Annotated in this window: 40 protein-coding genes, 2 pseudogenes and 1 riboswitch; of the genes and pseudogenes, 19 read left to right on the forward strand and 23 right to left on the reverse strand. The window is 66.4% G+C overall.

Features of this window, described 5'->3' with window-relative positions; translation table 11 throughout:
• Positions 1–370 (forward strand): annotated as a pseudogene (locus tag IEW22_RS14835) (hypothetical protein); the annotation flags it as partial.
• A 26-nt stretch (positions 371–396) separates the two neighbouring features.
• On the opposite strand, the gene IEW22_RS14840 reads toward IEW22_RS14835, so the two are convergent.
• The 3 genes from IEW22_RS14840 to IEW22_RS14850 are packed head-to-tail and all read right to left on the reverse strand — an operon-like array spanning position 397 to position 4,664.
• Entirely contained in the window at positions 397–1,767 is a 1,371-nt protein-coding gene (locus IEW22_RS14840; RefSeq protein WP_229742737.1) for a hypothetical protein, read from the reverse strand.
• A complete protein-coding gene (locus IEW22_RS14845; RefSeq protein ID WP_188587402.1) occupies positions 1,768–3,198 on the reverse strand; it encodes a condensation domain-containing protein in 1,431 nt (476 codons plus the stop codon). It lies immediately after the preceding gene.
• Positions 3,195–4,664 (reverse strand): condensation domain-containing protein, encoded by a 1,470-nt coding sequence (locus IEW22_RS14850; protein WP_188587403.1) that lies wholly within the window; start codon positions 4,662–4,664, stop codon positions 3,195–3,197. The genes IEW22_RS14845 and IEW22_RS14850 overlap by 4 nt, the downstream gene beginning before the upstream one ends.
• Positions 4,665–5,566: 902 nt before the next feature.
• Here IEW22_RS14850 and IEW22_RS14855 point away from each other — a divergent pair.
• The 3 genes from IEW22_RS14855 to IEW22_RS14865 are packed head-to-tail and all read left to right on the forward strand — an operon-like array spanning position 5,567 to position 9,258.
• On the forward strand, positions 5,567–6,457 hold the full coding sequence (locus IEW22_RS14855) for a glycosyltransferase family 2 protein (protein WP_188587436.1): 891 nt from the start codon (positions 5,567–5,569) through the stop codon (positions 6,455–6,457).
• Positions 6,458–6,469: 12 nt separating this feature from the next.
• Positions 6,470–7,900, forward strand: coding sequence for a hypothetical protein (locus IEW22_RS14860; RefSeq protein ID WP_188587404.1), 1,431 nt, complete (start codon positions 6,470–6,472; stop codon positions 7,898–7,900).
• Positions 7,897–9,258, forward strand: a complete 1,362-nt coding sequence (locus IEW22_RS14865; RefSeq protein ID WP_229742738.1) for a glycosyltransferase — start codon at positions 7,897–7,899, stop codon at positions 9,256–9,258. The genes IEW22_RS14860 and IEW22_RS14865 overlap by 4 nt, the downstream gene beginning before the upstream one ends.
• Positions 9,259–9,287: 29 nt before the next feature.
• Here IEW22_RS14865 and IEW22_RS14870 read toward each other — a convergent pair whose 3' ends face one another.
• From IEW22_RS14870 to IEW22_RS14900, 7 genes are all read right to left on the reverse strand, one after another.
• Positions 9,288–10,118 (reverse strand): ABC transporter permease, encoded by an 831-nt coding sequence (locus IEW22_RS14870; protein WP_188587406.1) that lies wholly within the window; start codon positions 10,116–10,118, stop codon positions 9,288–9,290.
• Positions 10,115–11,155, reverse strand: a complete 1,041-nt coding sequence (locus IEW22_RS14875; RefSeq protein ID WP_188587407.1) for an ATP-binding cassette domain-containing protein — start codon at positions 11,153–11,155, stop codon at positions 10,115–10,117. Before IEW22_RS14875 ends, IEW22_RS14870 begins: the two co-directional genes overlap by 4 nt.
• Before the next feature lie 71 nt (positions 11,156–11,226).
• On the reverse strand, positions 11,227–14,304 hold the full coding sequence (locus IEW22_RS14880) for an AfsR/SARP family transcriptional regulator (RefSeq protein WP_188587408.1): 3,078 nt from the start codon (positions 14,302–14,304) through the stop codon (positions 11,227–11,229).
• A 48-nt stretch (positions 14,305–14,352) separates the two neighbouring features.
• On the reverse strand, positions 14,353–14,667 hold the full coding sequence (locus IEW22_RS14885) for a Rieske (2Fe-2S) protein (RefSeq protein WP_188587409.1): 315 nt from the start codon (positions 14,665–14,667) through the stop codon (positions 14,353–14,355).
• On the reverse strand, positions 14,664–17,165 hold the full coding sequence (gene nirB / locus IEW22_RS14890; protein ID WP_188587410.1) for a nitrite reductase large subunit NirB: 2,502 nt from the start codon (positions 17,163–17,165) through the stop codon (positions 14,664–14,666). Before nirB (IEW22_RS14890) ends, IEW22_RS14885 begins: the two co-directional genes overlap by 4 nt.
• Positions 17,165–17,518 carry a molybdopterin oxidoreductase gene (locus IEW22_RS14895; RefSeq protein WP_188587411.1) on the reverse strand — a complete coding sequence of 118 codons (354 nt, stop codon included), beginning with the start codon at positions 17,516–17,518 and terminating at the stop codon, positions 17,165–17,167. Before IEW22_RS14895 ends, nirB (IEW22_RS14890) begins: the two co-directional genes overlap by 1 nt.
• Before the next feature lie 101 nt (positions 17,519–17,619).
• Positions 17,620–21,852, reverse strand: coding sequence for a bifunctional nitrate reductase/sulfite reductase flavoprotein subunit alpha (locus tag IEW22_RS14900; protein WP_188587412.1), 4,233 nt, complete (start codon positions 21,850–21,852; stop codon positions 17,620–17,622).
• 285 nt (positions 21,853–22,137) lie between these two features.
• Between IEW22_RS14900 and fdhA the strand changes: the two are divergent.
• Positions 22,138–23,363, forward strand: a pseudogene (gene fdhA, locus IEW22_RS20595) (formaldehyde dehydrogenase, glutathione-independent).
• Positions 23,364–23,405: 42 nt separating this feature from the next.
• Here the strand turns inward: fdhA and IEW22_RS14910 are convergent.
• From IEW22_RS14910 to IEW22_RS14935, 6 genes are all read right to left on the reverse strand, one after another.
• The gene (locus IEW22_RS14910; protein ID WP_188587437.1) at positions 23,406–24,161 is read right to left on the reverse strand and encodes a sirohydrochlorin chelatase; all 756 of its coding nucleotides are present in this window, start codon (positions 24,159–24,161) and stop codon (positions 23,406–23,408) included.
• Positions 24,162–24,249: 88 nt separating this feature from the next.
• On the reverse strand, positions 24,250–25,428 hold the full coding sequence (locus IEW22_RS14915; protein ID WP_188587413.1) for a uroporphyrinogen-III synthase: 1,179 nt from the start codon (positions 25,426–25,428) through the stop codon (positions 24,250–24,252).
• Positions 25,425–25,790, reverse strand: coding sequence for a nitrite reductase small subunit NirD (gene nirD / locus IEW22_RS14920; protein WP_188587414.1), 366 nt, complete (start codon positions 25,788–25,790; stop codon positions 25,425–25,427). Before nirD ends, IEW22_RS14915 begins: the two co-directional genes overlap by 4 nt.
• Positions 25,787–28,357 (reverse strand): nitrite reductase large subunit NirB, encoded by a 2,571-nt coding sequence (gene nirB / locus IEW22_RS14925; RefSeq protein ID WP_188587415.1) that lies wholly within the window; start codon positions 28,355–28,357, stop codon positions 25,787–25,789. Before nirB (IEW22_RS14925) ends, nirD begins: the two co-directional genes overlap by 4 nt.
• A complete protein-coding gene (locus IEW22_RS14930) occupies positions 28,354–29,781 on the reverse strand; it encodes a nitrate/nitrite transporter (protein WP_188587416.1) in 1,428 nt (475 codons plus the stop codon). The genes nirB (IEW22_RS14925) and IEW22_RS14930 overlap by 4 nt, the downstream gene beginning before the upstream one ends.
• 191 nt (positions 29,782–29,972) lie before the next feature.
• Positions 29,973–31,340 (reverse strand): hypothetical protein, encoded by a 1,368-nt coding sequence (locus IEW22_RS14935; protein ID WP_229742740.1) that lies wholly within the window; start codon positions 31,338–31,340, stop codon positions 29,973–29,975.
• 136 nt (positions 31,341–31,476) lie between these two features.
• On the opposite strand from IEW22_RS14935, the gene IEW22_RS14940 reads away from it, so the two are divergent.
• From IEW22_RS14940 to IEW22_RS14965, 6 genes are all read left to right on the forward strand, one after another.
• Positions 31,477–32,742 carry an aspartate kinase gene (locus tag IEW22_RS14940; protein ID WP_188587417.1) on the forward strand — a complete coding sequence of 422 codons (1,266 nt, stop codon included), beginning with the start codon at positions 31,477–31,479 and terminating at the stop codon, positions 32,740–32,742.
• Positions 32,743–32,747: 5 nt separating this feature from the next.
• Positions 32,748–33,773 (forward strand): aspartate-semialdehyde dehydrogenase, encoded by a 1,026-nt coding sequence (locus IEW22_RS14945; RefSeq protein WP_188587418.1) that lies wholly within the window; start codon positions 32,748–32,750, stop codon positions 33,771–33,773.
• Between the two features lie 52 nt (positions 33,774–33,825).
• On the forward strand, positions 33,826–34,857 hold the full coding sequence (locus IEW22_RS14950; RefSeq protein ID WP_188587419.1) for a fused (3R)-hydroxyacyl-ACP dehydratase subunits HadA/HadB: 1,032 nt from the start codon (positions 33,826–33,828) through the stop codon (positions 34,855–34,857).
• Between the two features lie 766 nt (positions 34,858–35,623).
• Positions 35,624–35,929, forward strand: a complete 306-nt coding sequence (locus IEW22_RS14955; RefSeq protein WP_188587420.1) for a hypothetical protein — start codon at positions 35,624–35,626, stop codon at positions 35,927–35,929.
• Positions 35,926–36,870: a hypothetical protein gene (locus tag IEW22_RS14960; protein WP_188587421.1), complete on the forward strand. Its 945-nt coding sequence runs from the start codon at positions 35,926–35,928 to the stop codon at positions 36,868–36,870. The genes IEW22_RS14955 and IEW22_RS14960 overlap by 4 nt, the downstream gene beginning before the upstream one ends.
• Positions 36,870–38,780 (forward strand): serine/threonine-protein kinase, encoded by a 1,911-nt coding sequence (locus IEW22_RS14965; RefSeq protein WP_188587422.1) that lies wholly within the window; start codon positions 36,870–36,872, stop codon positions 38,778–38,780. Before IEW22_RS14960 ends, IEW22_RS14965 begins: the two co-directional genes overlap by 1 nt.
• Before the next feature lie 111 nt (positions 38,781–38,891).
• Here IEW22_RS14965 and IEW22_RS14970 read toward each other — a convergent pair whose 3' ends face one another.
• Positions 38,892–39,296 carry a hypothetical protein gene (locus IEW22_RS14970; RefSeq protein ID WP_188587423.1) on the reverse strand — a complete coding sequence of 135 codons (405 nt, stop codon included), beginning with the start codon at positions 39,294–39,296 and terminating at the stop codon, positions 38,892–38,894.
• A 189-nt stretch (positions 39,297–39,485) separates the two neighbouring features.
• Here IEW22_RS14970 and IEW22_RS14975 point away from each other — a divergent pair, with 189 nt between their 5' ends.
• The gene (locus IEW22_RS14975; RefSeq protein ID WP_229742742.1) at positions 39,486–40,223 is read left to right on the forward strand and encodes a hypothetical protein; all 738 of its coding nucleotides are present in this window, start codon (positions 39,486–39,488) and stop codon (positions 40,221–40,223) included.
• A 49-nt stretch (positions 40,224–40,272) separates the two neighbouring features.
• Here IEW22_RS14975 and IEW22_RS14980 read toward each other — a convergent pair whose 3' ends face one another.
• The 4 genes from IEW22_RS14980 to IEW22_RS14995 form a co-directional block, all read right to left on the reverse strand.
• The gene (locus tag IEW22_RS14980; protein WP_188587424.1) at positions 40,273–41,421 is read right to left on the reverse strand and encodes an acyl-CoA dehydrogenase family protein; all 1,149 of its coding nucleotides are present in this window, start codon (positions 41,419–41,421) and stop codon (positions 40,273–40,275) included.
• Positions 41,418–43,106, reverse strand: a complete 1,689-nt coding sequence (locus tag IEW22_RS14985) for an acyl-CoA synthetase (protein WP_188587425.1) — start codon at positions 43,104–43,106, stop codon at positions 41,418–41,420. Before IEW22_RS14985 ends, IEW22_RS14980 begins: the two co-directional genes overlap by 4 nt.
• 134 nt (positions 43,107–43,240) lie before the next feature.
• Positions 43,241–44,590 (reverse strand): amidohydrolase family protein, encoded by a 1,350-nt coding sequence (locus IEW22_RS14990; RefSeq protein WP_188587426.1) that lies wholly within the window; start codon positions 44,588–44,590, stop codon positions 43,241–43,243.
• Positions 44,587–45,585 carry an isopenicillin N synthase family dioxygenase gene (locus tag IEW22_RS14995; protein WP_188587427.1) on the reverse strand — a complete coding sequence of 333 codons (999 nt, stop codon included), beginning with the start codon at positions 45,583–45,585 and terminating at the stop codon, positions 44,587–44,589. Before IEW22_RS14995 ends, IEW22_RS14990 begins: the two co-directional genes overlap by 4 nt.
• Before the next feature lie 453 nt (positions 45,586–46,038).
• Between IEW22_RS14995 and IEW22_RS15000 the strand changes: the two genes are divergently transcribed.
• The 4 genes from IEW22_RS15000 to IEW22_RS15015 all read left to right on the forward strand — a co-directional run bounded on the left by IEW22_RS15000 (position 46,039) and on the right by IEW22_RS15015 (position 49,619).
• Positions 46,039–46,809, forward strand: coding sequence for an acyl-[acyl-carrier-protein] thioesterase (locus IEW22_RS15000; RefSeq protein WP_188587440.1), 771 nt, complete (start codon positions 46,039–46,041; stop codon positions 46,807–46,809).
• A gap of 68 nt (positions 46,810–46,877) precedes the next feature.
• Positions 46,878–47,312, forward strand: coding sequence for a Fur family transcriptional regulator (locus IEW22_RS15005; protein WP_188587428.1), 435 nt, complete (start codon positions 46,878–46,880; stop codon positions 47,310–47,312).
• Positions 47,313–47,449: 137 nt separating this feature from the next.
• Complete coding sequence (locus tag IEW22_RS15010) at positions 47,450–48,967, forward strand: catalase (RefSeq protein WP_188587429.1); 1,518 nt, start codon at positions 47,450–47,452, stop codon at positions 48,965–48,967.
• 163 nt (positions 48,968–49,130) lie between these two features.
• Positions 49,131–49,619, forward strand: a complete 489-nt coding sequence (locus IEW22_RS15015) for a Dps family protein (protein ID WP_188587430.1) — start codon at positions 49,131–49,133, stop codon at positions 49,617–49,619.
• Positions 49,620–49,757: 138 nt separating this feature from the next.
• Here the strand turns inward: IEW22_RS15015 and IEW22_RS15020 are convergent, their stop codons facing one another.
• Together IEW22_RS15020 and eno are read right to left on the reverse strand one after the other, a co-directional pair.
• Positions 49,758–50,396, reverse strand: coding sequence for a histidine phosphatase family protein (locus IEW22_RS15020; protein WP_188587431.1), 639 nt, complete (start codon positions 50,394–50,396; stop codon positions 49,758–49,760).
• A gap of 1 nt (position 50,397) precedes the next feature.
• Positions 50,398–51,672, reverse strand: a complete 1,275-nt coding sequence (gene eno / locus IEW22_RS15025; protein ID WP_188587432.1) for a phosphopyruvate hydratase — start codon at positions 51,670–51,672, stop codon at positions 50,398–50,400.
• Between the two features lie 118 nt (positions 51,673–51,790).
• Positions 51,791–51,867, forward strand: a riboswitch (Fluoride riboswitch).
• Positions 51,868–51,884: 17 nt separating this feature from the next.
• On the opposite strand from eno, the gene crcB (IEW22_RS15030) reads away from it, so the two are divergent.
• The 3 genes from crcB (IEW22_RS15030) (at position 51,885) to IEW22_RS15040 (ending at position 53,649) form a co-directional block, all read left to right on the forward strand.
• A complete protein-coding gene (crcB, locus tag IEW22_RS15030) occupies positions 51,885–52,532 on the forward strand; it encodes a fluoride efflux transporter CrcB (protein ID WP_188587433.1) in 648 nt (215 codons plus the stop codon).
• Positions 52,529–52,897, forward strand: a complete 369-nt coding sequence (gene crcB, locus IEW22_RS15035; protein ID WP_188587434.1) for a fluoride efflux transporter CrcB — start codon at positions 52,529–52,531, stop codon at positions 52,895–52,897. The genes crcB (IEW22_RS15030) and crcB (IEW22_RS15035) overlap by 4 nt, the downstream gene beginning before the upstream one ends.
• A 194-nt stretch (positions 52,898–53,091) precedes the next feature.
• Complete coding sequence (locus IEW22_RS15040; RefSeq protein WP_188587435.1) at positions 53,092–53,649, forward strand: alpha/beta hydrolase-fold protein; 558 nt, start codon at positions 53,092–53,094, stop codon at positions 53,647–53,649.
• The last annotated feature ends 81 nt before the right edge of the window (positions 53,650–53,730 follow it).

Raw genomic sequence — 53,730 nt, forward strand, 5'->3', positions numbered from 1 at the left:
CACGAAGTGCCGGATGCATCACCAGATGAAAACCGACGGCGTGTTCCTCGATGACCAGTACATCGACGCCACCGGCAAAGCCCGACAGGTCTTCTACACCCAGAACGGTGCAACCATCCACGGCTACGCCGAATCCGGTGACGACCTGTTCCCGACCCTGCGGGACATCACCTTCACCGACCCCGAACCCGAACCTGAGCGACCGAAACGTCCACCACCACAATCGAATGCAGAGTCACCCACCAGACGCCGACCACGCCTGGCAGACACACACGCCCGCCGACGCCAGGAACGCGAACGCAACCGACAAGCCCTCGAAGGAGAACGGGCAGATCAAGCCTGGCGCAACACGCAAGGCCCACCCTTCTGATGCCGGTAGGTCAGAGTGTCGCTAGTTCAGCCAGCAGCGCGAGCAGACGGCGACTGGCCCTGTGGTGAGATGATCTGCGCAGCAGTTTGTTTGGAGTCTCCAGCGGACGCTTGTCCAACGATGTGGCCGCTACCGAGGTGCCGGCCGAAGTCGTCGAGCACTCGGGTCATCACGGCGTCGGCCTCGGGAAGGGATGGGTAGCGGACCCGCAGATCGATACCGGAGGCGGTGCGGGAGAACCACAATTGTGCGGTGTCTGTGGACGTGACCGCCGAGATGTGATGGGCATCCGGCAGCGGCGGCCCCATCTTGCGATAGTCCAGATAGGAGACCATGAAGATATCCGCCGAACCGAAACGCGGACGGCACTCTGCCAGAACCGATTCCAGCGGCAGAACGGACAGCTGTGCCGCGTGGCGTAACCACATCTGCGCGCTCGTCGGATCGCCGGCCTCCACGATCACCGGTGCATTGGAGACCATCCACCCCGCGGTCTCATGCCAACCGGAGTCACGCGGTCCGCGCGTGTGGATCGGGATGAGCGTGGCCAGCTGGTGTGGACCGCCGTTCTCGGCGACCGTCGTGGCCAGCGTGGCGAGCAATGTGGCAAAGGGGCGTTCACCCAGAATCGTCTCGATGTCGGCGTCATCGATCACGTGCAACACGACGGTGCGCTGCGGTGCGCGGTCGGCGCCGAGGTCGAGAGGAAACGTCGGTAGCTCACCGCCGGTACGGGCGAAGAAGTCTCGCCACACCTGCATCAGATCGTCCGGCGACGCCGTCGCCGTCCCGGCTTCGTCACAGGCCAGCACCGATGTCCCGCCGTCCTCGGCGACACACCGATCGGCGAAGCTGCGGGTGGCGATCGCCGGCGACTGCGGATCGCGGTACAGCTGCACCGCTCGACGCAACAGCATGTCGATGGTCGCGGCGTCGGCATGTGCATGGTCGAGGGCACACACGAGGGTGTTGTCGAGCAGCGCGAAAAACAGTCCCGGCGCATCACCCGCGTGACAACGATCCGCGATGAGCGACTCCGTGTACTCGTGGGCGACCCGGCCCTCGTGGTGAGGGGTCACCTGCAATTGCGCACTGTCGAAGACATCCTGACAGGGAGTACCGGCCGTGTCCGCGAAACGGAATCGCGCACGCAACGCATCGTGCTCACCGAGGATCCGCGTGATCAGCTCCACCAACCGAGTCTGATCGGGTGTCGAATCGGGGAGCCGAACGGTGCCGGCCAGCCACGCCGACGGACCCTGTTGTTGTGCGCGAAGATGATTGGCCTGATTGAAGGCGACCGGGAGCCCGGTGGTGATCGGCTCACCCGCCCACGTGAGGGCGAACTCGGTGAGATCGCCGCCGAGATCGACCCGATCGGCCGCGGTCACCAGCATTCAGTGCGCCTGCGTCGTGATGGCCACACGGTCATCGGCGCTGTATGCCACCGTGGTCCCTGAATCGGCCGCCACGGCCGACGAAATGACCTGTCGCAGAGTGTAGAAATAGCGTGACACCGATTCGGCGGCGATGGGGTTGTCCGGGATTTGGGAACCCACATAGAGCCCGTTCTCGTCTCGGCTGAGCCACAGCGACGCATTCCGGGTGCGGCCCTGGCCGGTGAAGACAGCCAAGTCGTGCGCTCCGGATGGTGCGGGGAACCACCGAAAATCCATGTATGTCACCATTTGTGGACTGGTCACCACCGACGGGTCGATTACTCCCGACCCGATGAGGATCCCCATGGCCGCATGGACGGGGTCTGCCGCGGCTGCTTTCGCCGCCGCGAGCGCGTCGGCGGCTGCGGGGATCACCTCGTCGATACTGTCGCCCGCGATGTCGAATGCGACGGGTGCGAAATTGCAGTACCACCCCTGCGACAGCAGGTGTTCGCCTCGTCCGCGAGTACTCAGCACCGTGGCGACGGTATATCTATCGCGACCGGACAGCATCCGCTCGGTGATGGCGATGGCCGCGAACAACGCCGCCGACAAACCCGCACCGTGCGACTTCGCCAGATCTGACAGCTGTTCCGCGGTGGCGGCATCGGCGAGCTGAACGGAAGCCGTACCCACCGGTTGCGGCTCGTCGTTGTCGAGGCCCAAAGGCAGTGGGAATCGCGGGATCGCGCCGCCGGCGGCTGACAGAGCCGACTCCCAGAGTCGAACTGTTGTCGAATCGGCGGTCACGGTTGCCGCCCGGTTGTGCTCGTCGCGGGCGTAGTCGACGTAGCTGCCGTGAGTTCTCGCAACCGTCGGGTGGGTGATCTCCTGACCGTAACGAGCGAGGATCTCCAGCGTGCCGAGGACCTGCGATGAGCCGTCGCCGAAGGCGTGGTCGACTCCGAAGTACAGATCGAAGGAGTTGGGTCGGACCACGGCCCCGAATACGCACCCCGGGAAAGCGTCGAAGACCGCGTCCGTCGGTAGCCGCTGGTCGAGGTGCGCGATCGGATCGACGGACTCGACATCGACCTCCATGAGCTCGACATCCTCAGCGGGGACGACATAGCGGATCACGTTCTGGTCGACAACGCGAAACGAACTGCGAAGTCCCTCGTGTGCATCGAGGAATTCGGTCAGTGCCCGTGTCATGGAGTCGATGTCGAGATCGCTGTCGACGGTCACGACGCTGCAGGTGTAACCGCGATGGACACGTCCCTCCCCACGCTGTGCGAGCACCGACGCGATGTGGTCGCCCTGCAGAAACGACGGGCCCACCGGATGGGCAGGGGCAGTCGCGGCAGAGTGGAGCGTGCGCGGGGTAGGAACCCAGTCGACGATGTGCCCCGGCTTCGGGGTCCAGTCGGCGGCTGCGATTATTCTCACAGGTTCTCCACTACTCCGTTCTCGAGTTGGGGGCTGCCCGATGGTGTCTGATCATTCGAGAGGTGTGCCGGCGGCAGGGACACGGCGACATCACCGTCGCGTGAGACCACACGCAGGATATCGGAGAACTCGGCGATGAGTCGGTGCAGCGAGTCAGCGGCGATCTCGTTGTTGGGGAACCGCAACGAGATGTTGAGTCCCTCGAGGGTGCGGTTCACCCACAAATATACTTCGTCGGAATTGTCGACGCGGCACCTCAACGCGCGGTCGCGCTCACCCCACTCCTTGGCTCCGGGCAGGTAGCGGGTGTCGACGAATGAGATGGCGAACTTCGGTGCGTCCGCCATCCCCGCGGCAGCGGCGATCGTTGGATACGGATGCTGAGCGAGGCCGGCATTTCGTCGAACACTCTTGTCGACGCGGGACAGCGACTCGACGAATGTGCCGACGCCGTCGAGGTTGACCTCCACCGGAGCCAGACCGACGTACCAGCCGGCGGCTGCCTGAGACTCGGGTGTGGTGCGCGTATGCAGCGGCATGACGAACCGAAGGTCGGCGCCGGCGGTGAGGCGGTGGATGGCGATGGCCAGCGCAGAGAACGCTCCTGTCGACGCCGATACGCCATGGCGTTTGCAGGCGGCGGCGAACGCTTCGGTCGATTCGGCCGACAACAGCCACAGTGACAGGCTGGCCTGATGGCCGGGACCCGTATCGGTTGCCTGTGCCGGTCGGACCGGCATGGGGAAGGCCGGCATCTCCAGAGCCCCGGATTGAGTGCGCCAGAACGATTCCCACTCCGCTATTGCGGGATGCTCGTTGACCAGCGCGGCAGCGGCGTAGTGCTCTGCCGCGCAGTGCTCCACATAGGAGCCGCACGGTGGAAGCGCGGGAATGCGTCCGGCCGAGAGTGCGCTGTAGATCTCCCGGAGTTCGGCGATGAGCAGCAGCTGGGTGTAGGCGTCCATCACCGAATGGTCGGCGCCGACCACGACGATGACGCCGTCGTCGTCGGATTCCACTGTGACGGCCATCATATGAGGCTGCGTGAGCGCACTGATCCGTCGGGCGAACACATCCTCGATGTAGCGGTAGGTTCCGGCGCCGTTGGTGTCGGCCGAGGCCAGCACCTCGATCGTCACCGCGTCCGCGGGCGCTGTGAGACGCGCGAAGCCGTGATCTCGGCCCTCGGTGACAGTGGTCCGGAACGCATCATGCCGAGCGATCCAGTATTCCAGCGTCTGCGCGAAGAGGGTGTGATCGAAGGCACCCCGAAGAGTGAAGGCCGTACCGATCCAGGCCCCGAGACGTTCGTGGACGTCGGTGCGAGAGAAGAAATCAAGATGCGCACGATGATTGGGCGAGAGCGGACGTGGATCGACCGCGTAGCTTTCTGCGTCGATCGACGGGATCCACTCGGTTATCCGTCCCGAGGGAATCGGGTAGTCGGCGAGCTCCGTGTATTCCATTGCTTCCTCGAGGCGTCAAGAGTACGGGATGTGGGTTGTCGAGAGATGCGAACATGGCGTCGCTGCACAGTCGTGCGTCATAATGCTCTGAGACTCGGAAGGACCCGAATCTCGGTCGAATCACTTGTCGGAGAACGATATTAGTGGACAGGATCTGAGCCACTGGCTCGGCGTCGTCGGACGATTCAGTGCCAGCTTGTGATCTCGGTCTATCTGTGATTGATGGTGCCGCTCAACCCCATTGCCGTCGAGTGTGGACCACCGGTGAGCCGGCTCGACGATGCAGCTCTGCAAGACTCATAGCAACTCTGCATGACTCGCAGGAATGATGCCGCACCAGCCTGTGCATCTGCGCCCCACTCTGGCGGCGGTAGACGCACCGATCGATGCTCGCCGCTCGCCGTCGAGCGCCACCGATTTCACAAGGTAGCCGTGTTAACGACGGACTTCCAGTGCTGTGATCGGGCGCATCGAGAAACGACGCGCGACACGCTGATGAATGGTACGTGTCTGTGCTGGTCCGGGCGGGTGAACTCGCAGGTGGTGTCGGCTGGTCCAGCCACCTCCGGCGAGACGCACGCCACAATGTGCCAGCGTTGTTGTGTTCCGTTGCCAGAGCGACCGTCACGATCGCGGGACAGTCATATGGGGTTCGCGGCGCAGACCATTGCACTGGTCCGGAATCGCCACATATACTCCGGTCAGGGTCCAGTTCAACGAGTGCGAGTCGCTCGGAGATGAGGCGATCGTGGCCTCGGCGTTGACCATCCGAGTGTTGATCAGCGGCACGGATTCGGCGCAATGACGCGAACCGATCGCATGTGGCCCATATTCTCACACGATCTCCGCGCGAAAGGGTGTGGTCAGTGGGTGCTGCCGAAGATGTCCAGCTCGACACGTCGATGACGCTGTCGGTGGTGGTACCGGCGTACAACGAGGAAGACACCATCGGAGATTGCCTGCGCCTCCTCCTCGAACAGTCCGACCACATTGCCGAGGTCGTCGTCGTCGACAACAACTCCACTGATCGCACCGTGGAGATCGTCGAATCGTTCATCGCCGAGCATCCCATCGTGCGGGTGCTGCCCGAATCCCAGCAGGGGTTGGTGTATGCGCGCAACGCCGGAATGGATTCGGCGACAGGTGATCTGATCGCGCGGATCGATGCGGACACCAGGGTTCCACCAGGGTGGGCCAAGACCATCGTGGACTTCTTCTCCAGCGATTCCAGCGGACAGTGGTCGGCGTTGTGTGGCCACGGCGCCGCATATGGGCTCCCGTTCGAAGGGTGGAAGCAGCGGCAGCAGGAACGCTTCGCCACCGTGGCGGCGAGGTTGCCGGTGCGGTTGCACCGAGACGGTGCGGTCTCCGACGAGCCGCGCTCGAGTCCGGTTCTGTACGGCTCGAACATGGTCGTGCGTCGCGACGTGTGGGCGATCATACGGACACGGGTGAGTATGCGACGTGACATCTTCGAGGATGTCGACATGGGATTGTGTGTTCGTGACATCGGTTGCAAGAACGCATTTCTCGGTTCGATCACGGTGGGTGTGTCGCCGCGGCGGATGGAGACCGGGATGGCGAGCTTCGTGCAGTACATGAGCTTTCTGCCGCGCACTCTGCTGATGCACCGCCGCTTCGGTCTCGCCACACTGATGCTGGTCGGATACCTGCCGCCGCTGTTCGTCGTCCACGGCCTGCGCCTGATCCTCATTCGCGCCTACGATCCGCACAGCTCCACATTCGGCGTCCGTAATCTGTTGCGCAGTCGCGAAGAGAGAATCCTTCCGTAAGGAGTCCGCATCATGACTCTGTCGGAGGGAACAGCAGAATCTACCGCGTCGGCTGCCATCGCATCGGCGACAGCCGAGTCGGCCACGACGCGGCATGACCGCGAGGCGGTGTGCCGCGTCACCGCGACACGCCTGGTGGCATCCGATGAGTCGTGGCTCATCGGTGAGGAGAAGCTGGGATTCCGAACGGCCAACCAGTACGTCTGGGTGTTGCCGCGCGACCCGGGTGTCGCGGCGGTCCAGCGTCTCAACCACCGCCTCGCACGCGGACTGCTCCACCGCGCGATCACCCGTCCGGTGGTGCCGGTTGCCCGTCCGCGCTGGGTTCGATCATCGGCGGTGCCGATGATCGTCGAGATCGAATCCGTCGATGACGCCGACGTCGGTGCACTGGCAGACAGACTGCTGCGGGGAGCTCGGCTGTATCCGTCGAGTGGTCAGGCGTGGCGGCTCTACACCGCGCCCACCTCGGCCGGCGGGCGGTTCGTATGTCTGCTGGTTTCCCATATCGTCGTCGACGGCGAGGGACTCTCACGCGCGGTGTCGGCCGCGGCGTCCGGAGCCGGTGCTCAACTGCCCCAACGCCATACGTCGAGCGGCTTGGCCGCCGTCTCGGCTGATCTGGTGGACGCGTGGCGGCAGCTCCGATCCGCGGTGACCGCGGTGTGCACGATGCTCGGTCCTCACACCGGCGACGGGCCGCCGGTGGCTACGCAATCCGGGCCACCGGAACGACCGACGCCGCCGACATCGCTGTCGTACGACCCCGCACGCGTATGTCTTGCAACCCTCGACCTCGACCCGGAGCTCTGGGACAGTCGCGCCGCGGCCTACGGTGGTACGCCGAATACTCTGTTCACCGCGGTGGCCGCCGGAGTTCGGCAGCGGTCCACCTCGCCGCACGGAGATCCGCTGCGCGTCAACATCGCGGTGAGCAAACGTGGCGGAGACGACGACCACCGGGCCAATGCCTCAGGTGGCGTCGTCGTGCGGCATGCGGCGCGGGAATCGCCGTATGACCTCACAGACCTGAGAGCGGCGAGTAAAGCCAGGCTCGTCGAGTATGCGAGATCGGGAGATGACATTCCCGACGACGAGCATGCCCTCGTTCGGCTGATGCCTCGCCGGGTGCTCGCCGCAATGCTCACTCGACTACCGTCACCCGACCTGAGCGTGTCGAACCTCGGGTCGCTTCCCGACGAGGTGCGGACGGTATTCGGTGTCGACCCGTCGAGGTTTGTGGGGCGGCTGCTCATCCGAGGTCCGGCTGGCTCGGAGATCTCCTTGCCCGGCCCGGGTCTGTCGGCGTGGCTGGTACGGTACGGAGACCGAATGTCGTTGACACTGGTGGCATTTCCGCCGATCTTCACTGACGAAGATGAGTTCCGACTGCGTATCGAAGAGGAATTGTCCGCATGGGGATTGGGGTGCACGCTGTGGTGAGCTCAACGCAAGGCGATCGGCCCGACCCGGGATCGGTGCATGTCGTCGTGCTCCTGTACGGGAGTCGCGGTGACATCCAGCCCGGTGTCTGTCTGATCCTCGAGCTGATCGCCCGGGGCTACCGCGTGACAGCGCTCGTACCGCCGAACCTGGTCGATTTCACCCGATCGGCGGGGGTACCGCACGTACGTTCGGTCGGCTCCGACAGTTCGCACCAGTGGACGTCGGAGGAAGCGCTCGAATCGCTCAGGTCGCGAAATCCGTGGACGCGCTGGCGGTTCACCGTCGACACAGCTCTGGAGAGTCTGCGCAACTTCGACGACGACCTCGTATCCCTGTTCGTGGGGACAGACGGTCAGGCACCGGCAGTGGCCGATGTGGGTGCCCTCGTGGTGGCGCCGCTGTGTCAGGACCGTGGTGAGGCGATCGCCGAGCGGCTCGGCATCCCCATGACGAGCCTGCGATTCGCTCCGATGTCGCCTAATACCACCTACAGCCCGTTACCGGGCATCTGGAGTTCGACATCGCCACGTGCGACGCTGCGGGCCTGGCGGATCTTCGACCGCGTGGTCTGGATGGCGATGTCACGGGGAGTCAACAGATTCCGTCGTCGTCTCGGTCTGCCGAAGGCGCGCGCGCCACTGGCGACGCGTCTGCGCGACAAAGGTATTCGTCAGATCCAGGCATATGATCCCGCCGTCGTGCCCACCCTCGCGCAGGAGTGGGGCTCGCTGAGGCCGATCGTCGGCTATCTCGACCTTCCGCGTGCCAAACTCGCCGGGCTCGACGAGGTGGGTGCCGGTGATGAGCGACTGCTGGCGTGGCTCGCTGCCGGCGACGCACCCTTGTTCGCCTCGTTCGGCTCCCTGCCCGTCGCCTACCCGGCCACGACGAGACACACGCTCCGTGCTGCGGCGGCCGAACACGGACTTCGCTGTGTATTCGCCATCGGCGGTGAACCCGGACCCGATCCAGACGATCCGGATGTCTATCACGTGGGTGCGGTGGACCACGCCTGGTTGCTCCCGCAGTGTGCGGCAGCGGTGCACCACGGCGGTGCGGGGACCACCGCGGCGTGTATGCGTGCCGGAATTCCGTCAGCGATCTACGCGATCGCTGCCGAGCAGCCCTTCTGGGCCGAACGCGTTCGAGACCTCGGGTTGGGCACCGGTCGTCGGTTCTCCGCTCTCAACCCGGACACCGCCTCCCACGACGTGGCGGTGCTGATCGATCCGGTGACCGTCGGAGCAGCACGCGACTTCGCCGCGAAGATGATCGACCCTGCGCAGGCAGTGAGTACAGCAGCGGACGTGGTGACGAGTTCGATCGGACGGATCCCCGCAGCGCAGCCGCTGTGAGGATCCGCCGGCGGCGCGAGCGCGCCGCGTCAGGCGCGGCGCAGGTATGCGCGCACCGTGATCGGCGCGAACACTGCGATGATCACGATCGCCCCGAGAAGTGTCCACGCCACGTGTGAGGTGACCTGGCCTTCATTGGCGAGCGACCGGAGTGACGACACGAGGTGGGAGATCGGATTGACCTTGGCGATCGACCGTACCCACGACGGCATGGTGGTCGGCGGCACGAAGATGTTCGAGGTGAAAGTGAGCGGCATCAAGATGAGCATCGAAACGCCCTGCACCGCTGATGCTTTGGACATCAGAACACCCATGAGTGCGAAGATCCAGCTGATCGCGAACGCGGAGAAGATGGTCAGCAGGACGCCGGCGATGGTGCCCAGGATGCTGTGCGGGCGATAACCCATGATCAGGCCGACGCCGATCGACATCACCGCGGCGATCAGATACCGCAGGACATCGGCGAGCAGTGACCCGGCGAGCGGCGCGATCCGGGCGATCGGAAGCGAGATGAAGCGGTCGAACACGCCCCGGTCCATGTCTTCGCGCAGCTGGACCCCGGTGACCACCGAGCTCGTGATCGCCACCGAGACAAGCACGCCGGGAACCAGTTGGGGGAGGTAGTTGTCGACACTGCCCGCGATGGCCCCGCCGAAGATGTTGGCGAACATGACCGTGAAGACGATCGGGACGACCACCACATCGAACAGTTGTTGCGGTGTGTGCTTCATCCGAAGCAGCCCGCGGCGCGCCATGGTGAGCGTGTCGCGGATCGCTTGACGTTGTGAGATGTGCTCGACGATGGTCCCGAAACCCGGGTCGGAGTATCCGGTGGTCGGGGTCGCTGTGGTGGCGGTCATGCGGCGACCTCCTTGTCCTTGTCGGCTGTCGCGGCCGTGTTGTCGAGAGGATCTGACGAGCCGTCGAGATCCGAGGAGGTGATGGAGAAGAACACGTCGTCGAGACTGGGGCGGCGCACCGCTACCTCGGCGATCGAGATCCCGTCGCGCTCCAGCTCGACGATCACCCGTGCCGACAGTGCCGGATCAGACAGCGGCGCAACGAGTTTTCCGCCTTCGGCGGTCGCGCTCACGGTCGTGTCCAGGACTGCGCCGATCCGCTCGGCGGCCTCGCTCAATCGTGTCGTGTCGTCGATGCTGATCTCCAGCGACCTCGAGCCGAAGCGGTCCTTGAGAACGTCGGCGTGGCCCGAGGCGACCACTCGTCCCTTGTCGATGACGATCAGCGAGTCGGAGAGCTGGTCGGCCTCTTCGAGGTACTGCGTGGTCAGCAAGACCGTGGTTCCCTTGGACACCAGATCGCGGACCGCCGCCCACACTGCGACACGGGTGGTCGGATCCAGGCCCGTGGTGGGTTCATCGAGGAACAGCAGGGCGGGCTGGCGGATCATCGACGACGCGAGGTCGACTCGCCGTCGCATTCCTCCCGAGAAGCCCGACACCGGGCGGTCGGCCGCTGCGGTGAGGTCGAACTGTTCGAGGAGTTCGGCCGCGCGGTGTCTGGCTGCGCGGCCGCTGAAGCGCAGCAGCCGCGCGAACAGCTCGAGGTTCTCGCGTGCGGTGAGGTCCTCGTCGACGGAGGCGTACTGGCCGGTGAGTGAGATGAGAGAGCGGACCGCGGTGGCTTGAGACACGATGTCGCGGCCGAAAACGCTGGCGTGCCCGGAGGTCGGCCGGGTCAGTGTCGCCAGCATTCTCACCGTGGTGGTCTTTCCGGCTCCGTTGGGGCCGAGGACCCCGAGGACCGAACCCCGGGGAACCTGCAGGCTGACGTCGTCCACGGCGACGACGTCGCCGTAGGTCTTGCGTAGACGTTCGGCTTGGATCGCGATGTCGGGAAGCACTCCCCACCTCGTCTCTCGTGTGCGGTCTCTCATGTGCGCTGCTGGTGTCGGTGACGTCGCCAATGGTGCCCGGCCCCGCTTTCATCCCACTTTCACGAGATGGATCAGTGCAGGTGGGGGCCGTTCCGCAGCATCGTGATCAGATCAGTGCGGTGGCCATGCTCGTCTGCGCCCACGGCATGGGGCACACCGATGATGCCGAAGTCGCGACGGTATCGGGCGGCCCGGGCAGCCCGCACCAGACGGTGATCGGCCGGCAGCTCGTTGGCCATCGCGATCGCGGCGGCCGCTGCACCCAGTGCCGGCAGGTTGACGGACTCGGCGACCGCCAGCCACGACAGCGACGTGGCCAGACTCTCTGCGTGGACCTTCGCGTCGGTGCGTGCGCCGGTGCGGTAGGCGACGGCCACCGCGACACCGTGTAAGAAGGCCGAGTGGCCGTCGTGGGGTGGTCCGATGATCTCGATCGCGGTGTCGGCCGCGCGCCGGGCGCCGGCCGGGTCGGTCGTGACGCGCAGTTGGGCCAGTGCCGCATGCGCGGTCGCCACGAACGGCCGGCCGGTGTCGCCGAATTCCCGCAAACACGCGTTGAGCAACTCGGTGGCCAGTTCCGGATCGGTCTCCGTCACTGCGAGCGCCTGGTGGACACGTACGGCTGCGGCATCGTCGGTGAGGCCGAGGTGGGCGAATTGCTCTGCGCTGCGGGCGAAATGGAGTGCCGCTTCGGCGCGTTCACCGAACAACATGCATCCTCGACCGAGCCGCTGACGCGTCGTCGCGACCAACCAGGGGTGTCCGGCGCGTTCGGCCGCGACCAGCGCCCGCAACGCCGACCGGCGCGACATCACCGGCATGGCACGGAACTCGGAGAGATCGGAGCGCATGATCTCCGCCACCGCGACGACCATCGGATCGCGTGAGGAGGCTGCATCGGCCAGCAGCCGCGAGGCTCTGCCGGGTGCGGCCAGGAGTAGGTCGATTCCGAGTCGAATCGATTCGGGCAGTGGAGTTGTGGCGGTGATCCGGCGCAAGGACGAGCGTGCTCTCGCTGCCTCCCGACCTTCGCTGTCCACTGCGAGCGTGGCGGTGGACAGCGCCAATCCCAGTGCTCTGCCCCGCGCGTCGTCCGGTCCGGAAACGACCCGTCCGCTGTCGCGCGCGGCTGCGCGGGCCAGCCGCGGGGCGTGGTCGTAACCACCGGTCCGCACCATGCGCCACGCGATCACGGGCAGGAGTCGCGCGGTGAGGGTTGCTGCGGCGCTCTCGTCCACGCCCCCGGTGGCACGGTGAGCAGCCTCGTCGAGTCTGTCGAGCAGGGTGTCGGCACTCTCGTCGAGCCGGGCGGTCGCCTGCGCGACCCGACCGGCCAGCAGATCGTCGATGATGCCGGCGAGTAGCGCTGCGGCCCAACGGGAGAACTCGTCGGTGAGCTCAGCAGCGAGCTCGGGATCGCTCGCCAGCCGCGAGCGGGCGAACTCGCGGACCGTCTCGGTGATGCGGTGGCGGGTGATGCCGTCGGGGTGTTCGACGACGGTCGCGAGGCTGTGGTCGCAGAGTTCGGCCAGTGCCGCGATCGTCACCCCGGTGAAGCTGAGCGCGTCGTCGATGCGGACGTCGCCGGGGAACTGGGCCACCAGGAGCAGTGCGCGTTCGGCGTCTGGTGACAACAGATCCCAGCTCGCCGCGACGACGTCGGTCAGGGTGTGGTGGCGCCCGGTGCCGGGGACGGCGAGCAGGCCGAACCGGCGATCGAGGCGGCTGACCACGTCGGGCAGGGTCAGGTAGCGCAGTTGTGCGGCTGCGAGTTCCAGTGCCAGCGGGGAGCCGTCGAGTCGGATGCACAGTTCGTCGACGAGTGCCGGATCGAGGCGGACGTCCGCGCGTACCGCCCGCGCTCGTCGCGCCAGTAGTTCGGCACCGCGTTCGGTGGGCAGGGGTTCGATGGTCACGGTGTGTTCGTCGGCGATGTCGAGTGCCACCCTGCTGGTGGCGATGATCCTGAGATCGTCACGCCGGGAACGTATCTCGTTGATCAGTGACGTCGCCGTCGGGAGGAGGTGCTCGCAGGTGTCGAAGACCACGACCGCTCGGGCGGGCGCGAGCGCGGCGATCGCAGCTGCGGGGCCTGATCGGTCCGCAGCCCGCACCCCCGGCTGGTCGGGGAGGGTGCCGCGGTGCAGGGCTGCGGCGACGGCGGCCGCGACGTCGCCCGGATCGCGCGCCGCGGACAGGTCGATGAACACGTCGGCGGGACGGCGCGCGGCGATGTACTCGGTGACCAGCCGGGTCTTGCCGATACCGCCCGGGCCGAGGACGGTCACCACCGGCGCGATGGCCAGTGCGGCGTGCAGCCGTTCGGTGTTCACCGCGTTCTCGACGTAGTCGTCGGCCGGCGGGGCGGGGGTGTGCGGCAACGGCGAATAGGTCAGTGCGGCACTGTGTGCGGCGGCCAGTTCGGGTCCGGGGTCGGTGCCCAGTGTCTCGGCGAGCAGGGTGCGGATGGTGGCGTGCACGGACAGCGCCGCATTCGGCTCGCCGGCTGCCACGAGTGCGCGCATCTGCACCGCGGCGAGATGCTCGTCGAGGGGTGTGCGTCTGCGTTCGAGTTCGACGTCGGCGGCCACCGATGCCGGGTCGTCGGCGATGTGCAGATTCCAGTTCGCTTCCCGGAGTCGGCGATGTGCGGTCTGCGCACGACGGCGCAGACGGCTCGACACGTCACCGTCGGGTAGTCCGGTCCCGGGTTCACCGCGCCAGAGTCCCAACGCCTGCGTGACGGCATCGGCAGAGCCGGTGTGTCCGGCAGCCGCCTCGGCAGAACCGGTCCCGCAGGCCGCCTCGGCCAGGGCCAGATCGGAGACCGGTCCCGGCAGGGTGAGGCGGTAACCGCCGGATGTGGCGGTGACCGACTGCGCTCCCAACGCGCGGCGAAGTCGGGAGATGACGGTGTGCAGGGCGCCGGTCGGGTTCTTCGGCGGCTGATCGGGCCACACGTCGGCGACCAGACGCTCCGCGCTCCGCGGATGCGGGTGGGCCAGCGCCAGGGTGGCCAGCAGTGTGCGCACGCGTCGAGAGCTGATCGCCAGCTCGGTGTGCTCGCCAGAACCGTCGGCGTCGAGCACCACGACCGGACCCAGCAGCCCGATCAGGGGCCCGCGGTCGGCTCCGGCGTCATCGTGCACATGTCCGAGATTACGGGGTGAGGTGGCGATTACGGGGTGAGGTGGCGATTACGGGGTGAGCTGCAGGTGGATCGTCCCGTCGGCGTCGGTGTGCACCGGGTAGACGCGCACACCGGGTCCGTCGACGGACAGTTCGGTGCCGTCGTGCAGCGAATAGGTCCGGTTGTGCAGCGGGCACACGACCTTGGCGTCGTCGATGAGTGCGTCGGCGAGTGGGCCGCCGAGGTGCGGACACACCGCGTCGAGTGCGCGCAGCGAACCGTCGCGCAGGCGGAACACCGCGACCTGTCGGCCGTCCACGGCGTATGCGCGGCCCTCACCCTGGGGGATCTCGTCGACAGCGCCGAGCACGTGTTCGGTCATCGGACCGGCACCTGCGGCAGCGCGACCAGCGGCAGCGATGTGCGGAACTGGCCCGGGGTCACCGGTTGCTCCCGGTCGAGCCATGGGTCGCGGTAGGCGTCGATGGACGATTGCATGTTCGCATCCAGCTGTGCGGCGATCCCGTCGGCGTCATCGACCACCACGGCGCGGATCCGCTCGATGCCATAGCGCGGGACCCAGGCGTAGGTGCGTTCGAGCCATTTCGCGTTCTCGCGGTAGTACTGCAGGAAACGACCCGCCAGGGTGATCACCTCCTGCGGGGAGTCCACCGTGGCCAGCAGGTCGCCCTTGCGGATGTGGGCACCGGCGGCCCCACCGACGTAGATCTCCCATCTGCCGCCGTCGATCGCGACCACGCCGAGGTCCTTGCACAGCGCCTCGGCGCAGTTGCGCGGGCATCCGGTGACCGCGAGTTTCATCTTCGCCGGCCCGGCGATGCCCTGGAAGCGTGACTCGATCTCGATGCCCAGTGCCGTCGAGTCGCCGACGCCGAACCGGCAGAAGTCGCTGCCCACACAGGTTTTCACGGTGCGGAAGCTCTTGCCGTATGCATACCCCGAGGGCATGCCCAGATCCGACCACACCTTCGGGAGGTCTTCTTTGCGCACGCCGAGCAGGTCGATGCGCTGCCCGCCGGTGAGTTTGATCAACGGGATCTCGTACTTCTCGGCCACGTCGGCGATGGTGCGAAGCTGTTCGACGCTGGTGACCCCGCCCTTCATCTGCGGGACCACCGAGAACGTCCCGTCGCGCTGGATGTTCGCGTGCACGCGGTCGTTGATGAATCGCTCGGAGGTCTCGTCGACGAAGTCGGCACCCCACATCATCTCCAGGAGCGAGGACAGGCCCATCTTGGAGTTGGCGTCCTCCTTGCCGTCGGGGGCGAGTGCGGCGAACACCGAACGCACCGAATGCAGTTGCAGCTCACGGATGAGACGCATCAGTTCGGGCTTCTCATAGGGGATGGCCGGGACGTAGTAGTGGGCAGCGGGGTCCTCGGTGATCGCATCGCCGGCCGCCCACTCCACCACCTGGGTGAGCAGACCCTTGCACGATCCGCAGCCCTTGGCAGCGCGCGTGGCGGCCATCACGCCGGCGACCGATGTGGTGCCCCCGGCGACGCAGTCGACGACCGTCTTCTTCGACACGCCATTGCAATTGCAGATCTGCGCGTCGTCGGACAGCTCGGCGGCGCCCACCTCGGCATCGGGGGTACCGAGGTCGAACATCAGCGAGACCCGCTCGTCGGGCAGCGGGGTGCCCTGATCGAATGCCTGCTGCAGGAAGGACACCTTGCTCACGTCACCGATCAGCGTCGCCCCGACCAGACGGTTGTCGCGGATCACCACCGTCTTGTAGACACCGTGACGTGGCTCGTGGAACTGGACGAACTCGTCGTCCTCACGCTCGGGTTTCTTCAGCCCCATCTGTGCGACGTCGACCCCGGCCACCTTGAGTTTCGTCGAGGTCCGCGACCCGTGGTACTCGGCGGCCGGATCGGTGCCGGTGAGGTGATCGGCGAGCACCTTGGCCTGCTCCCACAGCGGTGCGACCAGCCCGTAGACCTGACCGCGGTGTTGTGCGCACTCGCCGACCACGTAGATGTCGTCGTCGTCGATCGATCGCATGTGGTCGTCGGTGACGATCGCGCGTTCCACTGTCAGCCCCGCCGCCTGCGCGAGCCCCACATTGGGCCGGATGCCGGTGGACAGCACCAGCATGTCGCAGGCGAGGGTGTCGCCGTCGGCGAAACCGATCCCGGTGATCGCCGAACTGTCGTCCACCGATGCGGTGGTGGTGCGCTTACCGGTGAGCACGTCGATACCGACGTTCTCGATCGCACGCCGCAGCACGGCGCCGCCGGTCTCGTCGAGCTGGGCGTTCATCAGCACCGGACCCGAGTGGATCACGGTGGCGGCGATGCCGCGGTTGACCAGACCACGCGCGGCCTCCAGGCCGAGTAGCCCGCCACCGACCACCGCGGCCCGTCGCGGCGAGCCGGTGGTCGACAGGGCCGTGGCGTAGTCGATCATCGCCGCGGTGTCGTCGAGGGTGCGGAAACCGAATACGCCGTGCGCCAGTGTGGTGTCGTCGATCCAGATGCCCTCCACCGGCGGGAAGAACGCGCGACTGCCGGTGGCGATGATCAGCTTGTCATAGCCGAGGATCGAACCATCGTCGGCGAGGACGACTTTCGCATACGGATCGATACGTACCACGCGCACACCCGCACGCAGATCGATGTCGTTGGCGGCATACCAGTCGAGGTCGTTGAGATAGATGCCCTGCGAATCCTCACTCCCGGCGAGGACATTCGACAGCTGGATCCGGTTGTAGTTGCCATACGGTTCGTCACCGAAGACGGTGATGTCGAACTGGTCGCCACCGCCGCGCGCCAGGATCTCCTCGACGGCACGGACGCCGGCCATCCCGTTGCCCACCACCACGAGGCGTCGCCTCGTGGACGCCGGAGCCATCAGAACTCCACCAGTCCGAGGTCGATGACCACACTGCCTGTTGCCGCTTTCGGTGCGGCCAGGCGCAATTCGAGGGTTGAGCCTTCGAGGAAGTCCTCGACGAGGCGCAGCGGTACATGGGTGCCGGCCTTGGCGCCGATCGGGAAGTACCGCACGGGTTCGCCGTTGTGCATCAACACCACCGTGATCATGTCGTCACCGGAGTTGCCGCCACGGAAGTACACCGCCTGGATGGTGGACCCGTCGGGCACGGTGATCGTCAGGCCGCCACCGATCTCGGCGAGGTCGTCGAATCCCTGTCCCTCGAACTCGAAGATCCCCTGCAGGAATCGTGGTGTGCTCGCATCGCTCATGAAATGCCTCGCCTTCGGGACTGGTGTGCGGATGGGCTGGAATCTGTTGTGCGACCGTACCTGGTGTGGAGCTAGTAGGTGTCGAGCAAATAGGTGTGGAGCTAATACACGTCGCGAACGTAGCGTTTGTCGGCCGCCAGCGCTTTCACATAGGCTTCGGCGCTCTGGCCGGAGAGTCTGCCGTGTGTGGCGATCACGAATTTGAGCGCCTCGTCGACATCGCGTGCCATTCGCGACTTGTCGCCGCACACATAGAAGTAGGCGCCCTCGTTGAGCCACCGCCACAGCTGTGCGCCCTTCTCGATCATCCGGTCCTGGACGTAGACCTTGCGCTCCTGGTCACGCGAGAAAGCGAGGTCGAGCTCGTTGAGAAGGCCGTCAGCGCAGAAGGATTCGATCTCGTCGCGATAGTAGAAGTCGGTGGCCGCATGCTGTTCGCCGAAGAACAGCCAGTTGCGCCCGGTGTGGCCCAGGGCGCGGCGCTCGTGCAGGAAACCACGGAACGGAGCGATCCCGGTGCCGGGGCCGACCATGATCATCGGCGCGTCCGGGTCTGCCGGCGGGCGGAAATGCGTCGACGGTGCCACCCACACGCCGATCGGGTCGCCGTCGGCGTGGTCGGCCAGATAGGTCGAGCACACACCGTGCCGTGCGATGCCGTGCACGTTGTAGCGGACCGCTGACACGGTGAGCTGCACCTCGCTGGGGTTCTCCTTGGGGCTCGAGGAGATCGAGTACTGCCGCGGGGTCAGCGGTTTGAGGACACCGAGCCAGTCGTCCACCGACGCCCGTACGGGGAAGTCCGCCAACAGGTCTGCGGTCTGGCGACCCCACATCCAGTCGTCGAGCGCATCCTTGTCCTGCGGTTCGGGTAGTGCGTGCAGGCCTGCGCCGCGATGGCGTTCGCGGACGAACTCGAGTACTCCGCCGGTGATCTTGGCGATGTCGAGTCGTTCGTGCAGCGCCCGGTACAGCAGCATCTCCTCGCCGGCGACGGTGACCGGCGTGTCGCCGTCGAGTCCGGTGAGCTGCAGGAAGTTCTCGACGTAGGCGGGGCTGTTGCGCGGCCACACGCCCAGCGCGTCGCCGGCCTCATAGGTGAGAGTACCTGTGGGAAGGGCGAATCCGATCTGTCGCACGTCTTTGCTCGAACCGGGTCGGTTCAGCCGGGTATTGCGTACCAGTGAGGTGATGAGCGGATTCTTGCGGCCGTAAGAGGGAGTTGAGACCTGTCCCGACGAGACCGTGCTGGATGAGACCGTGCTGGACGAAACCTGGCCGGACGGGGTGGTGACGGGCGTCTGGGCTGGCGGATCGGCGCTCTGCGGTGCCTGGTCGGCGAGTTGGTCGAGTACGGCGTCGAGCCAGGACTGCGCGACCGTCTCGTAGTCGGGTTCACAGTCGGCACGCGCGGCGAGGCGGGTGGCCCCCAGCTCGCTCAGGCGGTCGTCGAGTTTGCGTCCGAATCCGCAGAACTCGTCATAGCTGGGATCGCCGAATGCCAGCACCGAGTAGTGCAATGAGTCCAGGCGGGGTGCGTCGTCGGCGCTCAGGGCATCCCACAGCTGTGCGGCGTTGTCGGGCGGGTCGGCGTCGCCGGTGGTGGAGGTGACGATCAGGACCGTCCCGCCGCTGGTCAACGCGGCTATCCCGGCATCGTCGAGGGTGTGTGATGCCGCGGGCATTCCGTGCTCGACCAGCGCTGCCACCACGCCGGGCACATGATCTTCGACGGTGCCGGTCTGCGACGCCCAGAGCACGTCGATGGTTGGCGTCTCAGGGGTGGGTGTCTCAGGCGGCGACACCGATGCCGGGCTGTCCGAGATCCGCGAGTATGCCCCGGCCAGAACGCCATTGACCCAGAAGCGGGTGTCGGCATCCAGGGGAGCGTCCGACGGTAGTACCGGGACACCCGCTGCCGCGTCGGTGCTGCGCATGCCGGTGAGGAAACCGGCGAGGTAGCGCTGCTCGGTCGAGCTCAGCGCAGGGGGTGCGGTGGGTGTGGCGACACCGAGCGCGACGGCCAGTGCATCGGTGCCGGTTCCGGTGCTGTGGTCGGGCGAGGAGGGCTCGTGCGCGGACTCGACCTTTTCCAGCGCGACCGCGCACACTTTGAACTCCGGTTGCAGGGAGTCGGGGTCCACAGCGTCGTTGGTGACGGCGTTGATCGCGAGATCGGTCCCGAACATGTCGTTGAAGTGCATGGGGGCGAAGCAATTCCCGGGGCGGACCCGATCGGTCACCACCGCGGGGAGCACCGCAGCACCGCGCCGCGAGCTGATACGCACCGAGTCGCCGTCGCAGATGTGCATGTCGGCGGCATCGGTCGGGTGGATTTCGACGAACGGTGCCGGGTTGAGCTTGTTGAGTTTGGCCACCCGACCGGTCTTGGTCATGGTGTGCCACTGGTGGGGCAGTCGCCCGGTGTTCAGCACCAACGGGTGCTCGTCGTCGGGTAGTTCGGCGGCGGGCATGTAGGGCCGCGCATGGAAGATCGCACGGCCGCTCGGAGTGGGGAACACCAGCCGCGGGTCGGTGCCGTCGGGGCGGATCACCTTCGTCTGTGAGACGCCGTCGTTGAGGTAGCGGATCGGATGGCGGTCGGTGGCCCCTGCCGACATGCCGCCGGTATCGGGTGCCTCCGGCGGACACGGCCACTGCAGGGGCGTGTCGCGCAGGCGGTCATAGCCCGCGCCGCGGATGTCCCAACCCGTCCGCGGGTTCCAGAAGGTGGTGATCTCGTCGAAGATCTCCTCCGCGCAGCGGTAGTCGAAGGCGTCGGCGAAGCCCATCTCGGAGGCCAGGGCGGCGATCAGCGCCCAGTCGGGTGTCGCGTCGCCCGGCGGGTTCACCGCCGCCTCGTGCAGAGTGAGGTTGCGTTCGGAGTTGACCATCACCCCGTCGGCCTCGGTCCACAGTGCGGCCGGCAGGGTCACGTCGGCATAGGCGAGGGTTTCGTTCTCGGCGAACACGTCGGAGACGATCACCAGTTCACACTTCTGCAGTGCCTCGATCACCCTCGAGCGGTTGGCCACGCTGGCAACGGGATTGGTGCAGATGATCCAGCACGCGCGGATCTCACCGGCGGCCATCTTGTCGAACATCTCGATCGTGCCGGGTCCCACGTCACTGCGGATGGTGCCACGCGGCAGTCCCCAGCGGTCCTCGCAGAAATCGCGATCGGATTCGGAGACCACGGCGCGCTGGCCCGGCAGACCGGGTCCCATGTAGCCCATCTCGCGACCGCCCATCGCATTGGGCTGACCTGTCAGCGAGAACGGCCCGCTGCCGATCCGGCAGATCGCGCCGGTGGCCAGGTGGAGATTGCAGATCGCGTTGGTGTGCCACGTGCCGTGGATGGACTGGTTGAGACCCATTGTCCAGCAGGACATCCAGTCGCCGGCCTCGGCGATCCACCGGGCGGCGGTGCGCAGATCCGACTCGGCCACACCGGTGATGCGCTCGACCTCCTGCGGTGTGTACTGCGCGACGAATTCGGGCATCTGCTCGAAACCCTCGGTGTAGTCGTCGATGAACGACTGATCTACGGCACCGGATTCGATCAGCAGATGCAGCAGGCCGTTGAGCAGGGCGAGATCTGTTCCGGGATTCACCTGCAAGAACAGGTCGGCTTTGGCGGCGGTGGTGGTGCGGCGCGGATCGACCACGATCAGCTTCGCGCCGGCCTTGCGACGTTCGGCCATGCGCAGGAACAGGATCGGATGGCAGTCGGCCATATTCGATCCGATGACGAAGAACAGATCGGCGTTGTCGAAGTCCTGATAGGACCCCGGTGGTCCGTCGGCGCCGAGCGATTGTTTGTATCCGGTACCCGCGCTGGCCATACACAGTCGTGAGTTCGACTCGATGTGCACCGTGCGCAGATAGCCCTTGGCGAGTTTGGTGGACAGATACTGCGATTCCAGCGACATCTGCCCGGAGACGTAGAGCGCGATCGAATCGGGGCCGTGTTCGTCGAGGATCGTGCGCATCCGGCTCGCGGCGTACCCGATCGCCTCGTGCAGGCTCGCTGATTCGCGCTCGGAGTCCCGATCGGTTCGGACCGCGGCCTTCTCCATGCGGCCCGGTGCAGCGAGCATGTCGGCGGTGGTCGATCCCTTGGTGCACAGTCGCCCGAAGTTGGTGGGGTGGTCGGTGCGGCCGGTGGTCTTCGTGATCACCGGCAGCGCCGAGCCGGCCGGTGCCTGCACATGCAGCACCATTCCGCAGCCGACACCGCAATAGGCGCACAGCGTGTTCACCGTGCGCTCCGATGTGGCGCCCGACACCTGCGTCCCTGGCCGGGAGGTGGCGGGTCTGGGCGGATCGACCATGTCTTCATGGTCGGAGCGCAATGTTTCATGTCTCGGGAGTCGGCGTTACCAGGCGATCACATGGTTCTCACACGCCTGGATTCCTCCGGTGAGGTGCCGAGTCGATGGCGGAACTGTCCGTTTGGTCGGTGGACGCGCGTACCGTGACGGGCAGAGACTGGTGAGGCAGGTCACAGTCGGATCTGTCTTGGTTATGGAGCACACCGCCAGCTCGTGTCGCCCAGTCCGTCCCCGACGGTGTGCGCGCCCAGACGGTGTGCGCAGGGAAGTCAAAGGAGAGTTCCTATGTCGAGTACCACGGTTAACCACGCCGTTGCCTACAAGGCGCCGGGCAAGGTCGAGGTGATCGAAACGCCTTTCCCGGAGTTCGTGCTCAAGGACGGCCCGGGGGTCAACCCGGCCAACGTCGGCCGCAAGCTGCCCCACGGTGCGATCCTGCGGACCATCGCCACCAACATCTGCGGGTCGGATCAGCACATGGTGCGTGGCCGGACCACCGCGCCGACCGATCTGGTCCTGGGTCACGAGATCACCGGCGAGGTGATCGAGACCGGCCCGGGCGTGGAGTTCATCAAGGTCGGCGACGTCGTGTCGGTGCCGTTCAACATCTCATGCGGTCGGTGCCGCAACTGCAAAGAGGGCAAGACCGGGATCTGCCTGAACGTCAACCCCGACCGACCGGGCAGCGCCTACGGATACGTGGACATGGGCGGCTGGGTCGGCGGTCAGGCCGAATACGTGATGGTGCCCTACGCCGACTGGAATCTGCTGAAGTTCCCCGACCGCGATCAGGCGCTGGAGAAGATCCTCGACCTCACCATGCTCTCGGACATCTTCCCCACCGGATTCCACGGCGCCTACACCGCCGGGTGGGCGTCGGTTCCACGGTGTACGTCGCGGGTGCGGGACCGGTCGGCCTGGCCGCCGCCGCGAGTGCGCAACTGCTCGGTGCCGCTGTGGTGATCGTCGGTGATCTCAACGAGCAGCGGCTCGCGCAGGCGCGTTCCTTCGGCTGCGAGACGATCAACGTCGCCGAGGGTGACCCCAAGGATCAGATCGAGCAGATTCTCGGTGTCCCCGAAGTGGATTCGGGTATCGACGCGGTCGGCTTCGAAGCACGCGGCCACGGCTCGGACTCCGGCCACGAGGCACCTGCGACGGTGCTGAACTCGCTGATGGACATCACCGCTGCCGGTGGCGCGCTGGGCATCCCGGGTCTCTATGTGACCGGCGATCCGGGGGGCGTGGACGACGCGGCCAAGGAGGGCTCGCTGTCGCTGCGGCTGGGACTGGGCTGGGCGAAATCGCTGTCCTTCGCCACCGGACAGTGTCCGGTCATGAAATACAACCGACAGCTGATGATGGCGATCCTGCACGACAAGGTGCACATCGCCGACGCGGTCAACGCGACCCCGATCCCGCTCGAGGACGCGCCCCGCGGCTATGAGGACTTCGACGCGGGTGCGGCCAAGAAGTTCGTGCTCAATCCCAACGGCTACATCAAGAGCTGACGCATCCCGCGGGGTCGACCCGCGAGGCGCGGGCCTGCATGCTCAGTCGCCGACGGTGACCCGGCATGCAGGCCCGGAGTGGCTGCCGATGCCCTGCACACAGGCGGCCACGCGGTCGACCAGCAGGTCGGCGATGCGCTCGTCGGCACCCAGCGGCGCGGCCACGGCGTCGGCGCCGTGATCACTCAGCCGCGAGTGGAACAGCCCCGGCGCCAGCAGATAGGAGGCGATGAAGACGCGTCGCCCGCAAGTGCGGACAGCAGCGACCACCTCGGGAACCCGTGGTGCGGCGGTGGCGATATAGCCGACCGGTACTGTCTCGCCGATCAGATCACCGAGGTAGCGCGCGGCGACCTCGACCTCGGCCAGTGCCGACGGATCCGACGACCCTGCCGCGGCCATCACCACCGCGTCACCGGGCAACCACCCGGCCGAACGCAGTCGGTCGAGCATGACGACCGCGAGCACCGGGTCGGGCCCGAGGTTGTCGCACAGGCGCACGTCGTGGTGGCCGCTGGCCTCGATGTGGGCGGGGATGTCGTGGCGCACGTGGTAGCCGGCGGCGAGGAAGGCCGGGATCAGCACCGCCGATGTGGGGGTCTGTGCCAGTGCCTCACTCGGCGAGGGCCCGAGCACGTCGACGAACGCCACCCGGGTCAGCCCGATGCGTTCGCTCACCAGGCGGGCGAGTGCGCCGACGGTGTCGACGCCGTGGACCGACCGGGTGCCGTGTGCGACCAGGATGGGCGCCACGTGGGCTTCATCGGTAGACCTGTCGGTGACCCAGCCGGTAGCCATGCCGGCAGCTCTGTCGGCGGTTCCGCCGGTCAGTCGCAGGTGCGGGGTTGTGTGCTCGGTCATCGCTGTTCTCACTGGTCGGCCGCAATCAGTCATCGGTATCGGGTTCGTCGTATTCGAGGTCGACGGCGAGGCGATACCCCCGTTTGACCACGGTCTGGATCATCTTCGCGTCTCCCAGTGCCGTGCGCAGCCGGGTCACGGCCATCTCCACCGCGTGGGTGTCGGTGCCGCCGCCCGGCAGCTCGTCGAGCAGCTCGGCCCGGCTGATCACCTTCCCCGGGATCCGGGTCATCGCCTTCATCAACGCCAGACTCGACCCGGACAATTCCAGGGCGGTGTCGTCGACCACCACGGCGGCCGCGCGCATGCTCACCTCGTGGCCGGCCACGCGCAGCAGCTGTGCGCGCCGGGGTAGCTCGTCGGCGATGAGCCGGGCGAGGGCGCCGAGCCGAAAACGGCTGGGCTGCATGGTCGGTACCGACAGGGCGTGGAGCGGCCCGGCCGTCACGTTGCCCACACACATGGCCGGCACCGTGGTGCGCATAGCGTGGAGCAGCCCGTCGAGTACCCCGAGTTTGGCGGCGTGACCCAGCATCGAGGCCACTGCGGGCGCCGAGGTGAACGTCACCGCGTCGATCTCCGAGCCGACGATCGCGTCGATCATGGAGCTCATCGGATCCGGATCGTCGGGCGGAACCCAGCGGTAAACGGGGATCGGGATGATCGTGGCGCCCGCCTCGCGCAACACCTGTGCGAGGTCGGGCAGCGGCTCCCAGTCGGTGGTCGCGCCGTGCATCTGGATGCCGACGCGCAGCCCCGACACGCCCTCCTCGAGGAGTTCGCTGATCAGTTCCGACGACGACTCGCTCGGTGGCGACCACTGTTCGTGCAGGCCGGCGGCGCGGATCGCACCCTTGGCCTTGGGTCCGCGGGCCAGCAGACGGGTGTCACCGAGACGGTCGATCAACTCATCGGCCACCCCCCACCCGTCGGCCGCCTCGATCCATCCGCGAAAGCCGATCCCGGTGGTGGCGACCACGATGTCGGGCGGGTCGGCCAGCACCGTGTCGGTGGCGTGACGCAGCTCGTCGTCGTCGATGAGCGGGATGATGCGGATGGCGGGGGCGTGCATCACGGCAGCGCCCCGGCGGGCCAGCAATGCCGCGAACTCGTCGGCGCGACGAGCAGCGGTGATACCGATGGTGAAGCCGGTGAGGGGGAGTGCGGCATCACCGGCCGGGGGCCCGGGGGTGGTTGGGGTCACTGCGGTGTCGCCTGCGCCGATCCGACTTCGACACGACCGTCGATCACGCGCACCGGGTACACCGGCAGTGCGACGGACTCGTCGTCGAGGCAGCGGCCCGACTCCAGCGAGAAGCGCTGTTTGAGCAGCGGAGACGCCACCGTGGCCGTCCCGCCGTGTTCACCGACCAGGCCGCGCGACATCACCGCCGCGCGTCCGAACGGGTCGATGTTGGAGACGGCAAGCACCACCGGCTCGCCGTCCTCGTCACCGAGATAGAAGACCGCGACCTGGGTTGCGTCGTCGAGCAACGCCGCGACACCGCGACCGACGGTGAGATCGGTCAGTGCGCAGACGGGTGTCCAGGTGTTCGTGATCGTCATCTCGCCTCCTCCTGCTGTGCGTGTAGGGCGACTGTCGGTGAACCCAACAGCACCGGGACGCGTCGTCCCGACGAGTCGTCGAAGGCGATGGTCGGGTCGGGCACGTCGGGTGCGTTGACGAAGGACACGAACCGGCGCAGCTTGTCCTCGTCGGCCAGTACTGCTGCCCACTCGTCCTGATACCCCTCGACGTGCTTGGCCATCGCAGCCTCGAGATCGTCGGCGATACCCAGACTGTCGTCGCAGATGATCTCTCGCAACTTGTCCAGGCCACCCTCGAAGGACTCCTGCCACGGCGCGGTGCGCTGCAGCCGATCGGCGCTGCGGACGTAGAACATCAGGTACCGGTCGATGTAGCTGATCAGCGTCTCGTCGTCGATCCCGGACACCAGCAGCTGGGCATGTGTGGGACTCTGCCCGCCGTTGCCGCCGACGTACAGATTCCAGCCGGCCTCGGTGGCGATCACCCCGACGTCTTTGCCGCGGGCCTCGGCGCATTCACGTGCACACCCCGACACGCCGAATTTGAGTTTGTGCGGCGACCGCAGCCCTCGGTAGCGGGTCTCCAGTCGTACGGCCATCGCGACCGAGTCCTGCACGCCGTAGCGACACCAACTCGACCCGACGCAGCTCTTCACCGTCCGCAGGCTCTTGCCGTAGGCGTGGCCGGACTCCATGCCGGCGTCGACCAGCCGCTGCCAGATCAGCGGCAGCTGTTCCACCCGCGCGCCGAACATGTCGATGCGCTGGCCGCCGGTGATCTTGGTGTAGAGGCCGAAATCCTTGGCGATCTGCCCGATCACGATCAACTGGTCGGGAGTGACCTCGCCGCCGGGCATCCGCGGCACCACCGAGTAGGTGCCGTTGCGCTGTAGGTTGGCCAGGAAGTGGTCGTTGGTGTCCTGCAGCGCGGCCTGTTCGCCGTCGAGGATGTGATCGCTGGAGGTGGAGGCGAGGATCGACGCCACCGTGGGTTTGCAGATCTCGCATCCGCCACCGGTGCCGAACCGCGCGATCAGTTCGCTGAACGTGCGGATGCCGGTGCCCGCGACGATGGAGAACAACTCCGCTCGCGATTGAGTGAAGTGTTCACACAGTGATGTCGACAGTGTCACACCGGAATCGGTGAGCAGCTTGGTGAGACTGGGCACACATCCACCGCAGGTGGTGCCGGCGCCGGTGCACTTCTTGAGGTCGGCCACCGTGCACGCACCCTCGGCGATCGCACCGCAGATGTCACCCTTGGACACCGAGTTGCACGAGCAGATCTGCGCATCGTCGGGTAGCGCCGACAGCCCGATACCCGAGTCGCCGCCGGCCGGCGCGATCAGCGCACCGGGGTCACCCGGGAGCTGTTGTCCGACCAGCGGTTTGAGCATCGCGTACGCGTCGGCGTCGCCGACGAGGATGCCGCCGAGAAGTGTGGTCGCGTCGTCGGAGACGACGAGCTTCTTGTAGGTCCCCGCGACCGGGTCGGAGTGCACGATCTCCAGCGCACCTTCGGTGACGCCCATGGCGTCACCGAAGCTGGCCACGTCGACGCCGAGCAGTTTGAGTTTGGTGGACATGTCCGCACCGGGGAAGGTGCTGCGACCGCTGCCGAGGATCTGCTCGGCCGCAATCTGGGCCATCGTGTAGCCCGGTGCCACCAGCCCGTAGCACCGACCCTGCACCGCCGCCACCTCGCCGATCGCGTAGATGTCGGGATCACTTGTCCGACAGCAGGTGTCGGTGATGATGCCGCCGCGTTCGCCGACGTCGAGTCCGGCGCCGCGACCCAATGCGTCCTGGGGGCGCACACCCGCGGAGAACACCACGAGTGCGGCGGTCAGTGCCGTGCCGTCCGACAGGGTGACGGCCAGTGACGAATCGGCCAGTGGGGAATCGGCCGGTGTGGAATCGGTGCTGTCGGCGATCGACGTCGTCGACACGCCGGTGTGCACATGCAGACCCAGGTCGGTGACCAGATCGGCCAACAGGGCGCCGCCGCCGGCGTCGACCTGCAGTGGCATCAGCCGCGGGGCGAACTCGACGATGTGCGGTGTCATACCCAGCAGCCGAAGGGCATTGGCTGCTTCCAGACCCAGCAGGCCGCCGCCGACCACCACACCCGGGGCGCCGGGTCCGGCGGCCTCGGCGGCCGAGCGGATCGCGTCGAGATCGGCCAGCGTGCGGTAGACGAAGCTGCGCGGATGATCCGATCCGGACACCGGGGGAACGAAGGGGTAGGAGCCGGTGGCCAATACCAGTGCGTCGTAGGCGAACTCACCGTTGTCGGTGATCACCCGGTGGCCGGCGCGGTCGATGTCGATCGCGGCGCACCCCAGATGCACCTCCACCAGATCGTCGTCGGGATAGTCGTTGCCCGACAGGGCCATTGCGGTGATGTCCCATGAGCCGACGTATCCGGACAGTCCCACCCGGTCGTAGGCGGCGACGGGTTCCTCGGAGAGCACCACCACGCGGATACGGTCGGCCTCGTCGCGCGAACGTAGTTCCTGGACGAACCGGTGCCCGACCATCCCGTGGCCCACCACCACGACGGTGCGCACTGCCGTCGGGGTCATGCGGTCACCGCCGAGGGATCGGAGGACGCGGCCGGACGCGTGTCGGTCTGCTCGTGCAGGACGATCTCGCGGCGCGCGTAGAACCACCAGGTGACCACTCCGGCGACCACATAGAAGGCCAGGAAGATCCAGAAGGCGGTGGTGGCCGACTGATGCTGCTTGTAGCTCGACCGCAGCACCAGGTTGATCGCCACGCCGCCGAGGCCGCCGACGGCGCCGGCGATACCGATCAGGGCGCCCGACATGGTGCGCGACCAGACGATCTTGCCCGCGGCGTTGAGCCCGGAGTTGTTGCGCGCCTTGTGTTCGAAGACCGTCGGGATGATCTTGTAGACCGAGCCGTTGCCCACACCGGAGATCAGGAACAGCAGGATGAAGCCGATGATGAAGGCGATCAGCTGCGGCGTCTCGATCTTGTGTTTGAGGTGACCGTCGGCCACCGTGCCGGCGACCACGAGGATCGACGCGCTGGCGATCATGAGGGCGAAGCACAGTGCGGTGATCCGTCCGCCGCCGAAACGGTCGGCGAGTTTGCCACCGATGGGGCGGGTGATCGACCCGAGAAGCGGTCCGATCCAGGCGATCTGGGCTGCGGCGAGCGTGGGGTTGTGGGCGCCGGCCGACTTGAACGACAGCGCCAGCACCTGACTGAAGGCGAAGGAGAAGCCGATGAACGAGCCGAAGGTGCCGATGTAGAGCAGCGAGATCAGCCAGGTGTCACGGTATTTCAGGCAGGCCACCATCGAGCGGTAGCTCGCGGTCTGGTGATCGAGGTTGTCCATGTAGATCGCGGCGCCGATTCCGGCGAATGCCAGCGCGACGAGGTATATCGCGCAGACGATACCGGCCTTGTCGGTGGTCAGCCAGATGACGATCAGGCCGATCACCTGGATCACCGGCACGCCGATGTTGCCGCCGCCGGCGTTGAGTCCCAGTGCCCAGCCCTTGTGCCGGTGCGGGAAGAAGGCGTTGATGTTGGTCATCGACGAGGCGAAGTTGCCGCCGCCGAGGCCGGTCAGTGCCGCGACGAACAGGAACCATCCGAAGCCGAACTTGCCGGGGTTCATCATGAGCATCATGGTCAGGCCGGTGGGGATGAGCAGCACCACCGCCGAGAAGATCGCCCAGTTGCGTCCGCCGAACTTCGCGGTGGCCTGGGTGTAGGGGATGCGCAGACAGGAGCCCACGAAGGTCGCGGTGGCGGTGATGATGAACTTCTGGTCGAGGCTGATCCCGTACTTCGGTGTCATGAACAGCACCATGACCGAGAAGAGCGACCAGATGGAGAATCCGATGTGCTCGCAGATGATGGACCACAACAGGTTTCGCCGGGCCACCTGGGCCCCACCGTTCTCCCAGGCCTCGACGTCCTCGGGGTCCCATCCGCTGATGTGGTGTTTTCGGGTGTATGTGTAGGCAGACATGTGCGGGGCTTTCTCGTGCGCTGAGTGCTGGAAACCCCGGCCTTCGTCGGCTGATCCGCGGGCGGTGCGGGTCGTCGAGGTGTTGTCAGCGACGATACGAAGCCGCTGTTGCGCGCAGTTTTCTCTCGGTAACCCTGCCGTCACAGTGTTCTCACGACGGCGAACGAGGTGGTGTGAGAAGAGCCGCCGCGTCAGATCGCGTGCGGATACACCGTCAGCATATGTGCTCCGAACCAGGAACTCACTGCGATGACGGCCACAAGAATGCAGATCTGGGTGGAGACCTTGAGTCGCGCGATCCCGATCGCGATCGGGATCAGCAGCACGAAGGCGGGCAGCAGGAGCCGTGGTCGGCTCATCATGAGTCCGCCCGACCCGGCGATCTGCGCCACCAGCAGTACCCCGTAGAGCCAGACCGGCCACGGCAGACGTTTCCACAGCGACACGAAGACGAGTGCGAAGGTGGCCAGCAGAACCCAGGCGGTGACCATCGGGGCGATCTCGGCCTCGCTCACCAGCACCGAGTTGATGAAGTTGTAGGTGGCTCGGCCCCAGTCGAACGACGTGCCCCACCCCTGGGTCTGGATCGTGAACCACCCGGTGGGACTGCCGGTGTGTGCCCACACGATGCACAGATACGCGATGTAGCCCAGCGGGGAGAAGACCACCGCGAACAGCGCGGGCCCGCTCTCGCCGTACCGGCCCTGGCGGATCAGCCGCCACGCGGCGAGTGCGCCGCACAGCATCACCACCGCGATGAGCACGGCGGCGGTCGGGCGGCAGAAACCCGAGAGGAAGGCGGTGACACCGGCGAGATACCAGTTGCCGCGCAGCACCCCGACCAGCGCCCAGGCGGCCAGTGCACAGAACAGTGCCTCGGTGTAGGCCATCGACAACACGATGCCCATCGGGGCCGCGGCGAACAGCACCACCATAATCAGCCCCACGCGGTGCAGATCGGGATCGGCGCCCACCGTCTGCGCGGCGGCCGAGTCGTCGTCGCGTGCGGGGAAGAGCCATCTCCCCAGACGCGTCGGCATGCGCACCGCACGGCGCCAGCGTCCGGCCGAGTCGGGATCGAGCATATGAGCGGCGCACAGCTGCGCGAGCCGGGCCACGCCGACCGCGGCGAGTGCTCCCACCACCACGTTGACCGTGATCGCCGCCCCGTAGGCGGTGAAGCCGGGGATCTTCTCGACCGCTCCCACGAGATAGGGGTAGCCGGGGAAGAAGGCATAGGGCGTGTTGGCGTCGCGCAACCCGCGGGCGTCGGTCTGGGTGAGCGGGACGCCGTCGTAGCCGAATTCGGCGATGTCGAGCATCCACTGGCCGTCCCACGAGGAGAGCACCGAACCCAGCGAGCGTCCGTGCAGACTCGCGAAGCGGGCCACCGTGAGCACGCCGATCAGGCGTACGAACCAGAACAGCGCGATCGGCTCGACCCAGTCGCGGTACCGGTAGAGCACTGCGGCGCAGCGTCCGAGAACCGACCCTGACGTCGTCGATGCTGACGGGGTCTGGTCGGTCGTCGCCTCGTCGGTGGCGCCGTTGGCAAGCACGTCACAGATGGTAGGCGGGAGATGCGCCTCACCACGATTCCGGGCGGCGAACCGTCGCCGGTAAGGTTGTCGCAGGTTGCGGCCAGCGACGATGCTCCCGCGACGACAACGATCCTCTCGGTGAAAGGTTGATGCAGTGGCACTGGTTGTGCAGAAGTACGGCGGATCGTCGGTGGCGACCGCCGAGCGCATCCGACGCGTCGCCGAACGGATCGTGGAGACCAAGAAGGCCGGCAACGACGTGGTCGTGGTGGTCTCGGCGATGGGTGACACCACCGACGAGCTGCTCGATCTGGCCCATCAGGTGAACCCGGCGCCGCCCGCGCGGGAGATGGACATGCTCCTGACCTCCGGCGAGCGCATCTCGAACGCACTGGTCGCCATGGCCATCGCCTCGCTCGGTGCGCAGGCCCAGTCGTTCACCGGCTCGCAGGCCGGTGTGATCACCACCAGCAGCCACGGTTCGGCCAAGATCATCGACGTCACCCCGAGCCGCGTCCGCGACGCCCTCGACGAGGGCAAGATCGTGCTCGTCGCCGGGTTCCAGGGCGTCTCGCAGGACACCAAGGACGTGACCACGCTCGGTCGCGGCGGCAGCGACACCACTGCCGTCGCACTGGCGGCAGCCCTGGAGGCCGACGTCTGTGAGATCTACACCGACGTCGACGGCATCTACACCGCCGACCCGCGCATCGTGCCGAACGCGCGCCACCTGGAGAAGGTCTCCTTCGAGGAGATGCTCGAGATGGCCGCCTGCGGCGCCAAGGTGCTCATGCTGCGGTGCGTGGAATACGCCCGCCGATACAACGTTCCCGTTCACGTGCGCTCGTCGTACTCGACCAAACCCGGCACGATGGTGTCGGGATCGATGGAGGACATCCCCGTGGAAGAAGCCATCCTCACCGGTGTTGCCCACGACCGTAGCGAGGCCAAGATCACCGTGGTCGGTCTCGACGACAAGCCGGGTTCGGCGGCCAGGGTGTTCCGCGCCGTCGCCGACGCCGACATCAACATCGACATGGTGTTGCAGAACATCTCCAAGGTGGAGACCGGTAAGACCGACATCACCTTCACGCTGCCGCGTGAACTCGGCCCGACCGGCGTGGAGAAGCTGACCAAGCTGCAGGGTGAGATCGGCTTCACCGAGCTGCTCTACGACGATCACATCGGCAAGGTGTCGCTGGTCGGCGCCGGCATGAAGAGTCACCCCGGCGTCACCGCGACCTTCTGTGAGGCACTCAGTGACGCCGGCATCAACATCGAGCTGATCTCCACCTCGGAGATCCGCATCTCCGTGCTCTGCCGCGACACCGAACTCGACGACGCGGTACGCGCACTGCACAACGCATTCGACCTCGGGGGCGACGAAGAAGCCGTCGTCTACGCCGGGACGGGAAGGTAAGTCACATGGGAGTTCGTCTCGGAGTCGTCGGTGCGACCGGTCAGGTCGGCGCCGTCATGCGACAGATCCTCGCCGAACGCAAGTTCCCGGTCGACGAGATCCGGTTCTTCGCCTCGTCGCGATCGGCGGGTAAGACACTGCCGTGGGGTGACGGGGAGATCGTGGTGGAGGATGCGACCACCGCCGACCCCTCGGGTCTGGACATCGCCCTGTTCTCGGCCGGTGCGACCATGTCGAAGGTGCAGGCGCCGCGCTTCGCCGAGGCCGGTGTGACCGTCATCGACAACTCCTCGGCCTGGCGTAAGGATCCCGATGTGCCCCTGGTGGTCTCGGAGGTCAACGGGGCGCTGGCGCACAACCCGCCCAAGGGCATCATCGCCAACCCCAACTGCACCACGATGGCTGCGATGCCGGTGCTCAAGCCGCTGCACGACGAGGCCGGACTCGCCCGCCTGATCGTGTCGAGCTATCAGGCGGTCTCCGGCAGCGGTCTGGCCGGTGTGGAGGAGCTCGCCGGAGAACTTCGCGCCGGTATCGACGACGCCGAGAAGCTGGTGCACGACGGTTCGGCCATCACTTTCCCCGCCCCGGTGAAATACGTTGCGCCCATTGCTTTCAACGTGTTGCCGATGGCCGGCTCGCTGGTCGACGACGGCTCCGGGGAGACCGACGAGGACCAGAAGCTGCGCAACGAGTCGCGCAAGATCCTCGGACTGCCCGACCTGCTGGTGAGCGGCACCTGTGTGCGCGTGCCGGTGTTCACGGGTCATTCGCTGTCGATCAACGCCGAATTCGACCGGCCGCTCAGCCCGGAGCGCGCGAGTGAGATCCTCGCCGACGCCGCCGGGGTGACGCTGACCGACGTGCCGACCCCGCTCGAGGCCGCGGGCAAGGACAATTCGCTGGTCGGGCGTATCCGCGTCGACCCGGGTGCGCCGCAGGGCCGCGGCCTGGCACTGTTCGTCTCGGGCGACAACCTGCGCAAGGGTGCCGCGCTGAACACAGTGCAGATCGCCGAGTTGCTCGTCTGACCACTCCGCGTCACGATGCACTCGAGCCCGCGACCACTGATTGGTGCCTTCCATGTCCACTTTGTCTGATGCTTCCGAACTGACCGAACGGGTCGGGCACTACTACCGGCTCGACGAGCCGTATGAGGTGGCCCGCGAGAAGGTCCGTGAGTATGCGCGTGCGGTGCAGGACGCCCATCCGGCACACCGCGACGAAACCGCTTCGGCAGCACTGGGTTACAGCGGGCTGCTGAGCACCCTGACCTTCACTGCCATCCCCGCGATGAAGGCCAACCGGGAGCTGTTCGAGTCGGTGATCGTGGGCTACGAGACCTATGTCCAGACCGAGCAGGTCTTCGAACAGCACCGGCCGATCGTCGCCGGCGACGTGTTGTCCACCGACGTGGAGCTGTCGTCGGTACGGCGTATCGCCGGCCGCGACCTGATCACCGTCACCAACACATTCACCGACGCCGCCGGTGAGGTGGTCCACACGATGCACACCACCGTGGTGGGAGTCAGCGCCGACGAGGTGGACCCGTCGATCAACGCCGCCGTCAGCGGCATCATGATGCATGACCTCAAGCTGCCGGCCCAGGAGGTCTACGGCGCCGACTACGTCAAGACCATCCGTCCCGACGGTGAGCGCACCGTCTCGACCGGCGGTGCCGAGCGCACTCCGGGTTCGCTGCGATTCGAGGATGTGGCCGTCGGTGACGTACTGCCGATCCGTCATGCCCGCCTCTCCCGCGGCGACCTGGTGAATTATGCGGGTGTGTCCGGCGACAACAATCCGATCCACTGGGACGAGCGGATCGCCCGACTCGCCGGACTGCCTGATGTGATCGCACACGGGATGCTGACCATGGCGCTCGGCGCCGGGTTCGTCTCGGCCTGGTCGGGCGACCCCGGTGCGGCGACACGCTACTCGGTGCGTCTGTCGCAGATGGCGCCGGTGAGCGCGGAGGCGGGCGGCGACATCGAGTTCTCCGGTCGCATCAAGTCACTGGACCCTGCCACCCGCAGCGGCGTGGTGCTCATCGTCGCCAAATCCGGCGGACGCAAGATCTTCGGGCTGGCCACCATGGACGTGCGCTTCTCCTGAGCCCGCCTGACCCGCACGTTCTCGCGTAGACCCACCTCCCAACGGGGGTGGGTTTACGCGTCCCTGAGCACGGATCCATCGATTTTCAGGTAGTTCACTACTCCAGTCACTCCCGCGGCGGACTCGTAGCGTCGATGCGCATACGACAGGTTGGCCAGCCGACACCGGTTGGCGAAGCGCAATCCGCAGACGTTCAGGAGTCGAGATGTGGGATTCATCGAATCGCCAGGGACGCGGGCGATCACTCGCTCCCGCTCGAGCGACTGCAGTAGCCATGTTTTCGGCGCTCGTGGTGGTACTGGTGTGCCTGGCACTGTCGGGATTCGCCGGTCGCGCCGACGCCGTGATCCGACCTGCAACCTGCGAAGTCGGCTGTGGCAGTGGGAATTCGGGCAGTGGAGATTCGGGCAGTGGAGATTCGGGAAGTGGATCGCAGGGGAGTGGTGGCAGCGGCAGCGGAGATTCGGGCACTGGCGATACCGGGAGCGGGGCGTCGGACGGGGGCACCTCGGATAGCGGCACCTCGGATAGCGGTGGTTCGGACCGTGGCGGCTCGGACAGCGGAGCTTCGGACAGCGGGGACACCGGTGGCGATGGTCCCCCGGCCGCCGCTCCGGCTCCGGCGCCTGAGCCTGATCCAGCACCCGGATCCGCCGCTGGACCGGCTGCGGCCCCCCAGCCGGACGTTCCGCCGGTCTCCACGCCCGCGGCCCCGGTATCGACCCCCGACAGTCCGTCTCCGGTTCCGGGTGCGACGACTGTCCAGATGAGCCCGGCCGCCGTGGTGTCGATGCCGGTGTCACCACAGATCCCTGCCGGTGTGCCGGCTGCCGCACCTCGACCGGTGGCGGGAACCGCAGTCGTGAGCCCGGCTCCCGACTCGCCGAGCCTCACCACACCCGGTGTCACGGCCCACGTGCACGAGCGCCGGATACCGATTCGCGTGTCGGCATACGCGACTCAGATCGGCAGCGGCACAAAGGCTCTCGCCATCATATTCATCGTCCTGGTCATCGGGGTGTGGTTACTGGGTCACCGGATCGGACAAGCTGTCTCGGAGGAAAAGCCATGAACACTGCACATGTGCGCGCCGCGGTCGTCGCGGTACTGCTGACCATTGCGGCGCTCGTCGTCACGACGTCGTCGGCGTCGGCGCAACCCACGTCAGCGCGAACGTATGCCGAGGGCGGTGGTCTTCGCGTGGGCGCGACCATCGACGGTCACGACGTCGGATCGGCGTCGTCGTCACAGCCGATCCGCTTGGTTCCCGACGACACCGTCAGCGTCGCGGTCATGACCACCAACACGTCGGCGCGACCGGTCGACATCGGGCAGATCGATCTGCGTGGACGGGTGCTGGGCATGGACTTCTTCGTCTACTCGGTGGGGACAGACGTCACCCTCGCACCGGGAACCACCCAGGTGATTCGATACCGGCTGCATCTGGTCGGATTGGCAGGCCAGGCAACGGGTCTCATGAGCAGTCAGCTGGTGGTGCGTACCCCTGGTGGTGCTGCGCTGGCTACCGTGGCGACTGTGACGGACGTGCGAGGTTCCCTCTTCTCCGTCTACGGATTGTTCGGGCTGGCGCTGGCGATTCTGACACTCCTCGCCCTCGTCGACACCGCAGTGCGCGTCGCCCGCCATCGGCTGCCGCGCAACCGGTGGCGTCGAGGTCTCTACGTGATGATCTCCGGGATCGGGGTCGGACTCCTGTCGGGATTCGCGGTGTCGGTACTTCGTCTCGCGGCACCGGGAGCAACAGTGTGGGTCTGCTCGGTGATCGTCTGTGCTGCAGTGTTCTTCACCCTCGGATATCTGGCTCCGGTGCAACGAACCAGGCGCGATGACGCCGAGGAGAACATCGACGATCTCGACAACATCGACGATCTCGACGATATCGACGGCTTCGTCGACGACGGTACTGCTTCGCCCGCGCCGGCCACGGTGCTCGGACGTGCGGTGCTCGACCGTGGCTCGTCCGACTCCTCACGCGACATCGGGAGTCTGTGATGACCTCGGCACCCCAGACCGTGTCGGTCGCAGATATCCAGGCTGCGCTGCCCGCATACGAGATCGACCGCGAGATCGGCCGCGGCGGATGCGGAGTGGTGCTGGCGGGTACTCATCGCAAGCTCGGCAGACGTGTTGCGATCAAACAGATTCCGCCGCACTTCGCCGGTGACGTGTCGGTTCGTCGCCGATTCGCCGCGGAGGCGAGGCTGATGTCAGCGATCGACCACCCGCATGTGATGCCGATCTACGACTATGTGGAGGACGGAAGTCTGTGTGCGCTCGTCGGTGAGTTCCTCTCCGGCGGAACCGTGGGGGAACGATTCGCGCGGAGCGGACTCGATCCTGCCTCGTCGATCGCGGTCGCCGTGTCGTGCGCTGCTGGTCTCGGCGCAGCCCATGCCGTGGGTGTCCTGCACCGAGATGTCAAGCCGGCCAACCTGATCTTCGCTGCCAGCGGCGCGGTGAAACTCACCGACTTCGGGATCGCCAAGATCATCGGCGGCGGCGAGACGCTGGTGACACGCGCCGGCGACGTGCTCGGCACACCTGCCTACATCGCACCCGAGCAGGCACGCGGACAGGAACTCTCCCCGGCGACCGATGTGTACGCATTGGCCACGATGGTCTACGAATTGCTTTCGGGGACAATGCCGTTCCCGCCGGCAGACGGAATGTCACTGCTGTTCATGCATGCATTCGAGGAGCCGACGCCGCTCACCGAGGTCGCGGCATCGGTGCCCGGCCGCGTCGCCGAAGTGGTGATGACCGGCCTCGCCACCGACCCGGCCGACAGATTCGCCACCGCCGAGGAGTTCGGTGTCGCGCTTGCCGGCGCGGCGGCGGGTGTGTGGGGCGGCGAGTGGCTCCCCGGTAGCGGCGTTCCCTTGATCGGAGCCGAGACCATCATGTCGGCCGCCACCGGTCGTCTCTCGTCGTCGGTGTCTGTGGCTCGCGGACGAGAGCGTGCGTCGGCCGTCGGTGCTGCTGCAGCCGAGGCGACTGTGCGGTCCACGCAGGTGCCCTCAGGCGGACAGGCGGCTGCTGCGCCACCCGCCACCGTCGTCGTGCGCCCGATCGGTGCGCGTCCTGACGACGGGGTCGGGGCCGCCGACGTGCGTCGCGACGATGTGGTGGCCGCGCGTGAGGTGGTGAAGTTCTCGTCGCCACGCGTGCCGACGATCGTCGCGGCGGCTCTTGCCGCTGCCGCGATCACCGCAGCCCTGGTGGGTGTGGGTGCACCGTCGCACGGCGGCGACCTGCCTGCCGGTGCCGCGACCGTCGCCGGTGTCGATCCGACCTCGAGTGCGGTGTCGGCGAATCTGCGTGATGCGGTTCCGGTCGCGGTGCGCGCGCCGGGAGTCGATTCGGTCGACCTGTCCACCGAGGTCCTGGGCGTACGCGTCGCCGGTCACCGCGCCGCCGTCGTTGCGGGCGGGGCGCCGGTCGAGATGGCACCACCCCTCCCGGCGTGGGTGTTCCCCCAACCGATGACGGCTCGACTCGCGCTCGCGGCGCAGTCCCGCCCGGTCGGATCGACCAGTTTCGAGTTCCACACCGGCTGGCGATCCTGGCTGACTGCGACGGCGGCGGCCACCCTCCTGGTGACACTGTTCGCGCTGGCCTACGTCGAGTCGTCGATCCGCACACTTCGCCGCGGCTACGGCCGCGTGTCGGCGGTCATCGGCCTCGTGGCGAGCGCGATCGCGGCCGACATCGCGGTCTGCGGATGGGCGTGGGTCCTGCTCGGTCACGAGCCGACGGTGCCGACGCTGGTGGTGTCGGCGATCATCGCCGCCGGTGCCGGTGGGGCCGCCGCGGTGGCCGCCGGGCGAGTCGGCGCGATCGCGCGGATCCATCGCCGGCGTCGTCGGCAGCGCGCGCGCCGACGGGTCGAGAGCGGGTGGTGAGGGTCTCGGCGTTTCTCGCGTGATCTCGCGGCTCCCCACACAGCACTGCGCCGGACCGGCCACATGGGGTCTGGCCGATCCGGCGCAGTGGGTGGTTGCACCGGGTCCTGCTCAGTTCAGCAGGAAGGTGCCGTTGACCTGGCATGCGACCGTTCCGGCGCCCTTGGCCTTCAGGTAGGAGCCGCTGAGCGTACCGATCCCGATCCCCTGGGTGGGAATGAGCAGTCCTTGAGGAAGGACCTTTGCGGGCAGGTCGCCGTTGAGGCTGCCGGTGCCGAATTGGCTGACATGCACACCGGTGGGGACCTTGGTGGAAGCGGTATCGGGGATGAAGATGCCGCCGGCGACTGCTACCGGTGCCGACGCCTTGCCGTCCCCGGCACAGGAGTTCGTCGCCGGGCCGAGCGCGGTGTTCGCGCTCGCGCTTCCGGATGCTCCGGCCGCGATGGCCAGCGGTGCGGCGACCAGTGCGACGGCGGCGCCGCCGGTTGCGATCTTGGTCTTGAGTGTTGCCATTGTTCTCACCTCTGTGGGAGTGGATGACCGCTGTCTGCGATCAGGTCCCACTCTCGAAGAGTTGCCGTACGAGGGCACGAGTAGCGACTACCCCAACCACGTCCGATCGGTCTCGCACCGTCGGGTCAGTACTACCTCCGCCGGGCCTCCCGAACCGCTGCGCCGGTGGTCCGTGCCACAATCGGAATCGTGCCCGATGCGAATGACCCTGACTCCACACATTTGGGCTCGGGTGACTCGGATCGGCCCGAATCCGGCAATTCGGTCGACGGGATACGACCGGCGGCCGACAGATTCTCCATCGAGGGGTACCCGTCGCTCGCCGAACTCGACGCCATCGACATGGCCGAGATGGCGCGGAAGAGCCGAGACCACGACCTCAATCCGGCCGGCGATCCGGGACCTCCGCCGAACGCGTTACGTCAGGCGCTCGGGCTCTTGTGGGTTGCGGCCCTCGCCGCGCTGATCAGCGTCGTCTACGGCTTCGTGCGGCTGTCGGCGGTCACCGACGCGCTGCGCAACCGGCTCGAGCAGGGGGTGGCGAGCGACCCGAACAACGCCGCTCCGGTCGACCGCATCGACTCGCTCTCCCACCGGTTCCCGTCGCTGATGCTGGTGGCGACGGTCGTACTGATGGCAATCAGCTACTCGCTCCTGGTGGCGATCGGCAAATACCACAGTCGCAACTGCCGCAACTTCTACGCCGCGGTGGTGGTGGTGACCCTGCTGTGTATCCCGGTGGGTATCGACCTGCTGTTCGGGTATCCGCAGATGTCGGTGCTCATCCGTGTGGTGGGGTGGGTGCAGTTCGGCGCGCTGCTGGCGTCGATGCTGTGTACCTTCCGGCGCGGCGTCAACCGATGGCTTCCCGAGAGCGAACGCATCCGCGTGAAGCAGGTGCTCCGCCCCGGCGACCGGCTGAGATAGTCGACTCGGCCGACTGCGGCATCGGCAACGGCAACGGCAGGCGTGCGCCTCAGAGTGACCGCGCGATCACCAGTCGCTGGATCTGATTGGTGCCTTCGAAGATCTGCGTGATCTTCGCCTCGCGCATCAGCCGCTCCACCCGATAGTCCCGGATGTAGCCGTTGCCGCCGAGTACCTGCACTGCGTCGGTGGTCACCTTCATGGCCGCGTCGGTGGCGATCAGCTTCGCCACCGAGGCATTGCGCGAATAGGGCACCCCGGCGTCACGTCGGCGCGCGGCGTCGAGGTAGGTGGCGCGCGCCGAGTCGACGGCGGCGGCCATGTCGGCGAGCAGAAAGCCCAGGCCCTGGTGGTCGATGATGGCGCGGCCGAAGGTGGTGCGCTCATGCGCATATGCCACCGCCGCGTCGAGAGCGGACTGGGCCAACCCGACGGCCACCGCGGCGATGCCGAGCCGACCGGAGTCCAGTGCACTGAAGGCGATCTGCAGACCCTGGCCTTCGTCACCGATGCGGCGGTGCGCCGCCAGTGGGGTCTGGTCGTAGAACGCCGACGCGGTGGGAACGGCGTGCAGACCCATCTTGTCCTCGGGCGGACCGAAACTGAGGTTGTCAGCGTCGGCGGGTACCAGGAAACAGGAGATGCCTTTCGAACCCTCGCCCGTGCGGGCGAACAGCGTGTAGAAGTCGGCGACACCACCGTGGGTGATCCACGCCTTGGTCCCGCTGATGAGGTAGCCGGCGGCGGGATCGGCATCGTCGACGCGGCGGGCCCGGCACTGCAGAGCAGCCGCGTCGGAGCCGGCCTGTGGTTCGGAGAGGCTGTAGGCGCCGATCCTCGTACCGCCGACCATGTCGGGCAGCCAACGCAGTCGTTGTTCGTCGGTGCCGAAAACGAACAACGGATGACAGGACAGGCTGTGCACGCTGACCGCGACGGCCACTGCGGCCCAGCGTGCGGCGATCTCCTCGATCACCTGTAGGTAGACCTCATAGGGCTGCCCGCCACCGCCCACGTCCTCGGGGTAGGGCAGACCCAGCAGACCCGCCTCGCCGAGCGCGGCGAACACCTCGGCCGGATAGGTGCGAGCGCACTCGTAGGAGTCCACGATCGGCGTCATCGTCTTGTCGGCGATGGCGCGCGTCAGGTCGATGAGGTCACGCGCGTCGTCGGTGGGCAGCAGTCGGTCGACGGTCATGAGTGCTCGGTGGTCTCCTGCGCGATGGTCGAATATGTTTCCCGCAGAGACCTTTTCAGGATCTTGCCGCTGGGGTTCTTCGGGAGTCCGCCGGCGATCACCACGAATTTGGGGCGTTTGTATCCGGCGAGCCGCTCTGCGGTGAAGGCGTGGACGTCGTCCGCGGTGAGGTGGGTACCGTCTTTGGGTACCACCACGGCGGTCACCGCCTCCATCCAATAGTCATGAGGCACACCGAATACCGCCACCTCGGCGACACCGTCGAGTTCATAGAGTGCTTCCTCGACCTCCCGGGAGGCGACATTCTCCCCACCGGTCTTGATCATGTCCTTCTTGCGGTCGACCACACTCAGGTAGCCCTCGGCGTCGAGAACCCCGAGGTCACCGGAATGGAACCAGCCACCGGCGAAGGCGCTCGCCGTCTTCGTCTCATCGCGGAAGTAGCCGAGTGTCGCATGCGGTGAGCGGTGCACGATCTCACCGACCTGACCTACCGGCACCGGATCGCCCTGGTCGTCGACGATCCGGGTCTCGACGTTCAGTGCCGCGAGGCCGGCCGAACCGGCACGTGAGAGTTGTTCGTGTGGGCGCAGAATCGTTGCCAGCGGCGACATCTCGGTCTGGCCGTAGAAGTTCCACAGCGCCACCTCGGGGAGGCGTTGTGCGAGTTCGCGCAAGACCTCGATCGGCATCGCGGCCGCACCGTAATACCCCTTGCGCAGACTCGACAGGTCACGGGTGTCAAAGTCCGGATGCCGGAGCAGTGCGATCCACACGGTCGGCGGGCAGAAGAGTTTGGTCACCCGTTCTGTCTCGATGGTCGCCAGCAGTGTCGCCGGATCGGGTCCGGGCAGGATGATCGACGTGGCGCCGAGGTAGACGTCGGTGGAGAAGAAGCAGTCGAGTTGGGCGCAGTGATACATCGGCAGGGCGTGGACCTCCACGTCGTCGCCGGACATCCCGCCGTCGACGATGCAGGACACATACTGGGAGATCAGCGATTTCGAGCTGAGCATCACCCCTTTCGGGCGTGATTCGGTGCCCGAGGTGTACATCAGCCGGATGGGATCGTCGTCGTCGACGTGTATGTCGGGTGCGGAGGTGTCACCGACGCTCCACAACTCGGCGATGTCGCGCCACCCGACCGTCGGTGTCGCATTCGTCGCGACGATCTCGATCCGCAGCGGATCGGCGATGTCCGCGCCGTCGATCGCGGTGTCGGCGGTGGCGATGAACTCGCTGCCGGCGACCACCCCGCGTGCGCCGGAGTGGTCGAGGATGTAGGCGACCTCGGCTGCGGTCAGCATGAAGTTCACCGGTACGAGCACCAGGCCGACACGGGCCGTCGCATACGCCAGGACCGCGAACTCCCAACAGTTGCGGGAGATCAGTGCCAGCCTGTCGCCGGGGACGAACCCGCGACCCAGCAGCGCGTTCGCGCAGCGGGTGACCGCGGTGTCGAACTGTGCGTAGGTGACACGCCGGTCACCGTCGACGACCGCGAGTTTGTGCGGTGTCCGTGCAGCGGTGCGGTGGAGTAGATCGGCGTAGGAGTTGCTGCGCACGTACGCAATGTCGCGTCGAGTCTCTGGGGCCCAGGCGCCGGGGTCCCATGCGTGTGAGTCGAGCACCGCCTGCTCGGGCGTTGCGTGGGGCGCGGCTCCGGTGATCGGGTGGGTGGTCATCGCTGCAGATCCTGTTGTCGACGGCAGGGATCCCGCGGCGTGTGCCGAGGGATGTCCGACGAATGTATCCGGGCACATCCCTCGGCGGGCACGACTTCACCGAATGTGCTGACCGCCGCGGCGCGCGCAGCGACTCACGCCAATGCCAGCAGTTCCTTAGCCAATCCCTCTTCGTCCACGAACACGCTGCGCCCGTCGCGGATCACCGCCTCGCCGCCGACGAGCACGGTGTCGACGATCGACGGTCCGCCGGTGGTGAGGATCGAGGCGCCGGGATCGTGCACCGGCAGCGTCGCGAAATCGCGGGCGAAATCGACGACGGTGAGATCGGCGGGGGAGCCCACGGTGACACCGCCGCGGACGGCGGGCAGGCCCAGGACACTGTTGACCCCGCCGGTGGCGATGTCGAGCATCTCACCGAATCCGAGCAGATCGGCGCGTTTGTGTACCGCGCGCTGCAGGTAGGCGCCGATGCGCAGCGATTCCAGCATGTTCTGGGTGTCATTGCTGGCCGCACCGTCGACGCCGAGGCCCACCTTCACGCCGCGGGCCAACATGTCGGGGATCGGTGCCACACCGCTGCCCAGACGCATATTCGACAGCGGATTGTGCGAGATCCCCACGCCGCGCTCGGCCAGGATCGACTGACCTAGATCGTCGAGTTCGACGCAGTGCACCGCGAGCACGCGATCCCAGAGGAAGCTGTTGGTGTCCAGATACTCCACCGCGCCCATACCGGTGTGCTCGAGGCACATCACATCATCGGTGCGGGTCTCGAGCAGATGGATCATCACCGTCATGTCGCGGGCGGTGGCGTAGTCGCGCAACATCGCCATACCCTCCTCGGTGACCGAGCGAGGGTTGGGCACGGCGAGAGCCATTGTGATCGCCGAGCCGTCCACCTGGGTGCGCAGCGCGTCGATCTGGTCGGTGACCTCGTCGAGCGGTGCGATCAGTTTCGGTTCGAATCCCCATTTGCGGGTGGCGTCGGGACGGTCGGCCACGCCGCGACCGAGCACCGCTCGGATGCCGGTGTCACGCAGACCCCGGATCACCGCCTCATGCAGCTCCGACGAGGGAGACGGCCACATGTGTTCGACCACCGTGGTGGTGCCCGACCGCAGAAGTTCCAGCGACGCGGCAACCGTGGCGAGGTAGGCGCGTTCCGGGGTGATCTTCACGGTCTCGACACCGACGGCCAGCAGCCATTCGAGCAGCGGTGTGCACTCGGCGACGCCGCGCATGAGCGACTGCTGCAGATGGGTGTGGGTGTTGACGAAACCGGGGATCACATGGCGGGTGGCACTGCCCGAACCGCCGGACGCGCCGTCACCTCCGCCGCCGAGCGGCGGGGCCGCGGGCTCGATGCTCGCGACCTCGCCATCGACGATGTGAATATCCCGGTGCGCCAACCACTCTCCGCCGGTGAACACGGTGACGTCGGTCAGGACGTCGATCGCCGGGGAGGGGCCGGCAGCGCTCACTTGCCGAAGTTGGCGGTCAGGCGCTGGGTGATGTAGTCCGCGGCGGTCAGCGGCGGGTAGGTGCCCAGCGGCGGATCGATGGTGACGTCGGTGTTGGCCTGTGCGAAGTAGGCGATCGTGTAGCGCGGGCCGGTGTACTCGCCCCGCCGCGGTGCGCGCACGCGGTGGAAGTTCGACGGCAGCTTGTCGTCGGACCAGCGCATCAGCATGTCACCGATGTTGCAGGTGATCGCATCGTCGGAGGGTTCGACCGGGGTCCACTCCTGCGACTCGGCCTCGGCGCCCGGCAGCACCTGCAGACCGCCCTGACCGTCGCGCTGGAACAGCAGCGTCAGTGCGTCGAAGTCGGTGTGGGCACCGGCGCGCCACACATTGGGCTCGTCGAGCATCTCGTCGGGGAAAGCGTAGTAGTGCAGCAGACGCAGCGTGCTCTGGTAGGTCGCCTGGCTCGGATCGTGTGCGCGAGTGAAGAACTCGCGGTCGAAGCCGAGCTTCTCGGCGAAGCAGCCGAGCACGTCCATCGCGATCTTCCAGCACTTGTGCTCGAAATCCAGCAGCGTTGCCTGGAATCCGGCGAGCTCGTCCTCACTCGGCCACAGGCCGTCCATGCGGGGCAGGGTGAGCTGGTAGGACTCCTTCTGATCGGGGGTTCCGACCGAGGGGCGCACCTGGGACATGTACTCCCAGCCGGCGTTCTGGCCCTTCTTGAGCGGGTAGGACTCCTTGACCTCGGTGGGCAGCGCGAAGAACTTCGCCGACATCTCGAAGGCGCGGTTCACCTCGGCCATGTCGATGCCGTGGTCGACGATCTGGAAGAAGCCGATATCGGTTGCGGCCGACCACAGTTCGTCGGCGATCTCGGCGCGACGGTTCTCGAAGTCGGCGAGGCTGATGCGGCGGATCTCACGCTCGGTGTTCTCGGTACCGAGGCCGCCCATGCGGGATTCGCGATTGAGTTCATCCATCGAATAGGACTGGTCGACAGAGTTCGTCATGGTATTTCTCTCTCCTGTGAGTGAGGTGCATGCGCTTTTCGACGCCGGACTTCGAGAGATGAAAGCCGACGGACGCGAACAGTAGGACTTCTTACCCGCTGCTACATACGACCTCGTGCCCAAAAGATTATCGGGTGGTCGTGGTTCTCGCCAGTCGACCGGTGATCGTTAACACGATCGACACCTGCGAAGTGTCTAGAAGTGTCCATCGAACGGGCTGTGCAGGGCGCGCGCCGGGCGGCGGTCACGCGGTAGTCTCGCAACTGGCCGAGACACGGCTCGAGCAGACGGGCGCCGAGACACCGAGCGAGGCGATCAATGACGCTGCACGACAACATGTCCACCCCCGGCATGTCCACTTCCCACACCTCCACTTCCCGCACGTCCACCTCGGGTGGCAGTGAGATCGTGCGTGGCAGCACGTCGCCGGACTCGCCCGGGCATCTTCCGGGTATGCGCGGTGACTCCCCACTCGATGGTGAGTATTTCCACGCCGAGTACCGCATCAGAACCGGCGACGTGGCGCCCTCGATGCGCCTGCGTCTGGATGCGGTGGCGCGGTATCTGCAGGACATCGCCAACGACAACCTCGACGCCTCCGGGGTGGCCGATGCCGATCCCTTCTGGATCGTGCGGCGCACCGTCATCGACGTACACTCTCCGATCTCCTGGCCGGGTGCGGTCCACCTGCAACGCTGGTGCGGCGGGGTGTCCACGCGGTGGGCCAACATGCGGGTCAGGATGACCGCGCACCATGACACCAACCCGTTCAATCCCGACCCGCGGCCGGCGGGACTGATCGAGACCGAGGCGTTCTGGATCAATGTGAACGACAAGGGAATGCCCTCGCGCATCAGCGATGCCGGATTCTCTCTGCTCGCCAAGTCGACGGACGAACACCGATTGCGCTGGTCGCCGATGAACACCACCCCGATGCCCGAATCCGGCGATGACCGTCCGCATACCCTGCGAGCCACCGACTTCGACCCGTTCGATCACATGAACAACGCCGCGTACTGGCAGATCGCCGAGGATGAAGTGACCGGGCGGCCGCATCTGCTCGACCGCCCGTTTCGTGCGGTTATCGAGTACCTGCGTCCGATACCGCAGGGATCGTCGGTGACCGTTCGGCGCGATCATTCCGACGATCGAGTGGCGATGTGGATGCTGCTCGACGGACAGGTCGCGGCCACGATGGCCCTCTCACCCCTTCCGGTCGAGTGAGTCGCCGCTGATACTGGAGTCGATCCACTTTCTGGACTCATTCCAGAAAGTGGTCTAGTGTCGTCTGCATGGCACAGGAGGACTCCGATCCGGTGACCGCCTTGCGGTCGGCGGGTCTGCGCATCACAGCGCCGCGCATCGCGGCGCTGGAGGTGCTCGAGTCGATGCCGCATGCCACGGCCGACCAGGTGGCGGGCGCAGTGCGTGCGCGACTCGGCGGCGTCTCGACGCAGACCGTGTATGACACCTTGCGCGTATGCGCCGATCGCGGACTCCTGCGCCGGATCGAACCGGCCGGTTCACCGGTGCGCTACGAGACCCGCACCGCCGACAATCACCACCACCTGGTGTGTCGCGGCTGCGGAACCGTCCGAGACATCGATTGTGTTGTGGGACAAGCTCCGTGCCTGACCCCCGATCGCGACCACGGATTCGTCGTCGACGAGGCCGAAGTGACGTTCTGGGGACTGTGCGAGAACTGTCGCACCGACGCGACCGGCTGACGTAACGACACGCCTCTCGCGTCATCGACTGCGGCGCAATGCTTTTCTCCCGTTCGCCGCTCAGCAGTGTTTCCCCCGCCCCGCTCAGTCCCGTGCGGGGACGGTTCACCCGTCAGAAAGCAAGCCAGGAGGTTTACATGACCAGCCACATCGGCAGCGGCAACCACATCGGTGAGGGTGAGCGCTACACCACCACCAACCGCTACACCACCAACAATGCCGGCATCCCGGTCGCCAGTGACAGTGAATCACTGACCGCGGGCACGCAGGGTCCGGTGCTGCTGCACGATCACTACCTCGTGGAGAAGCTCGCACAGTTCAACCGCGAGCGGGTACCCGAGCGCGTGGTGCATGCCAAGGGCGGCGGGGCATTCGGTGAGCTGGTGGTGACCGGTGACGTGTCGCGCTACACCAAGGCCAAGCTGTTCGCTCCCGGTGCGCGAACCGAGTCGCTGGTGCGGTTCTCGACGGTTGCCGGCGAGCAGGGCAGCCCCGATACGTGGCGTGACCCGCGCGGATTCGCGGTGAAGTTCTACACCGAGGAGGGCAATTACGACCTCGTCGGCAACAACACCCCGGTGTTCTTCATTCGCGACGCGATCAAGTTCCCCGACTTCATCCGCTCACAGAAGCGGCTGCCCGGGTCGGGCCTGCGGGACCACAACATGCAGTGGGATTTCTGGACATTGAGTCCCGAGAGCGCACACCAGGTGACCTGGCTGATGGGTGATCGTGGGATCCCGAAGACCTGGCGTCATATGGACGGATTCGGCTCGCACACCTACCAGTGGGTCAACGCCGAGGGCGAGCGGTTCTGGGTGAAGTACCACTTCAAGACGAATCCGGGCATCGAATTTTTGACCCAGGACGAGGCCGACCGACTGGCCGGGTCCAGCCCCGACGTCCATCGTCAGGATCTCTACCAGTCGATCGAGCGCGGTGAGTTCCCGAGTTGGACGCTCAAGGTGCAGATCATGCCCGTCGACGACGCGGAGGACTACCGCTTCAACCCCTTCGACCTGACGAAAGTGTGGTCGCAGAAGGACTATCCGCTGATCGAGGTGGGCACCTGGACACTGAACCGCAACCCGGAGAACTTCTTCGCCGAGATCGAGCAGGCCTCCTTCGAGCCGTCGAATGTGGTTCCCGGCGTGGGGTTCTCGCCCGACAAGATGCTGCTGGGACGGGTGTTCTCCTACGCCGACGCCCACCGCTACCGCATCGGCACCAATTACGCTCAGCTGCCGGTCAATTCGCCGAAGGCGGCGGCCCAGCTGAACACGTACTCCAAGGAGGGATCGATGGCCTACCGCTTCTCCTCGGCCGACACCCCGGTGTACGCTCCGAACTCGTACGGCGGAGCCCACGCCGACCCAAGCGTCGCCGGAGACGAAGGTGTGTGGAACTTCGGCGAGTCGGCGGTGCGCGCCGGTTACATCACCCACGCCGAGGACGACGACTTCGGTCAGGCCGGCACGATGGTGCGTGAGGTCCTCGACGACGCGGCTCGTGAGCGGCTGCTGAACAACATCGTCGGGCATGTGCTCGACGGGGTGCGTGAACCGGTGCTGTCGCGGGTCTTCGAGTACTGGCGCAACGTGGACGAGGACCTGGGCAAGAAGGTCGAGGAGGGTGTGCGCGCCGGCCAGGCATGACGTGCACCCGACCCTCGGCACACACCGGGTGAACCCCGGATAACGGAATGTATGGCAGCGCCATCTGGTTGATATCAGTAAGTGCTGTGCAGTCCGGATCGCAGCAGTCGTTCGGAAACGATCGACATTCGAGCACACCACCTGACGAAAGGGATGATCGACGATGAGCAACCCGATCACCAGCACCCCCATCACGAGCACCTTGAACCCCGAGCAGCAGGAAGTCACCGGAAAGGCGTTGCAGGACACGGTGGTCGATCTGATCGACCTGTCGCTGATCGCCAAGCAGGCGCACTGGAACGTGGTGGGACGCCAGTTCCGCTCGGTACACCTCGAACTCGACGAACTCGTCAGTGCCGCACGCGAGTTCACCGACGCCGCCGCCGAGCGTGCGACCGCGATCGGTGTGAGCCCCGACGGTCGCGCCGAGACAGTCGCCAAGACGGCCTCCACCAAGGGATTCGGCGACGGCTGGACCAAGGACTCCGATGTGGTCGCAGCGATCGTGGAGAATCTCCGCGCCGTGATCGACGGTCTGCGCGAGCGGATCACCGTCACCGAGGAATCCGACCCGGTCACCCAGGACCTGCTCATCGAGATCGCCTCGAAGCTCGAGCAGCTGCACTGGATGTGGCAGGCTCAGTCGGCCTGATCTGTCCGGTTCACCCCGGACCTCTCTGCAGCGCAAGACCTCTGCAGCGCAAGACCTCTCTGCAGCCCAGAGTGCGCAACGCTCCCGCACGGATTCGTCCGTACGGGAGCGTTGTCGTCTGGTCAGGATCCGCCGCACTCAGACCGGGGGTTCCTGGTCGACGAGCGCCAGTTCCCAGTCACCGCCGTCGCGGATCAGGACCTGATAGGAGCCGGTCTGCACCCGTAACGCATCGTCGGGTAACTCGAACATGTCGGTGAGCAGTGGCCGGATCACCGCGTCGTGGCTCACCACCGTGATCGGGCCGCCGAGTTCGGCGGCCCGATCGGCCATCGCCTCCAGGGCCGGTCGAGCGCGGGCGAGAACGTCGTCGCGCGTCTCGACGCCGGGTGCGGCATCGACGCTGCCCCACTGCGCGATCACGTCGGCCTTCGGATGACCGGTCCACTGCCCGTAGTCGCGATCGTTGAAGGCGGCGTCGGTGAGTGTCGGCGAATGGGTCGCGTCGGCGATGGCCGCCGCGGTCTGCCGCGCTCGGGTCAACGGGCTGCTGATCACCTGCGCGAAGGTGCCGAACTCGGCCGCCAGCGCCTTGCCGAGCGCGGTCACCTGGGTGTGGCCGAACTCGTCGAGTTCGACGTCGGCAAGCCCCCGAAGCTTGCCGTCGGCGTTGAGTGCGGTGCGGCCGTGGCGGGCGAGTACCACCGTGACCCGCGCCTGCTCCGGGAACTCCCGCGCTGTTGCCCGCTGCCGCTCGTGCGTATGTTTGTCGTTCACGTCAGCCGAGTCCGAACGGGAGTTCACGGTTGTCGTCGGCGATCTCGATGAGAAGGTTGTACTTCGACACCCGCTCACCGCGGGCCGGGGCGCCGGATTTGATCCGCCCGGCGCCGGTACCGACGGCGAGATCGGCGATGAAGGTGTCGGGAGTCTCGCCTGACCGATGTGAGACGAACTGGGTGTAGTTGCCATCGCGGCAGGTGATCATCGCGTCGAGAGTTTCTGTGACGGTGCCGATCTGGTTGACCTTGATCAGTGCGGAGTTGCCCACACCCTGGTCGATCCCCTCGGAGATGATCCCCGGATTGGTGCAGAAGATGTCGTCGCCGACCAGCTGGATCGTGTCGCCGAGCCGACTGGTCAGCCGCTGCCATCCTGGCCAATCCGATTCGGACAAACCGTCTTCGATCGAGTAGACCGGGTAACGCTTGACCATCTCGGCGTACCGTTCGATCATCTCATCGCTCGAGAACGGTTTCCCCGCAACGGTATAGGTGCCGTCGGAATAGAACTCACTCGACGCTGGATCGATGGCGATCGCCACGCCGTCGGTACCCGCGGTGTAGCCGGCGGTGGTGATCGCCTCGACCAGCAGATCCAGTGCCTCCTCGGGTTCGGCGATCTCGGGTGCGAAGCCGCCTTCGTCGCCCAGGCCCACGGACATGTTGCGCGAGTGCAGAAGTGACCGCAGTGCCGAGTACACCTCCGAGCCTGCGCGCACCGCCTCGGCGATACTCGGTGCACCGATCGGCGCGAGCATGAATTCCTGGAAGTCGAGTTCGTTGAGTGCGTGCACGCCGCCGTTGATGACGTTGAAATGCGGCACCGGCAGATCGGGGGCACCGACGAATCCGAAGAACGATTGCCACAGTTGTTGTCGCTCGGCGGTGGCGAAGGCGTAGGAGGCGGCGATCGAGACGCCGACGATCGCATTGGCGCCCAGACGTGACTTGTTGGTGGTGCCGTCGAGGTCGATCAGCTCGTGGTCGAGTTCGGCGAGGCTGGGGAACTCGTGTCCGGCGAGGCGTTCGTGGATCTCGCCGTTGACCGACTCGACCGCCTTGAGTACGCCCTGACCCGAATACCGATCCTTGTCACCGTCACGCAGCTCGGTGGCCTCCCGCGATCCGGTCGACGCGCCGGCCGGAACCCCGGTGCGGATGACGATGTCGTCGTTGCCGGGTGCGGCGGCGGCCAGGGTGACCGACAGTGTCGGGCGCGACCGCGAATCGAGGATCTCCACGGCGTGGACAGTGCGAATGGTGATGCTCACGGCTACTCCAGTGCTCCAGACTCCCCCGTGTGCAGTTGTGGTCGTCGTCTGCGTATGGCCCAGACGTGGTGCGCGGGGCCCCGGTCCGCGTGCTCGCGACACTACCGCAGCGCTAGACTCGTGTACTGGCGATGGAGCTCGCCGGAGCGATTGTTCGCTCGAACCGCCGAGATGGCTGATGGTTCCTACCCGCGTATCGACAGGGGTGGAGCATGTCTGCAGCACGAGATCCCGGTGCACGTGGTTCCGGTGGCGATGATCCCGGTGGTGGCCGTCTCGGTGATGATGATTCGGGTCGCGGCGAGCCCAGCAGGGGCCGATCCGGCGACAGAGAACTGCGGCGCGCACGACCGCGGCTGCCCGTCGACCCAGACATCCTGGACGAGACGGACGCCGATTCGGTTGCGACCGGCGGTCAGACGATCTCGGCCGATCGGCGAGCGCCGACACCGCTGCACCGGCAGTTCCGGGCGATCGCACTGGTTCTCGCCGGCGGCTTGATCGGTGCGGTGGTCCGGTATCTGCTCGAAGAGCAGTTCCCGCATTCGGCGACCGGATGGCCGGTGGCCACCTTCTCGATCAACCTTGCCGGCGCCTTCGTACTCGGTGTGCTGCTCGAGGCGTTGGCACGCCTCGGTGACGACTCGGGGTGGAGGCAGCGGCTGCGGCTGTTCGCGGGTACCGGATTCTGTGGAGCGTTCACCACCTACAGCACGTTCTCACTCGAGGCGGTCAACCTGTTCCGTGACGACGCCGCGGGAACCGCATTCGCCTACCTGGCGGTCTCGGTGATCCTCGGTGTGGTTTGTGCCTGGGCGGGAATCGTGGCGGCGTCGGCGATCGGGAGGGGTCGAGCGTGATCGCGCTGTGGATCGGGGTCGCCGGAGCGTTCGGGGCGCTGGCACGATTCGGCCTCGACTCGGAGATCAAGGCGCGCTGGGCGCGTCCGTTCCCGTTGGGCACCTTCGTGATCAACTGCTCGGGCGGCCTCATACTCGGTGTCCTTGCCGGTGTGGTGATCTTCCATGCCGCGCCACCGGAGCTGCAGGACATCCTCGGGACCGGCTTCTGCGGCGGTTACACCACTTTCAGCACGGCGTCGTTCGAGACGGTGCGCCTGGTGCAGGGCGGGCGCGGCGCACTCGCGCTAAGTAACGCCCTGGGCTCGGTGATCTGTTCGACTGCGGCATACGCACTCGGGATGTGGCTGGCCTACCTTCTCTGAGATGGGCGGAGCAGACGGCATCGGATGTGGCCGGGCACACCGCATCTCATGCGGCAGAACTGTCTCACAACTCTTGGGATCGTCGCTCGCCGGGGCGATGCTTGTACATCGTGCGCGATGTCAGCGGTGGGCAAGAGGTTCGCGAGATAAGGGGTTCGCGAGATGAGCGGTTCGCGAGATGGTGGGTTCGTGAGATGAGAAGTGGGACGCGGGGTTTGTCGCTACGTGTGGTGGTTGCACTGCTGGTGGCGGCGATGGCGCTGGTGGGCGGGGCCGGAAATGCGTTGGCGTGGGGTCCGCCGCCGAATGAGGCGCCGACCTTCCGTCAGGATCGCATCAATGGCTATGGCATGGGTGATCCGTTGGTGCGGACGTGGGCTGCGCAGGGTGTGGATCGCACGAAGGCGCCGACTTTGGTGTTCCTCGATGGGCTGCGTGCTACTGATGATGTGAGTGGCTGGGAGCGTGACAGTAACGTCGCTTACCTGTCCAAGCGGGGCTACAACGTCGTGATGCCGGTGGGCGGGCAGTCGAGTTTCTATGCGGACTGGAATGCGCCGTCGGGTGGTCGGAGTACGCCGTATCGGTGGGAGAGCGTTCTGACGGGGAGTCTTCCGGCGTATCTGTCGTCGCGGGGGTTCTTCAATCGGACGTTGATCGGGTTGTCGATGTCGGGTGCGCAGGCGGTGATGATCGCCAACAACAACCGTGACGAGTATGCGCGGGTGGGGGGCTGGTGCACGAGTAGGTGACATCTGATCTGGCTTGCCCTGCCGGGCGGCCTGGAAGGATGCCAGCTGTGCCCAAGCCCTATCCCCAGGAGTTCCGCGACG

The organism is Gordonia jinhuaensis, from assembly GCF_014639795.1.
In the GTDB taxonomy this organism is placed as follows: Bacteria; Actinomycetota; Actinomycetes; order Mycobacteriales; family Mycobacteriaceae; genus Gordonia_B; species Gordonia_B jinhuaensis.

Excerpts from the sequence above, each read along its gene's own strand:
- IEW22_RS15005 (WP_188587428.1), top strand. The coding sequence starts at position 46,878 with ATGGCACAGGAGGACTCCGATCCGGTGACCGCCTTGCGGTCGGCGGGT.
- IEW22_RS15010 (WP_188587429.1), top strand. The coding sequence starts at position 47,450 with ATGACCAGCCACATCGGCAGCGGCAACCACATCGGTGAGGGTGAGCGC.
- IEW22_RS14870 (WP_188587406.1), bottom strand. The coding sequence starts at position 10,118 with ATGACCGCCACCACAGCGACCCCGACCACCGGATACTCCGACCCGGGT.
- IEW22_RS14855 (WP_188587436.1), top strand. The coding sequence starts at position 5,567 with ATGACGCTGTCGGTGGTGGTACCGGCGTACAACGAGGAAGACACCATC.
- crcB (WP_188587433.1), top strand. The coding sequence starts at position 51,885 with ATGTCTGCAGCACGAGATCCCGGTGCACGTGGTTCCGGTGGCGATGAT.
- IEW22_RS14955 (WP_188587420.1), top strand. The coding sequence starts at position 35,624 with ATGAGCCCGGCCGCCGTGGTGTCGATGCCGGTGTCACCACAGATCCCT.
- IEW22_RS15015 (WP_188587430.1), top strand. The coding sequence starts at position 49,131 with ATGAGCAACCCGATCACCAGCACCCCCATCACGAGCACCTTGAACCCC.
- IEW22_RS14910 (WP_188587437.1), bottom strand. The coding sequence starts at position 24,161 with ATGGCTACCGGCTGGGTCACCGACAGGTCTACCGATGAAGCCCACGTG.
- IEW22_RS14965 (WP_188587422.1), top strand. The coding sequence starts at position 36,870 with ATGACCTCGGCACCCCAGACCGTGTCGGTCGCAGATATCCAGGCTGCG.
- IEW22_RS14970 (WP_188587423.1), bottom strand. The coding sequence starts at position 39,296 with ATGGCAACACTCAAGACCAAGATCGCAACCGGCGGCGCCGCCGTCGCA.
- IEW22_RS14860 (WP_188587404.1), top strand. The coding sequence starts at position 6,470 with ATGACTCTGTCGGAGGGAACAGCAGAATCTACCGCGTCGGCTGCCATC.
- IEW22_RS14985 (WP_188587425.1), bottom strand. The coding sequence starts at position 43,106 with ATGACCACCCACCCGATCACCGGAGCCGCGCCCCACGCAACGCCCGAG.
- IEW22_RS14895 (WP_188587411.1), bottom strand. The coding sequence starts at position 17,518 with ATGAGCGATGCGAGCACACCACGATTCCTGCAGGGGATCTTCGAGTTC.
- IEW22_RS14850 (WP_188587403.1), bottom strand. The coding sequence starts at position 4,664 with ATGGAATACACGGAGCTCGCCGACTACCCGATTCCCTCGGGACGGATA.
- IEW22_RS14930 (WP_188587416.1), bottom strand. The coding sequence starts at position 29,781 with ATGTCTGCCTACACATACACCCGAAAACACCACATCAGCGGATGGGAC.
- IEW22_RS14945 (WP_188587418.1), top strand. The coding sequence starts at position 32,748 with ATGGGAGTTCGTCTCGGAGTCGTCGGTGCGACCGGTCAGGTCGGCGCC.
- IEW22_RS14885 (WP_188587409.1), bottom strand. The coding sequence starts at position 14,667 with ATGACCGAACACGTGCTCGGCGCTGTCGACGAGATCCCCCAGGGTGAG.
- IEW22_RS14995 (WP_188587427.1), bottom strand. The coding sequence starts at position 45,585 with ATGACGAACTCTGTCGACCAGTCCTATTCGATGGATGAACTCAATCGC.
- nirD (WP_188587414.1), bottom strand. The coding sequence starts at position 25,790 with ATGACGATCACGAACACCTGGACACCCGTCTGCGCACTGACCGATCTC.
- nirB (WP_188587415.1), bottom strand. The coding sequence starts at position 28,357 with ATGACCCCGACGGCAGTGCGCACCGTCGTGGTGGTGGGCCACGGGATG.
- IEW22_RS14875 (WP_188587407.1), bottom strand. The coding sequence starts at position 11,155 with ATGAGAGACCGCACACGAGAGACGAGGTGGGGAGTGCTTCCCGACATC.
- nirB (WP_188587410.1), bottom strand. The coding sequence starts at position 17,165 with ATGGCTCCGGCGTCCACGAGGCGACGCCTCGTGGTGGTGGGCAACGGG.
- IEW22_RS14900 (WP_188587412.1), bottom strand. The coding sequence starts at position 21,852 with ATGGTCGATCCGCCCAGACCCGCCACCTCCCGGCCAGGGACGCAGGTG.
- IEW22_RS15040 (WP_188587435.1), top strand. The coding sequence starts at position 53,092 with ATGAGAAGTGGGACGCGGGGTTTGTCGCTACGTGTGGTGGTTGCACTG.
- IEW22_RS14980 (WP_188587424.1), bottom strand. The coding sequence starts at position 41,421 with ATGACCGTCGACCGACTGCTGCCCACCGACGACGCGCGTGACCTCATC.
- IEW22_RS14950 (WP_188587419.1), top strand. The coding sequence starts at position 33,826 with ATGTCCACTTTGTCTGATGCTTCCGAACTGACCGAACGGGTCGGGCAC.
- IEW22_RS14840 (WP_229742737.1), bottom strand. The coding sequence starts at position 1,767 with ATGCTGGTGACCGCGGCCGATCGGGTCGATCTCGGCGGCGATCTCACC.
- IEW22_RS15000 (WP_188587440.1), top strand. The coding sequence starts at position 46,039 with ATGCGCGGTGACTCCCCACTCGATGGTGAGTATTTCCACGCCGAGTAC.
- IEW22_RS14960 (WP_188587421.1), top strand. The coding sequence starts at position 35,926 with ATGAACACTGCACATGTGCGCGCCGCGGTCGTCGCGGTACTGCTGACC.